Origin of the sequence: Streptomyces smaragdinus, from assembly GCF_009604385.1 — a bacterium.
Classification (GTDB): Bacteria; Actinomycetota; Actinomycetes; order Streptomycetales; family Streptomycetaceae; genus Streptomyces; species Streptomyces smaragdinus.
Window position 1 is genome coordinate 1 of the sequence record NZ_WEGJ01000027.1, and the last position, 54,465, is coordinate 54,465.

Below are 54,465 nucleotides of genomic sequence, written 5' to 3' on the forward strand. Positions count from 1 at the left end.
GGACAGCACGGACAGCACGGAGGCGCCGGATGAACACCCCGTACGAGTCGTACGTCTACGCCTACCCGCACAAGACGGCGTACCGCCCGCTGACCGACCCCAGACCGCGGCTGGCGGACCTGTGCGCCACCCGGCGGGCCGTGGCGCAGGCCTCCGCCCGCCCCAGCAGCGCCTCGTCGGACGCCGCCAGCGCCGCCAGGTCGGCGGCGGCACCCGCCCGGTGGCGGGCCTGCACCGCCTGCGCCACGGCCAGCAGCGCCAGGAACACCGCACACAGCGCGGCGCACGCGAACACCACCCACACGGTCGCCGAGCCCCGGTCGTCCTGCGCCCGCCGCCCCTCACACCTCCGCCGCTCACACCGTCGCCTCCGCAAGAGCCACCGCCTCCCCCCGCAGCGTCAGCGCGAGCGGCCCCGGCCCGGGAGCGGCGGCGATCACCCGCACCCGGACCAGATCCCCCTCCCGCACCACCGTGACCCGCGCACCCCGCGGCGCCACCGACTCGGCGGCCGCCACCGCCGCGGCCCCCGGCTCGTCCCGGGCAACAGCCCGCGCCCCGGCCCGCGCCGCGTCGACACACTGAACCTGGGCCCCGGCCGCCAGCAGCCCCCAGATCAGCCCAACGGCCACCAGCACCAACGCCGGTATAGCCGCAGCCGTCTCCACCGTCACAAACCCGGCGTCGCACCCGCCCCGGCCGACCTCAGCACCGCCGTCACGTCCGCCCGAGCCAACAGAACCGCAGTCCCGCCCGCCCGGTCCCGCTTCGGAACCGGTCCCGCGCCCGCAGAGTCCCGTGCGGCGAGCGGGGGCGGCGACGCGGCACCAGCCCGCTGCAGAACCGGCGCGGCGTCCCCGCAGCCCAAGCGCCGCAAGCCCACGCGATCCAGCCCCACGACCATCCCCCGCCGCAAGCCCGGCGCGCCGTCCGCGCAGCCCGTCTCCCGCCTCAGAACCGGCCATTGAGCGCCCGCTCCAACACGCCCTGGAGCGCATCGCTCACCGCCCCCGACGACACCACCTCATAGAGCACCGAGGCGAACGCCACCGCCGCGACCGTGCCCACGGCGTACTCGGACGTGGTCATCCCCCGGTCGTCGCCACGCAGTCGACACCACCGAGCCAGAAATGCACGGAACATGATGATCCCCCTTCATATCGTCGAACCCCCGCGCGACATCCGTCAGCCGCGCAGCATCCCCGCCGCCAGCCCCACGACCACCGGGACCACCCCCAGGGCCAGGAACGCCGGCAGGAAGCACAACCCCAGCGGAGCCGTGACCAGGACGGACGCGCGGCGGGCCCGGGCCACCGCGAGGCGTCCGCGTTCCGCGCGGCACTCCGCCGCCAGCCGGGTCACCGCCTCCACCACCGGTATCCCGGTGTGCGCGGACTGCTCCAGGCAGAGGGCGAGCGCGTCCGCCCCCGGCAGCTCCGCGAGCCCCCGCCACGCCGCCCGCGGATCCCCGCCCAGCGCGAGCTCCGCCGCCCCCTGGGCCAGCCGCCCGGCGACGACGCCGTCGAGCGCACCGCCCACCTCCCCGGCCGCCTCACGCGGCCCGGCCCCCGCGGCCAGGCACGCCGCGAGCAGATCCGCGACCAGCGGCAGCTCATCGGCCACCTGCCCACCGCCGGCCGCCTCCCCGGAGAATCCCGGACGCCTCACCCACCGCCATATGCCGTAACCCACGGCGAGTCCCAGGACACCCCCCGCGACCGGCCCGAGCAGGATGGGCCCAGCGGCCACACACACCACCGGCGCCACCACCCCCACCAACAGCCCGCGCCCCCGCCCCAAGGACCGCCCACGCAGACCCGGCCGACGCCCCCGCACCCCGCCGGAGCCCACCAGCCGCCCGGCCCTGCGGCGCACCCTCCGCGCCCGCCAGGCCCCGACCCCCGCATCCAGCACACACAGCACCACCCCAACCCAAGCCAGCACTGTCCACAACCTGTGGACAACCTCTCCACCTACGAAGCCGCCCACGAAGCCACCCACCACCCCGCACATCCACCTCACCGCGCCCCCCGCACAATCCGCCCCGTCCAGGCCATCCCGCCCCACTCCAGCAACCCGCCCAGCACCAGGCACCCCAGCCCCACCGGCGTATGCAGCAGCACCCGCAGCGGCTCCGCCCCGATCGCCCCGCCGATCAGCAGCCCGACCAACGGCAGCCCCGCCAGCAGCCCCGCCGTCGACCGCGGCCCCGCCAGCTCGGCCGCCAGCTCGGCCCGCGACCGCTGCTCCGCCCGCAGCGCCACCGCCACCCGATCGAGCCCCTCGGCCAGCCCGGCCCCGCCCTCGGCCGCCGCCTGCCAGCAAGCCGCCACGCCGCGCAGCCCCTCCGCCCCCGGCGCCCCCGCAGCCCGCCGCAAGGCCCCCGGCACATCCCCGCCGAACCGAGCCGCAGCCGCCACCTCCACGCCCGCGGCCGTCGCCAACAGGGCCTCATTCGGCTGCTTACCGGCCCGCAGCCCACCGACCACAGCCCCGCACAGCGCGATCACGGCCTCCCCCCGCCGCTCCCGCTCACGCGCCCGCCGCCGCACCGCCAACCGCCGCCCCACCAACGGCACAGCACCCGCACCGACCACCAACGGCAGCCAGGAGTCCCCCAGCAACGCCAACAGCACCCCGCCGACCACACACCCCAACTCCGGCCGCCTCCGCACCAAGCGCAGCCCGACCCCCACCGACTCCCGCCACCGCCCCGCCCCCTCGCGGGGCATCAGCATCCGCCGGGCCCGCACCGACGCCGACCGCCCGGCCACCCAAAGCCGCACAGCACCCCCCGCACACCCGGCGGCGCACAACACCAGAACCACCCAAACGCTCACAACCGCCCCCCGCACAGCTCCACCAGCCGCCCCCACCCGGCGCCCCGGACAAACCCCTCCGGCCCCCACACCACCGCCGGCACCGTCGCCACCAGCCCCGAAGCGCCCCGGTCCAGCACATGCACCTCGGCGATCCGCCGCGCCCCACCCCGGTCCCGCACCACATGCAGGAGCACGGACAGAGCGGCCGCCAGCTGACTGTGCAGCGCCCCCCGATCCAGCCCCGCCACCGCACCCAGCGCCTCCAGCCGGGCCGGAACATCACCGGCGGCGTTCGCGTGCACCGTCCCGCACCCGGCGTGCCCCGTGTTCAGCGCGGCCAGCAGGTCCTGCACCTCACTGCCCCGCACCTCACCCACGACCAGCCGGTCCGGACGCATCCGCAGCGCCTGACGCACGAGGTCCTGGAGGGTGACCAGACCGCGCCCCTCCTGATTGGCCGGCCGGGTCTCCAGCCGGACCACGTGGGGATGCGCGGGCCGCAGCTCCGCCGACTCCTCCGCGAGCACGATCCGCTCGTCCACGCGCACCAGGCTGAGCAGCGCGGCCAGCAGCGTCGTCTTCCCCGTCCCCGTCCCGCCCGAGATCAGGAACGACAGCCGGGCCGCGACCAGCGCCCGCAGCAGCCCCTCCCCGCCCGGCGGCACCGTCCCGGCCGCGGTCAGCTCCGCCAGGCTGAACGCCCGCGGCCGGATCACCCGCAGCGACAGACACGCCGACTCCACGGCGACCGGCGGCAGTACGGCGTGCAGCCGGGTGCCGTCCGGCAGCCGGGCGTCCACCCAGGGCCGCGCGTCGTCGAGCCGCCGTCCGGCCACCGCCGCGAGCCGCTGCGCCAGCCGCCGGACCGCCTCGGCGTCGGGGAAGCGCACCGCGGTCCGCTCGACGCCCCGGCCGCGGTCGATCCACACCTCGTCCGGCCCGGTGACCAGCACGTCGGTCACGTCCGGCGCGGCCAGCAGCGGCTCCAGCGGGCCCGTACCGACCATCTCGGAGCGCAGGGCGTCCACCACGCCCAGCACCTCCGTGTGTCCGAGCAGCCGCCCCTCGTCCCGCAGCGCCCGCGCCACCCCGGCCGGGGTCGGCTCACCGCCGCCGCGGGCGAGCCGCAGCCGGACGGCGTCGAGCAGCGTCGTATCGACCGTCACGCCGCCACCCCCGCCGCCCCGGGCAGCGCCCGCTCCCAGAACGCGCCGCAGAAGCGGGCCAGCGGCCCCGACGCACGCGATCCGGGCGGCGCCCCGCTGTCCAGCCGCTCCAGCAGGCCGGGCTCGACGGGCAGTTCACCGGCGAGCGGCAGCCCCAGCAGCCGGGCGACCTCCTCGTCCCCCAGCGCGGGCCGGCTCCGGCCGAAGGCGCCGCGCACCACGACCCGCAGATCGGGCAGCGCCATCCCGGCCACCCCCGCCACCCGGTGCGCGGCCGCCACGGCACGCAGCTCGCCGGGGACGACCAGCAGCCCGAGGTCCAGCTGGGCCAGAGCCTCCGCCGCCGCCTCGTCGATCCGCCGGGGCAGGTCCACGACCACCACCCCGCCCCGCCGCCGCGCGGCGGACAGCACCGACCGCATCGCCTCCGGCGAGACCGCCGCCGGGGCACCCCGGTCCCAGCTCAGCACCCGCAGCCGGTGCAGCTCGGGCAGCGCCTCCGCCAGCGCGCCGCCCCCGATCCGCCCCCGCGACCGGGCGAACGCCGGCCAGCGCAGCCCCTCGGCGCTCTCCCCGCCCAGCAGCACGTCGAGCCCGCCGCCGAGCGGATCGGCGTCGACGAGCATCGTCCGCGTCCCCGCCCGCGCCGCCGTCACGGCGAGCGCGCATGCCAGCGTGGACGCCCCCGCCCCGCCGCAGCCGCCGAGCACCCCGACGGCGAACGCCTGGTCCCCGACCCTCTCCGCCACATCCGCGATCCACTCCACCAGCCGGCTCTCGGCGTCGGGCAGGCACAGGACATGGTCCGCCCCCAGCCGCACGGCACGCTGCCAGACCCCCGCGTCGTCGAGGTCCCGTCCGATCAGCAGCACCGCGTCCCGGCGGGCCCGGCCCGCGAGCGCCGCCGCCCGGTCGTCGCCGACCAGCACCAGCCCCGCCGCGCTCCACTCACCCGGCGACGGATCCGCCGCCACCTCCGGTCTCGCCCCCGCCGCGGCGCACAGCCGCAGCAGATCGTCGAGAAGCTCCACGTCCTCCGTGACGACGAGCACCGCCCCCGGCCCGTACGACATCCCCGTCCCCTTCCACCCCGACGCGGCGCAGTGCCCCGCGACTTTTGCTGCAAACGACACGACTTACCGTGCCGAGTGGGCGGAAAAGTTGTGGATCATGGACGAAATCGGTGGACAACTCAGTGGCTGTGAACAATTTCCTCACCCGAACGGGTGAGAACCATGAACCCCGCACAACGGTTACGCACCGTGATGCGTCTCACTTGCCGAGGAGATGCCCGAGGGGCCACACGGAGGGGAGTGGCCCCGGGTGTCGTGGGCCGGAGAAAAAGTATCCGGACATGCGACGACCCCCGCCGGGGGGGAGAGCGGGGGTCGTCCCCACGGCCGACTCGGGGGGGGAGGAGCCGGACCGGGTTAGCACGGTCGCGAACGATCCGTGACTTCCATGGTGTACCCGAGAGCCTTCTCAGGCAAACCCACACGCCACAGCTTACGCCGAATGGTGGGCCCTTATGCTCGCTCTTGTGGGAAACGAAGCGTTGCCGCGGACAGCCGCCTTCTTCGACCTGGACAAGACGGTCATTGCGAAGTCGAGCACACTGACCTTCAGCAAGTCCTTCTATCAAGGAGGACTGATCAACCGGCGGGCCGTACTGCGCTCCGCCTACTCGCAGTTCATCTATCTTCTCGGCGGCGCGGACCACGAGCAGACGGAGCGGATGCGGGCCTATCTGACGGCCCTGTGCCGGGGCTGGGACGTGGCGCAGGTACGCGAGATCGTCGCCGAGACGCTGCACGAGCTGATCGACCCGATCATCTACGACGAGGCCGCCTCCCTCATCGAGGAGCACCATCTGGCCGGCCGCGACGTGGTCATCGTCAGCACCTCGGGCTCCGAGGTGGTGGAGCCGATCGGCGAGCTGCTCGGCGCGGACCGCAGCATCGCCACCCGGCTGGTCATCGAGGACGGCCGCTACACGGGCGAGATCGAGTACTACGCCTTCGGCCCGGCGAAGGCGGAGGCCATCCGCGAGCTGGCCGAGACCGAGGGGTACGACCTCGAGCGGTGCTACGCCTACAGCGACTCGGTGACCGACGTCCCGATGCTGGAGGCCGTCGGCCATCCCTGCGCGGTCAACCCGGACAAGGGGCTGCGGCGCGAGGCGGCGGCGCGCGACTGGCCGGTGCTGACGTTCAGCCGCCCGGTGCGGCTCAAGCAGCGTGTGCCGCAGTTCGCGATGCCGTCCCGGCCGGTGCTGCTGGCCACGGCGGCGGGCGTCGCGGCGGCCACCGCGGCGGGCATCGTCTGGTACGCGTCCCGCAGACGCGCCCGTACTGCCTGACCGGACGACAACACCCGCCGGCCTGCTCGTATCGCCCGAGCGCCCGATTAGCCCTCATCGCCGGTATTTGCACGTAAAAGTAAAGATCCGGCGCCCCGGCTTCCGCTTGTCGCCCGATCGGAGTACAAAGGATTTACGGCCCGCGAGACCGGGGCATCCGAGAGGATCCTCATCAAGCGGCCCCACGGACCGCATGCATGAACGTCGGGAACCCACGCGACGCCGACCCCTCGATTAGGGGCCAGCCGCACCAGGCACAAGGACCGAAGTGATCCGGCCTGATGGGCATACATCGTGCACGCACTGGTACCCCGGCGGACATGCCAGCGGCGACGCCCCGAACGGGACGTCGCCGCAACCCTGTCCGGGAGTTACGCCGGACAGATCAAGCAGCCCCGCGCTGCAGCGCCTCGCAGACGGCCGTGCTCTCGCGCGCCCCCAGCTCCACCGCCCGCCCGCAGTGCGCGATCCACGCCGCCACCCCGGCCGGCGTCCCGCTCACATAGCCGGCCAGCGCCTCCGCGTACCGGTCGGCGAGCTCCGCGTGCCCCACCTCCGCCGGACAGACGCCCTTCGGGTCCAGCCCGCTGCCCACCAGCACGAGCCGTTCGGCGGCCCGTGCGACGAGCCCGTTGTACGAGGTGAACGGGCGCAGCGCGAGCAGCTCCCCGTGCACCACGGCGGCCTGCACCAGCGCCGGCGCCGACGACCCGGCGACGACCAGCTCCGCGAGGGCGTCCAGCCGCGCGGAGACGTCCCCGGCGGACGGCAGCGGCAGCCCGTCCCCGCCGGCGCCGTCGACCGCCTCACCGGCCCGCCGCGGGCGTCCCACCGAATCGGCGTCCGTCCCGCAGGCGACGACGTGCAGCCGCGCCAGCACCCGCAGCGGCGACTGCCGCCACACCCCGAGCAGCTGCCCGGCCTCCGCGTTCAGCCGCAGCGCGGCGCCCACGGTGCGCGGTTCGCCGGCGTCGCCGAAGTCGGTGCGCCGCCGCACCTCCTCCAGCGCCCAGTCGGCGCCCGACAGCGCGGCGGAGGCGCGCGCCCCGCGCAGGGCCGCCTCGCCGGACACCTCGGTGGACCGCCGGCGCATCACCCGATGGCCGTACACCCGGTCGACGGCGGTGCGTACCGCGTCCACCGCGGCGGTGACACCGGGGAGGCCGGCGAGGGCCGCCAGGGGGTCCGACGGCGGGGCGGAGGGCGTGTGCGGGGAAGGCGTGCTCATGGCGTCGAGCCTACGCAACCCCGCACAACCCGAAGGGGTGGACTTCGGCACACCGATGCGGCACCCACCGTGACCAATGATCTACCGTTAGTGAACATGAAGATCGCTTTCGTAGGGAAGGGCGGCAGCGGCAAGACGACCATCTCGTCGCTGTTCGTCCGCCATCTCGCCGCCCAGGGACGTCCGGTGCTCGCCGTCGACGCCGACATCAACCAGCATCTGGGCACCGCGCTCGGGCTGGAGGAGGACGAGGCAGCCGCGCTTCCCGCGATGGGCGCGCACCTCACGCTGATCAAGGACTATCTGCGCGGGACCAACCCGCGGATCGGCTCCGCCGAGACGATGATCAAGACGACGCCGCCCGGCGAGGGGTCGCGGCTGATCCGCGTCGATGAGGACAACCCGGTCTACGAGGCCTGCGCCCGCCCGCTGGACCTCGACGGCCACCCGGCACGGCTGATGGTCACCGGTCCGTTCACCGAGGCGGACCTGGGGGTGGCCTGCTACCACTCCAAGACGGGCGCCGTGGAGATGTGCCTGAACCACATGGCCGACGGCCGCGACGAGTACGCGGTCGTCGACATGACAGCGGGCAGCGATTCGTTCGCCTCCGGCATGTTCACCCGCTTCGACGTGACCTTCCTCGTCGCCGAGCCGACCCGCAAGGGGGTGGCCGTCTACCGGCAGTACCGGGAGTACGCGCGGGACTACGACATCGCGCTGCACGTCGTCGGCAACAAGGTCGAGGGGGAGGACGACATCGCCTTCCTGCGGGAGGCCGTCGGGGACGATCTGCTGACCGTCGTCGGCCGCTCGGAGTGGGTGCGCGGTACGGAGAAGGGACAGCGGCCGTCCTTTGAACTGCTGGAGGAGCCCGTCCGGCACGCCCTCCACTCGCTGCAGCGGACGGCCGTCGCGGCGTACGGACGGCGGAACTGGGCGCGCTATCAGCAGCAGATGGTGCACTTCCATCTGCGCAACGCCGAGAGCTGGGCGAACGCGCGGACCGGGGTCGATCTGGCGACCCAGATCGACCCCGGTTTCGTGCTGCGCGAGTCGAGCGGGAGCCGTCAGCCGGCCTGAGCCCGCAGCCGCCCCGCGACGACCGCCGATCCCCCGGCGGCCTCGCGGGGCGCCTTGGCTTTCCCGCCCGCGGGTGCCGCCGCCATGTAGTCCTTCCAGCCGTCCACCGGCGCCTGCCCCACGTCGAGCTTGCGCAGCTTCGCCAGCACCGCCGGGTCCTGGGCGTCGAGCCAGTCCGCCAGCTGCCGGAACGACACGCAGCGGACCTCCGCCCGGCGGCACACCGTACGGATGGTCTGCTCGACGGCGCGCATGTACGCGCCGCCGTTCCAGCTCTCGAAATGGTTGCCGACGACGAGCGGAGCGCGGTTGCCGTTGTAGGCGCGTTCGAATCCGGCGAGCAGTCCTTCGCGCATCTGCTTCTCGTACGCGGCGTGCTGCTCGACGGGCGCGGCGGCGGAGCCCGACTGGTTGCTCATGAAGTTGTAGTCCATGCTGATGACTTCGAAGCTGCGGCCGGGGAACGGCACGTTCTGCAGGGACAGATCCCAGATGCCGTGCCGCTTCGACGGCCAGACCTGGCTGTTGACGCCGCTGGAGTCGTAGCGGAAGCCCATGTCCTCGGCCGCCTTCATCAGGTTCTTCTGCCCCTCGAGGCAGGGCGCGCGGCCGCCGGCGAGCTCGCGTTCGTAGTCGAAGGGCAGCGGATCGGCGTCCGTCCAGCCGGTGTTGGTCTTCCACCGTTCGACGAACTGCTTGGCCTGCTGGATCTCGCTCTTCCACTGGTCGACGGTCCAGCCGCCGACGCCCGTCGGGCCGCAGAAGTGGCCGTTGAAGTGGGTGCCGATCTCGCTGCCCTCCTCCCAGGCCAGCCGCATCTGTTCGATGGTCGCGCGGACCTGGTCCTTGTCCAGGAAGCCGATGTCGGAGGAGCCGCGGGGGTGGCCGGGCGGCTCGTACCTCATCCGCTGGGAGCGGGGCAGGACGTACACGCCGCTGACGAAGTACGTCATCGCGGCGTTGCTCTCGCGCGCCACCTCGCGGAAGTGGCTGAACAACTGCTGGCCGTCCTCGCCGGCGCCGTCCCAGGAGAAGACGACGAACTGCGGCGGGCGCTCGCCGGGCGCGAGCTTCGTGACCGGGGGCTGGTTCGGCTGGCGGCCGGTGAACGCCGTCGAGCCGTCGCCGATGAGGCGCATCGGGCGGTTCGCCGCCTTGTCGTCCCCGCTTCCCGCGCCGGTGGAGCAGCCGGTGGCCGACGCCCCCAGCGCCGCCGCCGCGCAGATACCGATCGCCGCTCGCCATGTTCTGTACAAGGTCACTCCCTCTTCCCTGGGCGCCACCACCGACGCGCCATTGACCCGAATGGCTTATTCCGGGGACGCGAATTGACGCGAACCCATGAAAGAGGGATAACCAGTAATTCGGATTATTCTTCTTGATTCACTCGATAGGCGGATCGAATGAGCCAGACGGCCGAAAAGTCTGGGTGAGCTCTTTACCGGGCATTACGATTCATTTACCGAGACTTAAGAGTCACCAGACCGTTACGCACCGTGACTGATCGCCCGTCCGATCACCGGACGGCCCGTCCCCGCCGAGGAGACGCCAGCCATGCCTGCCCGACGCCGTATCCGACTCGCGGATCTGTCCGCCTCGATCACCGTCTTCCTCATCGCCCTCCCCCTGTCCCTGGGCATCGCCCTGGCCACGGGCGCCCCGCTGCAGGCCGGACTGGTGGCCGCCGCCGTGGGCGGACTGGTCGCCGGCCGGTTCGGCGGCGCCCCGCTGCAGGTCAGCGGGCCGGCCGCCGGTCTGACCGTTATCACCGCCGATCTGATCCACCAGTACGGCTGGCCGACCGCCTGCGCCGTGACCGCCGTCGCCGGCGCCGTCCAGCTGCTGCTCGGCCGGCTGCGGGTGGCACGCTCGGCGCTGGCCGTCAGCCCGTCGATCGTGCACGGGATGCTCGCCGGTATCGGCGTCACGATCGCGATCGCACAGCTGCACATCGTGCTCGGCGGCAGCCCGCAGTCCTTCCCCGTCGCCAACGCCCTCGCGCTGCCGGACCAGTTGGCGCGCCTGCATCCCGTCTCGCTGTCGGTGAGCCTGCTCGTCGTCGCCGTCCTGCTGCTGTGGCCGAGGCTGCCCGGGCGGGGCGGGCGGTGGCTGCGTACGGTGCCAGCGGCCCTCGCGGCCGTCGGTCTGGCGACGGGGCTGACGGTGCTCACGGGGCTGTCGCTGCCGCGGGTGGAGCTGCCGTCGTGGAGTACGCACGCGCTGGCGGAGATGCCGCGCGGGCCCGTCCTGGGGCTGACCGCCGCGGTGCTGACGATGACCCTCGTGGCGAGCGTGGAGTCGCTGCTGTCGGCCGTGGCGGTGGACCGGCTGGCCGCCGCCCGGCCCGACGGGAAGGACCTCCCGAAGGCCGATCTGGACAAGGAGCTGCGCGGCCAGGGGCTGGCCAATCTGACGTCCGGTCTGCTCGGCGGGCTGCCCGTCACCGGGGTCGCGGTACGCAGCGCGGCGAACTGCGCGGCGGGGGCCGTGACCCGCGACTCCGCCGTCCTGCACGGGGTGTGGGTGCTGATCGCGGCCGGGCTGCTCACGGGGGTACTCGAGTTCATCCCGCTGGCCGCCCTCGCCGCGCTGGTGATGGTCGTCGGCGTACAGATGGTCAAGCTCAGCCATGTGCGCACCGTCCGCAGGCACCGCGAGCTGGCGGTGTACGCGACGACGCTCGCCGGCGTGGTGCTCCTCGGCGTCCTCGAGGGGGTCGCCGCCGGGATCGCGGTCGCCGTCGCGGTGGCGCTGCACCGGCTGGCGCGGACCCGGGTGACGGTGGAGGAGGGCGAGCGCGGGCATCACGTACGGGTGCGGGGCCAGCTGACGTTCCTCGCCGTACCGCGGCTGACCCGGGCGCTGGCCCAGGTGCCCGCCGGCGCGGCGGCGTCGGTGGAGCTCACCGGGTCGTTCATGGACCACGCGGCGTACGAGGCGCTGCGGGAATGGCGCCGGGCCCATCTGGCGCGCGGCGGTACGGCACGGCTGGCGTCCGGCGCCGGGCTGCCGGTGGTCACCGAGTGCGGTGGGCACCACTGCCGGCCGTGGATCCCCTGGCACAACCACGCGTGCCTGCGGACGGACGGCGACACGGCGGCGCCCACCCTGCTCAGCGGGGTGAGCAACTTCCAGCGCGCCACCGCCCCGCTGGTGCGCGAGGAGCTGGCGCGGCTGGCGCGGGAGGGGCAGCGGCCGGGGCACCTCTTCCTCACCTGCGCGGACTCCCGGCTGGTGACGAGCATGATCACCTCCAGTGGGCCGGGTGATCTGTTCACCGTCCGCAATGTGGGCAACCTGGTGCCGCTGCCCGGCCGGGAGGACTCCGTCGCGGCGGCCATCGAGTACGCCGTCGAGGTGCTGCGCGTCGGTTCGATCACCGTCTGCGGACACTCCGGCTGCGGCGCGATGCAGGCGCTGCTCGCCGCCCCCGCGGGTCCGGCGCGGACCCCGCTGCAGCGGTGGCTGGAGCACGCGGCGCCGAGCCTGGCCCGTACCGGCCCGCTGATCGCGCACCGGCCGCATCTGGACGACGTCGAGGCGCTGAGCCTGGCCAACGTCGTCCAGCAGCTGAACCATCTGCTCGCGCACGCCTGTGTGGCCGCGGCGGTGGCCGCCGGACGGCTGTCCCTGCACGGCATGTACTTCCACGTGGGAGAGGCGCAGGCCTATGTACTGGAGGCGCCGGGCGGACACTTCCGGGCAGTGAGCCCGGACACAGTTTCGAAGGCGGGACCCGGTGAGGGCCCGCAACCGTTGCCCGGGGCGGCACTCTGACGGGTTAAAGGTCTAAACCATTTTATCCACAGGCCCTTGTCAGGGACTCCCGTGGACTGATGAGCTAGGCCCGGGACACAACCGGACACCCCGCATGAGGGAGCAGTCGTGAGTAACGAGAGCCTGGCCAACCTCCTGAAGGAGGAGCGCCGCTTCGCACCGCCGGCAGATCTGGCGGCCGCCGCGAACGTCACCGCGGACGCGTACGCGCAGGCCGCGTCGGACCGGCTCGGCTTCTGGGCCGAGCAGGCCCGCAGGCTGAGCTGGGCGGTCGAGCCGACCGAGACACTCGACTGGTCGACCCCGCCGTTCGCCAAGTGGTTCAAGGACGGCAAGCTGAACGTCGCGTACAACTGCGTCGACCGCCACGTCGAGGCGGGCAACGGCGACCGCGTCGCCATCCACTTCGAGGGCGAGCCCGGCGACAGCCGCTCGATCACCTACGCCGAGCTCCAGCGCGAGGTCGCCCAGGCGGCGAACGCGCTGGTCGAGCTGGGTGTGGAGAAGGGCGACCGGGTCGCCGTCTACATGCCGATGATCCCCGAGACGGTCGTCGCGATGCTCGCCTGCGCCCGTCTGGGCGCCCCCCATTCGGTGGTCTTCGGCGGCTTCTCCGCCGACGCGCTCGCCACCCGGATCGCCGACGCCGACGCCCGCGTCGTCATCACGTCCGACGGCGGCTACCGCCGCGGCAAGCCCTCCGCCCTCAAGCCCGCCGTGGACGAGGCGGCGGACCGCTCGGACCAGGTACGCAAGGTGCTGGTCGTGCGGCGTACGGGCCAGGAGGTCGCGTGGAACGACGAACGCGACGTGTGGTGGCACGACATCGTCGGCCGCCAGGCCGACACCCACACCCCCGAGGCGCACGACGCGGAGCACCCGCTCTTCATCCTCTACACCTCCGGCACCACGGGTAAGCCCAAGGGCATCCTGCACACCACCGGCGGCTATCTCACCCAGGTGGCGTACACCCACCACGCCGTCTTCGACCTCAAGCCGGAGACGGACGTCTTCTGGTGCACGGCGGACGTCGGCTGGGTGACGGGCCACTCGTACATCGTCTACGGCCCGCTGGCCAACGGCGCCACGCAGGTGCTCTACGAGGGCACCCCGGACACCCCGCACCAGGGCCGCTGGTGGGAGACCATCGCCAAGTACGGCGTGACGATCTTCTACACGGCGCCCACCGCGATCCGCGCCTGCATGAAGTGGGGCGACGACATCCCGGCCAAGTTCGACCTGTCGAGCCTGCGGGTGCTGGGCTCGGTCGGCGAGCCGATCAACCCCGAGGCCTGGATGTGGTATCGCAAGCACATCGGTGCCGACGCCGTCCCGATCGTCGACACCTGGTGGCAGACCGAGACCGGCGCGATCATGATCTCCCCGCTCCCGGGTGTCACGGAGACCAAGCCGGGCTCCGCCCAGGTCCCGCTGCCGGGCATCGCGGCGACGGTCGTGGACGACGACGCCAACGAGGTGCCGAACGGCTCGGGCGGCTATCTGGTGCTCACCGAGCCGTGGCCGTCGATGCTGCGCACCATCTGGGGCGACGACGAGCGCTACAAGGACACCTACTGGTCCCGCTTCGAGGGCAAGTACTTCGCCGGTGACGGCGCGAAGAAGGACGAGGACGGCGACATCTGGCTGCTCGGCCGGGTCGACGACGTGATGCTGGTCTCCGGCCACAACATCTCCACCACCGAGGTCGAGTCCGCCCTGGTCTCGCACCCCAAGGTGGCCGAGGCCGCGGTCGTCGGCGCCACCGACCCGCAGACCACGCAGGCGATCGTCGCCTTCGTCATCCTGCGCGGCGGCGCGTCCGAGGACGACGGTCTGGTCGAGGAGCTGCGGGCGCATGTCGCCAAGGCCCTGGGCCCGATCGCCAAGCCCAAGCGGATCATGCCGGTGGCGGAGCTGCCGAAGACCCGCTCGGGCAAGATCATGCGCCGGCTCCTGCGCGACGTCGCGGAGAACCGGACGCTCGGCGACGTGACGACCCTGACCGACTCCGCGGTCATGGACCTCATCCAGGCGAAGCTGCCGGCGGCCGGCTCGGAGGACTGACGGGTCCGTTCCCCGGCCCCGGTAGGGGGCACTCCCGCGCTGCGGGGGTGCCCCCTTTGTCCTTACGGTGGGGTTCCCGACGATCAGTGGGCGCCCTGTAGAGTGCGATGGAATAGCAAGGCAACGGTAAAGGGCGCGCCGGGAAGTCTGGTCGGCACACGTCACACGTGTATCCGGCCGACGACCGCCCAGGAGGCTCCACCGTGCCCGCGCCCCACCGCCGTGCCGAGATGTTCGGGCGCCAGCCCCTGCGGGAGCGCCGTTTCGTCACCGACGCGCTGCGCACCGAGACCGTCGGCGGCGTGCTGCTGCTGGTCTCAGCCGTGGCCGCCGTAGTCCTCGCCAACTCCGACGCCGCCGGCTGGTACGAGAGCGTCAAGCACCACGAGATCGGGCCGAGCACGCTGGGCCTGCACATCGACGTCGCGGACTGGGCCAAGGACGGCCTGCTGACCGTCTTCTTCTTCGTCGCCGGCATCGAACTCAAGCGCGAGCTGGTGACCGGCGAGCTACGCGACCGGCGGACGGCGGCCCTGCCCGTCGTCGCCGCGCTCTGCGGCATGGCCGTCCCGGCGCTCGTCTATCTCGCCGTCAACGTCCTCGCCGGCGGCTCGCCGGCCGGCTGGGCCATTCCCACCGCCACCGACATCGCCTTCGCCCTGACCGTGCTCGCCGTCATCGGCAGCTCGCTGCCCTCCGCCCTGCGCGCCTTCCTGCTGACCCTCGCGGTGGCCGACGACCTCTTCGCGATCCTGATCATCGCGGTCTTCTTCACCTCGGACATCAACCTCGCGGCGCTCGGACTGTCCGTCGCCGGACTGGTCCTCTTCCGGCTCCTGCACCGCGCGGGCGTGCACGGCTGGTACATCTACGTGCCGCTGGCCCTGGTGATCTGGACGCTGATGCACGAGAGCGGCGTCCACCCCACGGTGGCCGGTGTCGCCATGGGCCTGATGCTGCGCGTCACCGTGGATCCGGGTGAGCGGGAATCACCCGCCGAACGCATCGAGCATCTGGTCCGCCCCGTGTCCGCCGGTCTGGCGGTGCCCGCCTTCGCCTTCTTCGCCGCCGGCGTCTCCGTCGGCGGCAAGTCACTGGCCGGCGTCTTCGGCAACCCCGAGCCGCTCGGCGTCTTCCTCGGCCTCTTCCTCGGCAAGATGGCCGGCATCCTCGGCGGCTCCTGGCTGACCGCCCGGTTCACCCGGGCGAACCTCAGCGAGGAACTCCAATGGGCGGACGTCGCGGCCGTATCCATGCTGTCCGGAATCGGCTTCACCGTGTCCCTGCTCATCAGCGAGCTGGCCTTCGAGGACGACCCGGCACTGGCCGTGCAGACCAAGGCGGCTGTCCTCACCGGCTCCCTGGCGGCAGCCCTGGTGGCCTGTGTGCTGCTGAAATGGCGCGATCACATCTACCGGGAGCTGTCCGTCGAGGAGAATCTGGACGAGGATATGTCGGGTATTCCCGATATCTACGAACAAGACGATCCGGAGTACCACCGGCGCATGATCGCCCTGTACGAGGCAAAGCTCGCCGAGCACCGCAAGTGGTTGGAAACGTACCCTGGCGGCCACGACACCGACGACACACGGCATGATGAGTAGCCCTACCGGGCCGTAAGGAAGAGGGATCGTAGCGATGGGTGCCCCTGCCGACGAGCACGTGGAGCGCAGCCTGGGACAGCTGGTGGCCGCGGCCACCGAGGACATGTCCGCGCTGATCCATGACGAGATCTCCCTGGCCAAGGCCGAACTGCGCCAGGACGTGAAGAGGGCGGGCATCGGCAGCGGCGCCGCGATCGCCGGCGGCGCGCTGATCCTCTTCGGCATCCCGGTGCTGAGCTTCGGCGCGGCATACGGACTGCACACGACAGGCCTGTGGCTGTGGGCGTGTTTCCTTGCCGTCTTCCTCGCCCATGTCCTGCTCGGCGCGCTGGTCCTGCTCATCGGCGTGCGGTTCTTCAAGAAGGTCAACAAGCCGGAGAAGACGATCACTTCGGTGAAGGAGACCGTACAGGTGTTCTCAGAGGTACGTCCGGGAGGGCGTCGTTCTCAGGACGGACACGTGCACCCGGACGATCTGACACGCTCGGTGTCATGACAGTCCCCGCGCCCCTGGCCCAGGCCATAAAGCTCGACGGCCCCTGGACGCACCGCGATGTCGCCGCCAACGGCGCCCGGTTCCACATCGCCGAGGCCGGTGACGGCCCGCTGGTGCTGCTGCTGCACGGCTTCCCGCAGTTCTGGTGGAGCTGGCGGCATCAGATGACCGCCCTCGCCGACGCCGGCTACCGGGCGGTGGCCATGGACCTGCGCGGCATCGGCGGCAGCGACCGCACCCCGCGCGGCTACGACCCGGCCAATCTGGCGCTCGACGTCACCGGCGTCATCCGCTCGCTGGGCGAGCCGGACGCGGCGCTCGTCGGCCACGACCTGGGCGGCTATCTGGCCTGGACAGCCGCCGTGATGCGCCCCGCGCTGGTCCGCCGCCTCGCGGTCGTCTCGATGCCCCATCCCCGGCGCTGGCGCTCGGCGCTGGTGGGGGACCGCAAGCAGACGGCGGCGAGCTCGTACATATGGGGCTTCCAGCGGCCGTGGCTGCCCGAGCGGCAGCTCGTCGCGGACGACGCGGCGCTGGTCGGCCGGCTGATCCGGGACTGGTCCGGGCCCAGCCGGCCCGACGACAAGGCCGTCGACGCCTATCGCCGGGCCATGCTGATCCCGTCCACCGCGCACTGCGCGATCGAGCCGTACCGCTGGCTGGTGCGCTCCCTCGCCCGGCCGGACGGGGTGCAGTTCAACCGGCGGATGAAACGGCCCGTACGCGTACCGACCCTGCATCTGCACGGGTCACTCGATCCGGTGATGCGCACGCGCAGCGCGGCGGGCTCCGGCGAGTACGTCGAGGCGCCGTACCGGTGGCGGCTCTACGAGGGCGTCGGGCACTTCCCGCACGAGGAGGACCCGGCGTCGGTCTCCGCCGACCTGGTGAACTGGCTGCGCGATCCGGAGCCCGACCGGTAGCCGGCCGTACGGGGCCCCGGGTCAGACGAGACCCCGGGTATGCCGCAGGCGCGCGCTGACCCAGCGCGCGCGGCGGCGGATGATGTGCGGGATCCCCAGCTGTCCGGCGAAGGAGCCGCCGGCCGGTCCGGCGGAACGCCGGTGCGGCGTCCGGGTCCGGGAGGGTCCTGCGCCTACGTCGTTGTAGTCATGCGTCCAGCCCATACCCCGGACCCTGCCCAGGCCCCCGGGGGCATACACCCTCGATCGGCGGCCAATTGGCCTAGGCGTCCCGCATATGTCCATGCGTTCGAATAGCGGACAGGGGTGCCTACATGGCGCACGACTGGGTGTCCGCCTGCCGGCCGGCCGTACGGCCCTTCGTCACGTCCGGCCGCACCTCGTCGGCCGTGAGCGCGTACCCCGTGTCGTCGTTGTCCAGGGACTTCGCGAAGATCACGCCGGCCACCTGGCCCTGCGGGGTGAGCAGCGGACCGCCGGAGTTGCCCTGACGGACGAGCGTGAAGAGCGAGTAGATGTCCCGGCTGACCGTGCCCCGCCGGTAGATGTCCGGGCCGCCGGCCTGTATGCGGTCGCGGACGCGGGCGGCGCGGACGTCGAAGCCGCCGTTCTCCGGGAAGCCCGCGACGATCGCGTCGTCCCCGGTGGAGGCGTCCCCCGAGGCGAACTTCAGCGCGGGCGCGCGCAGCTGCGGGACCTCGATGACGGCGATGTCGCGCTCCCAGTCGTACAGCACGACGCGCCCCTCGTAGACCCGGCCCTCGCCGCCGACCTGCACCGTCGGCTCGTCGACCCCGCCGACGACGTGGGCGTTGGTCATCACGCGCTGGGGGGCGAAGACGAAGCCCGTGCCCTCCAGGGTCTTGCCGCAGCTGGGGGCGGAGCCGATCACCTTGACGATGGACTGCTTGGCGCGGGCCACCACCGGCGACCCGACCAGCTTGGGGTCGGGCGCGGGCACGTCGGTGATCTGCTCGCCCGAGAACGGGGAGAAGACCGACGGGAAGCCGTTGCGCGCCAGGACGTTCGTGAACTCGCTGAACCAGGTGTCCGCCGTCTGCGGCAGCACCTCGTCGACCCCGCCCAGCACCTGCGACGACCGCACCTGCTTGCCCAGCCACTGGGCGTTCGCCGCGCCCAGCGCGCTGCCCAGCAGCCACGCCACCAGCAGCATCGCCGCGACGTTCACCAGCGCACCGCCCGTGGCGTCCAGCGAGCGGGCCGGCGACCAGGTGACGTACCGGCGCAGCTGGTTGCCCAGATGCGTCGTGACCGCCTGGCCGACGGAAGCGCAGACGATCACCAGTATCACGGCGAACACCGTCGCCATCGGGCCGACCGCGGCGCCGTCCGTGGCGGCGTCCCAGATGACCGGCAGCAGATAGATGGCGAACAGGCCGCCCCCTATGAAACCGACGACCGAGAGGATGCCGACGATGAAGCCCTGCCGGTAACCGACCACGGCGAACCAGACGGCGGCCGCCAGCAGAAATATGTCCAGCACGTTCACGCCTGACACCGTCTCACGCGCGCCGGTCCAGGGGCACCTGCCGGGAGGTGTCCCATGTCTCTTCCCAGCCGCAGTGGTGCAGGATCCGGTCGATCACCCCGGCCGTGAACCCCCACACCAGCGCCCCCTCGACCTCGAAGCCGGGGCCGCGGTAGCCGGAGGGGTGCACGGTCGTCGCCCGATTGTCCGGGTTGGTGAGGTCCGCCACCGGGACCGAGAAGACCCGGGCGGTCTCCCGCGGATCGACGGCCCGCACCGGGCTCGGCTCGCGCCACCAGCCCAGCACCGGCGTGACGACGAAGCCGCTCACCGGGATGTAGAGCCGGGGCAGCACCGCGAAGAGCTGCACGCCCGCCGGGTCCAGCCCCGTCTCCTCCTCCGCCTCGCGCAGGGCGGCCCGCAGCGGGCCGTCGCCGTCCGGGTCGCCGTCCTCGGGGTCGAGGGCGCCGCCGGGGAAGGACGGCTGCCCGGCGTGCGAGCGCAGGCTGTGGGCGCGCTCCGTCAGCAGCAGCTCGGGGCCGCGGGAGCCCTGGCCGAAGAGGACGAGGACGGCGGACTGGCGCCCGCCCTCCGGGGGCGGCAGGAACCGGCTCAGCTGCTCGGGCCGCACCGTACGCGCGGCCTCGGCGACGGGGTCGAGCCACGCCGGGAGGCCGTCGGTGCGCAGGGCGAGGGTCTCACGGGCGTGCGTCATACGGCTCCCTGCGCGGTGTACGGGGGCGGGGGACGGCTCGGGTCACGCGGCGCCGCCGAGCGGGGGCGCGGCGCGGCCGGGATAGCCGGGCGGAGGGTTGAGCCGCTGGCCGGGGAAGCCGCCCTTCTCGTACTTGAGCAGCTTCTCCGCCTTCTCCGGGTCGGTCTCGCCCACTCCGTACGACGGGCAGAGCGCGGCGATGGGGCAGGCGCCGCAGGCGGGCTTGCGGGCGTGGCAGATGCGGCGGCCGTGGAAGATCACCCGGTGGGAGAGATCCGTCCACTCCTTCCTGGGGAACATCCCGGCGACGGCGGCCTCGATCTTGTCGGGCTCGGTCTCGTCGGTCCACCGCCACCGGTCGCGCACCAGGCGCTGGAAGTGGGTGTCCACCGTGATCCCCGGGACGCCGAAGGCGTTCCCCAGCACGACGTTCGCCGTCTTGCGGCCCACTCCCGGCAGCGTGACGAGGTCCTTCAGGCGGCCGGGCACCTCGCCGCCGAAGTTGTCCCGCAGGGCCGCGGACAGACCTATGATCGAGCGGGTCTTGGCGCGGAAGAACCCGGTGGGGCGGATCAGCTCCTCCACCTCCTGCGGGTCCGCGGCGGCCAGGTCATCGGCGGTGGGGTACTTCGCGAAGAGCGCCGGCGTCGTCTGATTGACCCGCAGGTCGGTCGTCTGCGCGGACATCACCGTCGCCACGAGCAGCTGAAACGGGTTCTCGAAGTCGAGCTCCGGATGCGCGTACGGATACACCTCGCCCAGCTCGCGGTAGATCCGCCGCGCCTGGCGCACCCGCCCCGTGAAGGTCGGCGCCACCTTGGCCCGCTTGATCACCGCCTTGGACCCGCTGCTGTTCGCCATGCCTGCCAGCCTACGGGGCGGGACCGACAGCCGGGGCGTGACCGGCAGGACGTCCGGCGGCCGCCGGCAGGCCGGTCACGCAACGGTGAGCCGCACGCGGGAGTCACCCGCCCGGCCCACCCCCCGGGCGTACGCCCCCACCCCCGCACACCATGGTGGCGACGAAAGGACGCGACCGTGGCCCTGCACCAGACCGACCTGGGGGCGGCGCAGCCGTTCGAAGACGTGTACGCGCTGCCCATCAGCGCCGCCGCGCTCCCCCGCTACCGGATCCCCGACAAGCCCGCCGATCCACGCGCCGTACGGGCGCTGATCCGCGACGAGCTCGCCCTCGACGGAAACGCCTCGCAGAACCTCGCCACGTTCTGCACCACCTGGTCCGAGCCCGAGGTGCACGCGCTGATGGACCTGTGCCTCGACAAGAACATGATCGACAAGGACGAGTACCCGCAGACCGCCGAGCTCGAGTCCCGCTGCGTGCACATCCTCGCCGACCTCTGGCACTCCCCCGCCGGCCGCTCCGCCATGGGCTGCTCCACCACCGGCTCCAGCGAGGCGGCGATGCTCGGCGGGCTGGCGCTCAAGTGGCGCTGGCGGAAGCGCCGTCAGGAAGCGGGACAGCCGGCCGACCGCCCGAATCTCGTGTGCGGCCCCGTCCAGGTGTGCTGGGAGAAGTTCGCCCGCTACTTCGACGTCGAGCTGCGCCAGGTCCCCCTCGAGGCGGGCGCGACGGGCCTGCGCCCGCATCAGCTGCGGGACTACGTCGACGAGAACACCATCGGCGTCGTGGCCATCCTCGGCGTCACGTACACCTGCGACTACGAGCCCGTCCGGGAGATCGCCGCCGCACTCGACGCCCTCCAGGCCGACACGGGACTGGACGTCCCGGTGCACGTGGACGCGGCGAGCGGCGGCTTCGTCGCGCCGTTCCTCCACCCCGACCTGGAGTGGGACTTCCGCCTGGAACGGGTCGCGTCGATCAACGCCTCCGGACACAAGTACGGGATGGCCCCCCTCGGCGTCGGCTGGGCGGTGTGGCGGTCGGCCGAGCTGCTGCCGGAAGAGCTCGTGTTCAAGGTCAGCTACCTCGGCGGCGACATGCCGACGTTCGCCCTCAACTTCTCCCGCCCCGGCGGAGAGATCGTCGCCCAGTACTACAACTTCCTCCGCCTGGGCCGCGAGGGTTACCGCCGCATCTACGAGGCCGCCTCCGACACGGCGCACGACCTGGCGCGGGAGATCGCCGGGATGGGCCCGTTCACCCTCCTGTACGACGGACGCGGCGCCCTCCCCGCCGTCTCGTACACGCTCACCGACCCGGCGTCCGCCGGCTTCACGCTCTACGACGTGACCGACCAGCTGCGCCGCCGGGGGTGGCAGGTCCCGGCGTACCCGCTGCCGCCGGAGCGCCAGGAGACGGTGATCCAGCGGGTACTCGTCCGGCACGGCGTCAGCCGCGACACCATCGCGCTGCTCGCCCGGGACATCCGGGACGCGGTGGAGCGGCTGTCGGGCGGCGTGGGGACGGGGACGCCGGAGCAGTCCGGGTTCCACCACTGACGGCGGCGGGGCCGTGCCGATAGGGTGACGGGTGTTCGCCCAGAGCGGAACGGGGCTTTCGCGTCACCCGTACGGCCCCATTCTCCCCAGCTCCCACGGGGGTGTTGGCCACCCGACCGGACCAACCTCGACCCGGCGTATCGGGGCCGGTCAGCGGCCAATCGGACCCCTGACGCACGATCCGGTCCCCCGATACGTCAAACTTGTGATTGATCGCACTGTTTTACTGTCCGGCATCATGGAGACCACACCGCAAGGTCGAAAGGTCGCCTGGGCATGTCGACAAGGAGAGAACTCGTGGACGACGTTCTGCGGCGCGCCCCGCTTTTCGCGGCGCTCGACGACGAGCAGGCCGGTGAGCTTCGCGCTTCCATGACGGAGGTCACGCTCGCGCGCGGCGACTCGCTGTTCCACGAGGGCGACCCCGGGGACCGGCTCTATGTGGTCACCGAGGGCAAGGTGAAGCTCCACCGCACCTCCCCCGACGGGCGGGAGAACATGCTGGCGGTGCTCGGGCCCGGTGAGCTGATCGGCGAGCTGTCGCTGTTTGACCCGGGGCCGCGTACGGCTACGGCTACGGCGCTCACGGAGTGCAAGCTGCTGGGCCTGGGGCACAGCGACCTGCAGCCGTGGCTGAACGCACGGCCCGAGGTGGCCGCGGCCCTGCTGCGCGCGGTGGCCCGGCGGCTGCGGCGGACCAACGATCAGATGTCCGACCTGGTCTTCTCCGATGTTCCCGGGCGGGTGGCGCGGGCGCTGCTCGATCTTTCGCGGCGCTTCGGTGTGCAGGCGGAGGAGGGCATCCATGTGGTGCATGACCTGACCCAGGAGGAGCTGGCTCAGTTGGTGGGGGCTTCTCGGGAGACGGTCAACAAGGCGCTGGCGGACTTCGCGTCGCGTGGGTGGCTTCGGCTGGAGGCTCGTGCGGTGATCCTTCTGGACGTCGAGCGGTTGGCGAAGCGGTCGCGCTGAGGTCTTGCTGTTGCGTCGGCCTGCGGCCGGTGCCGGGGTGCGCCGCCGTCGCGTTGTGGGTCGGGGCCGCCCGACACACCTGTGCGCGTACTGCCGCGTCGTGGTCCATTTGGGAGCGTTTCCCGTACGCGCACAGGTGTGTCGGACGTCCCCTTGCTTTCGTCGGCGGCTTCCTGTTTGCGTCGGGTCCTAAACCAGGCCGTGTTCCCGCAGGTATTCCATCTGCGCCCGTACCGACAGTTCCGCTGCCGGCCACAGTGCGCGGTTCACGTCCGCGTATACGTGGGCTACCACCGCCTCCGGCGTGAGGTGGCCTGCCTCCATCGCCGTCTCCACCTGTGCCAGCCTGTGCGCCCGGTGGGCCAGGTAGTACTCCACCGCGCCCTGGGCGTCGCCCAGGACCGGGCCGTGGCCCGGGAGGACCGTGTGGACGCCGTCGTCGGTCGTGAGCGAGCGCAGGCGGCGCAGGGAGTCCAGGTAGTCGCCCAGGCGGCCGTCGGGGTGGGCCACCATCGTCGTCCCCCGGCCCAGGACCGTGTCCCCCGTGAGGACCGCGCCGTCGGCGGGGAGCTGGAAGCACAGGGAGTCCGACGTGTGGCCCGGCGTCGACACGATCAGCAGCTCCAGGCCGCCGACCCGCACCACGTTCCCCGGTGTCAGGCCCTCGTCGCCCAGACGCAGCGCCGGGTCCAGGGCCCGTACGTGTGTTCCCGTGAGCTCGGCGAACCGTGCCGCGCCCTCCGCGTGGTCCGCGTGGCCGTGCGTGAGCAGGGTGAGCGCGACCCGCTTCCCGAGGCGTTCGGTGGCCGCCACGATCTCCCGGAGGTGCCCCTCGTCGTCCGGTCCGGGGTCGACGACGACCGCGAGGTCCGAGTCGGGCTCGCCGAGGATCCAGGTGTTGGTGCCGTCCAGCGTCATCGGCGAGGGGTTCGGCGCCAGCACGCAGTACGCGCGGTCGGTGGCCCGCCCGGTCAATGAGCCGCCGCGCGGGCGGCCGGGGAGCGGGGAGGCGTCCGTCATGAGCCGATCCTCTTGGTGAACTCCTCGTGGCCGGGCCACGTCAGCTCCAGTTGCCCGTCCACCATCGCCGCCCTCGCGATCACGGGCGCCAGCTCCCGCGCGGGAGCGGCGGCGAGCGCCGCGTCGGGGGTCGCGTACGCCGTGAGGTCCCGCAGCATCGCGATGGTCGGCGGCATCATCAGCAGCTCGCCCCGGTCGTAGCCGGCGCAGGCGTCCGCGGGAGCGGCCCACACCGTACGGTCGGCCTCCGTGGAGGCGTTACGGGTCCGCTGGCCCTCCGGCAGCGCGGCGACGAAGAACCACGTGTCGTACCGCCGCCGCTCGAACTCCGGCGTGATCCAGCGCGCCCACGCCCCCAGCAGATCCGACCGCAGCACCAGCCCCCGCCGCGCCAGGAAGTCCGCGAAGGACAGCTCACGGGCCACCAGCGCCGCCCGGTCCGCCTCCCAGTCCTCCCCCGTGGTGTCCGCGACGACCTCGTCCGCCGACGGCCCGGCCAGCAGCACGCCGGCCTCCTCGAACGTCTCCCGCACGGCGGCGCACACCACGGCCTGCGCCTCCGCCTCGGTGTCCACCCCCAGCCGCCCGGCCCACGCGGCGAGCGACGGCCCCGCCCAGCCCACGGCCCGCTCGTCACGGTCGTCGACGCTGCCCCCCGGATAGGCGTACGCGCCGCCCGCGAAGGCCATCGACGCGCGGCGCCGCAGCAGGTAGACGTCGAGGCCGGGACGCAGCAGCAGCACGGTCGACGCGCGCCTCGGCACGACGGGCGTCAGTTCGCCGCGCGCCAGGGCGCGGATCCGGTCGGGCCACTCGGGCGGATACCACTGGGACATGGCCGGATGCTACGTCGAACCGAGCGGATGTACGAGAGGGGATCATCCGACCCCCTCCCGTACGGCTCAGTCCTCGACCTCGACCTGGAACTCGACCTCGACCGGCGCGTCGATCGGCAGCACCGCGACGCCCACCGCCGAACGGGCGTGCACACCCTTCTCGCCGAACACCTGACCGACGAGCTCGCTGGCGCCGTTGACGACGGCCGGCTGCCCGGTGAAGTCGGGCGCGGAGGCGACGAAGCCGACGACCTTCACGACCCGCTTGACCTTGTCCAGATCACCGACGACGGACTTCACGGCCGCCAGGGCGTTCAGCGCGCACCGGGCGGCGAGCTCCCTGGCCTCCTCCGGCGTGACCTCGGCGCCGACCTTGCCGGTGACGGGCAGCTTGCCGTCGACCATGGGGAGCTGGCCGGAGGTGTACACGTAGTTACCGGTGCGCAGCGCCGGCACGTACGACGCCAGCGGCGGCACCACGTCGGGCAGCTCCAGCCCCAGCTCCGCGAGGCGGGCCTCGATCGCGCCGCTCACGCCTTCTCCCGCTTCAGATACGCCACCAGCTGCTCCGGGTTGTTCGGCCCGGGCACGACCTGGACGAGCTCCCAGCCGTCCTCGCCCCACGTGTCCAGAATCTGCTTCGTCGCGTGCACCAGAAGGGGCACCGTCGCGTACTCGAACTTCGTCGTCATGCCGCGACTTTACGACAGCCCCGCCCGCCCCACCCCGCGGCCGTCCCCAGGGTGCCGTCCCCGGTTCCCGGCGCGAGGAATTAGGCTCGAACGCGTGAGGCTCCATGTGGTCAGCGGCAAGGGCGGGACCGGCAAGACCACGGTCGCCGCGGCCCTCGCCCTGGCCCTCGCCGACGAGGGACGCAGGACGCTCCTCGTCGAGGTCGAGGGCCGGCAGGGCATAGCGCAGCTCTTCGAGACGGAGGCGCTGCCGTACGAGGAACGACGGATCGCCGTCGCACCGGGCGGGGGCGAGGTGTACGCCCTGGCGATCGACGCCGAGCAGGCGCTCCTGGACTATCTGCAGATGTTCTACAAGCTCGGCGGCGCGGGCCGGGCGCTCAACAAGCTCGGCGCGATCGACTTCGCCACCACCATCGCCCCCGGCCTGCGCGACGTCCTGCTGACGGGCAAGGCCTGCGAGGCCGTCCGGCGAAGGCGGAAGAACGGCGGCTTCGTGTACGACGCGGTGGTGATGGACGCCCCGCCCACCGGCCGCATCACCCGCTTCCTCGCGGTGAACGACGAGGTGGCGGGCCTGGCCCGGATGGGCCCCATACACAAGCAGGCGCAGTCCGTGATGCGGGTGATCAAGTCCAGCGAGACCGCCGTCCACCTGGTCACCCTGCTCGAGGAGATGCCCGTCCAGGAGACCGTGGACGGCGTCGCGGAGCTACGGGGGGCCGGCCTCCCCGTGGGGTCCGTCGTCGTGAACATGGTCCGCCCCGCGCTGCTCGACGAGGACGCCCTCGCGGAGGCCGCCGCCGACCGCGACGCGGTGGCCCGCGCGCTGGCCCGCGCGGGGCTGGGCGGCGCGAGCCGGGGCGCGCGCGCCGGTCAGCTGGTCGGCCCGCTGCTGGAGCAGGCGCGCGAGCACGCCGCCCGGCTGGAGCTGGAGCGCGCCGGACGAGCGGAGATCACCGGCCTGGGGCTGCCCGTACCGGAGCTGCCGCTGCTGGCGGACGGGGTGGATCTGGCGGGGCTGTACACACTGGCGGGCGAGCTGAGGAAGCAGTGGACGACGACATGACCCTGGAGACGGCCCCGCGGCTCGGCATCGACGCGCTCCTGGACGACCCGAAGACCCGGATCGTGGTGTGCTGCGGCTCCGGCGGGGTCGGCAAGACGACGACCGCGGCGGCGCTGGGCGTACGGGCGGCCGAGCGGGGGCGGCGGGTCGTGGTGCTGACGATCGACCCGGCGCGGCGGCTGGCGCAGTCCATGGGCATCGCGTCGCTCGACAACGTCCCGCGGCCCGTGCAGGGCGTCGAGGGCGAGCTGCACGCCATGATGCTCGACATGAAGCGGACCTTCGACGAGATCGTCGAGGCGCACGCCGACCCCGCCCGCGCGGCGGCGATCCTGGCGAACCCCTTCTACCAGTCGCTGTCCGCGGGCTTCGCCGGCACGCAGGAGTACATGGCGATGGAGAAGCTGGGGCAGCTTCGGGCGCGCGACGAGTGGGACCTGATCGTCGTCGACACCCCGCCGAGCCGCTCCGCGCTGGACTTCCTGGACGCGCCGGGGCGGCTCGGGTCGTTCCTCGACGGGCGCTTCATCCGGGTGCTGATGGCGCCGGCGCGGGTGGGGGGCCGGGCGGGGATGAAGTTCCTCAACGTGGGGATGTCGCTGTTCACCGGGACGCTCAGCAAGCTGCTGGGAGGCGAGCTGCTGCGGGACGTGCAGACGTTCGTGGCGGCGATGGACTCGATGTTCGGCGGCTTCCGTACGCGGGCGGACGCCACGTACCGGCTGCTGCAGGCCCCGGGGACGGCGTTCCTGGTGGTGGCGGCGCCCGAGCGGGACGCGCTGCGGGAGGCGGCGTACTTCGTGGAGCGGCTGAAGGCCGACCGGATGCCCCTCGCGGGGCTCGTCCTGAACCGCGTGCACACCAGCGGCGCGGCGCGGCTGAGCGCCGAGCGGGCGCTGGCGGCGGCGGAGAGCCTGGAGGAGCTCGAGCCGGACGCGGGTGTTCACGAAAATCATGAAAATCATGGCGCGTCCGGCATTGTCGATCGTGAAGACGGGCAGTCCTCTTCTCGGACCGCTTCCTCTCCCGACCCCGGCTCCCCCGCCGGCCCCGCGGTCCCGACCAGCACGGCCGGACAGCCCGCGGGCGCCGGTGCCGAGCGACTGACCGCCGCTCTGCTCCGTCTGCACGCGGAACGCATGCAGGTGCTCGCGCGCGAGCGCCGTACGAGGGACCGCTTCGCCGCGCTGCACCCCGAGGTGCCGGTCGCGGAGGTGGCGGCGCTCCCCGGCGACGTCCACGACCTCGCGGGGCTGCGCGACATCGCGCGCCGACTGGCCGAGGCCAGGCCGTAGGGCGCGGGTCAGCTCGCCGCGGCCGCGTACTCCTGCTCGTCCGCGGGCAGCAGGCCCGCCGACCGCTCGTACTCCAGCTTCGCCGTCTCCAGCAGCCGGCGCCACGAGGTGACGGTCGGCCTGCGGCGCAGCAGAGCGCGCCGCTCGCGCTCCGTCATTCCGCCCCAGACCCCGAACTCCACCCGGTTGTCGAGGGCGTCGGCGAGGCACTCCGTGCGCACCGGACATCCGGTGCATACCGCCTTCGCCCTGTTCTGCGCCGCTCCCTGGACGAACAGTTCGTCCGGATCAGTGGTGCGGCACGCTGCCTGTGCACTCCAGTCGGTAACCCAGCTCATGCTGGCGCCGTCCTCTCCCGAATTGAGGCTCCCCCACGGCGGCATCGGCATATTCACCGTTGCCAGTTGAGGACGTTACGGAAGGACAGCAGGGCGCAACACCCCCTGCGGGCCCAATCTTGAATGGCCCGAACGGACTATGCGTACGCGGCAGATCACCCACGGGAGTGAGCGCTCGACATACCGGACCATCAGGCTATTTCCCAACGGATCACCGGGGAGCAATGGGGCGTGGGCCATCACAGGCCATCAAAGCGGTCAGGTCTAATCACCCACAGGAGTGACGACACGGTTGATACGGAGACGTACTCCTGATACAGCCAGGAGCAGCGTAAGCGAACAGACGGGCGGCTGTCCGCCGAATGAGAAGTTAGGGTGGGCGCATGGCATACAAGCGTCCCGGCGGTGGCCTCACCACCGCCCAGCAGGCCGCGAAGTTCCTCGGCGTCAGCCTGCTGGCGGGCGCCCTGCTCGCCGGGATCTCGCTGCCCGCCGTGGGCGCGCTGGGTCTGGCCGCCAAGGGCACCGTCGAGGGCTTCGACAAGCTGCCCGCCAGCATCGAGCGCCCCCCGCTGAGCCAGCGGAACGTGATCCTGGACCGCGACGGCGGCCTCATCGCCACGGTCTACGAGCGCAACCGCACGGTGATCCCCATCAAGCAGGTCGCCCCCGTGATGCAGCAGGCGATCGTCGCGATCGAGGACGCGCGCTACTACCAGCACGGCGCCGTCGACCTCAAGGGCATCCTGCGCGCCCTGAACGCGAACGCCCAGGCCGGCACGGTCCAGGAGGGTGCCTCCACGCTCACCCAGCAGTACGTGAAGAACATCGCGATGGAGGAGGCCGGCGAGAGCCCCGAGAAGCTCAAGGAGGCCACCCGCCAGACCCTCGGCCGCAAGATCAAGGAGCTGAAGCTCGCCATCCAGGTGGAGCAGGAGCTCACCAAGAAGGAGATCCTCGAGGGCTACCTCAACATCGCCTTCTTCGGCGAGCAGGCGTACGGGGTGGAGGCCGCCGCCCAGCGCTACTACAGCAAGCCCGCGAGCAAGCTGAAGCTCACCGAGGCCGCCATGCTGGCCGGCATCGTCCAGTCGCCGTCGCGCTACGACCCCGTCAACGACGAGCGGGAGGCACTCAAGCGGCGCAACGACGTCATCGACCGGATGGCGAAGAGCAAGTACATCTCCGCCGCCGAAGCCGAGAAAGCGAAGGCCGAGGACCTGGGCCTGAAGTTCAGCTCCCCCCGCAACGGCTGCATCACCGCCGTCCAGGGCGCCGGCCACTTCTGCGACTACGTCCGGCGGACGTTCCTCGGCAGCAAGCTGTACGGCAAGACGGAGGGCGAGCGCCAGAAGCGGTGGAACCAGGGCGGGCTGACGATCCGTACCACCCTGGACCCCAAGGCGCAGAAGTCCCTCAACGACTCGGTCAAGAAGCACGTCTTCCAGAAGGACAAGGTCGCCACCGCCGTCTCCATGGTCGAACCCGGCACCGGCAAGATCATCGGAATGGGCCAGTCCCGGCCGTACGGGCTGGACCCGAACAAGCACCAGACGGAGATCAATCTGTCGGTGGACCACTCGATGGGCGGATCGACGTACGGCTTCCAGACGGGTTCGACGTTCAAGCCCTTCACCGCCGCCGCGGCGCTCGAGGAGGGCATCCCGAACAGCAAGGTCTATCCGGCGCCGAACAAGATGCTCTACCCCGAGCGCGTCGAGACCTGTGACCCGGACAAGCCGTCGCTGCGCGGCATCGACCCCGAGACCGGGGGCCCGGAGAGCGTGCAGAACGAGACGAAGTCGGAGGTCGGCCCGTACGCGCTGAAGGAGGCGACGGCGAAGTCGATCAACACCTACTTCGTCGCGATGATCGCCGAGATCGGCATCTGCCCGGTGAAGACCCTCGCGCAGAACATGGGCGTCCACCGCGGTGACGGCAAGGAGCTCCAGGAGTCCACCAGCCTCACCCTCGGCACCCAGACCATCGCCCCGCTGACCATGGCCAACGCGTACGCGACCTTCGCCAACCGCGGCGAGTACTGCACGCCGGTGGCGATCGAGTCGGTGAAGGACGCCGACAACAAGTCGCTGCCGGTGCCGAAGACGCAGTGCAAGCGGGTCATGGACGAGAAGACCGCCGACACGGTGAACACCCTGCTCAACGGTGTGGTGACGGACGGTACGGGTGCGCAGGCGGGGCTGAGCGGGCGGGCCAGCGCCGGTAAGACGGGTACCACGGACAACCGCAAGGCCGCGTGGTTCGTCGGCTACACGCCGAACCTGGCGGCGGCCGTGTGGGTCGGCGGCGCGGGCGGCAAGGACGTCGAGATGGTGAACATCAACATCGGCGGCGTCTACTACCCCAAGGTCTTCGGCGGCGGCGTCCCCGGCCCCATCTGGCGCGACGCCATGTCGGGCGCCGTGGCGAACCGGCCGGCGGAAAGCTTCAACCTGGTTCCCATCGCCAACCCCAAGCCCAAGCACAAGGACCGCCCCGGCCACGGCGACGACGACCCGCTCGGCGGCCTGACCCTCGGCGGCATCACGGGCGGCGACACCGGTGGCCCGACCGACCCGACGAACGGCGGGACCCTGGACGGGGGCACGCTGGACGGCGGCACCCTCGACGGCGGAACGACGGACGCCGGCACGCTGATCGGCGGCGGGAACGGCAACGGGAACGGCAATACGACGGGGTGGCCGTAAGCCGCCCCCGTACACACGGCGAAGGCCCTCCCGTCTCGGCGGGAGGGCCTTCCGCGTTCCTGGGGCGGGGTCAGCCCGCCAGGGCCTTCTTCACCGCGGCGGCGACCCGGCCGCCCTCGGCACGGCCGGCGACCTTCGGGTTCACGATCTTCATCACGGCGCCGATGGCCCGCGGCCCCTCGGCGCCGGCGGCCTTCGCCTCCCCGACGGCCTGCGTCACCACGGACGCCAGCTCCTCGTCGGACAGCTGCTGCGGCAGATACGCGTCCAGCACCTCGCCCTCCGCGAGCTCCCGCGCCGCGGACTCCGCGCGGCCGCCCTTCTCGAAGGCCTCGGCGGCCTCGCGCCGCTTCTTGGCCTCGCGGGCGATCACCTTCTGCACCTCGTCGTCGGAGAGCGTGCGGGCCTCCTTGCCCGCGACCTCCTCCTTCGTGATCGCGGCGAGGGTCATCCGGAGCGTGGCGGAGCGCAGCTCGTCCCGGCCCTTGATGGCGGCGGTGAGGTCGTCCTGCAGCTTGGCCTTCAGCGTGGTCATGCCCCCGAGTCTGCCATGCCCCGGGGGAACGGGGCCGCCGCATTAATCGTGCCGCCGGGCTTCTGCGACGATGGACGGATGCGCGCGCGATACGGAGTCCCCCTGGCCCTGACAGCACTAGGCACGGCGTGCGTGGGATACGCCGCCGGGATCGAGGTGCGGTCCTTCCGGCTGCGCCGGGTGACGCTGCCGGTGCTCCCCGCGGGGATGGAGCCGATGCGGGTGCTGCACGTGTCGGACATCCACATGGTCTCCGGCCAGGGCAAGAAGCGCCGCTGGCTGCAGTCGCTGGCCGGGCTGCGCCCGGACCTGGTGGTGAACACCGGCGACAACCTCTCCGACCCGGACGCCGTCCCCGAGCTGCTGGACGCGCTGGGGCCGCTGCTGGAGTTCCCCGGTACGTACGTCATGGGGTCGAACGACTACTACGCCCCGTCGGCCCGTAACCCCGCCCGCTATCTGCTGGAGAAGGCGCGCGGCCAGCACGGCCTGAACGGCAAGAACGACCCGAACATCGGGGTGCGCCGCAACCCCTGGGAGGGCATGCGCGACGCGTTCGAGGCCTCCGGCTGGGTGGGCCTGTCGAACTCCCGCGGCCGGGTCAAGCTGGCGTCCGGTACGGAGCTGGCCCTGACGGGCCTGGACGACCCGCACATCCGCCGCGACCGCTACACCGAGGTGGCCGGCGGCCCCGACACCGCCGCGGACTTCTCCCTGGCGCTGGTGCACGCCCCGTACCTGCGTGCCCTGGACGCCTTCACGGCGGACGGCTACCCGCTGATCCTGGCCGGCCACACCCACGGGGGCCAGCTGTGCATCCCGTTCTACGGCGCGCTGGTCACGAACTGCGACATCGACACCGCCCGCGTCTCCGGCCCCTCCACCCACACCGCGGCCGGCCGCACCTCCCGCCTCCACGTCTCCGCAGGCTGCGGCACGAACCGCTACACCCCGGTCCGCTTCGCCTGCCCCCCGGAGGCGACCCTGCTCACACTGACCGCCACCACCTGAAACGAATTTCGTCTGGCGCCGCGGGTGGGCTACAGTAGTGCTCGTTGCTTCGGGGTGTAGCGCAGCTTGGCAGCGCGCTTCGTTCGGGACGAAGAGGTCGTGGGTTCAAATCCCGCCACCCCGACTGAAGAAACAGCAGATCAGGTCCGATTCCCTCTCTTCGAGAGTCGGGCCTGATCTGCATTTTAGGGTCACTGGGGAGTGAACGGGGAGTGGATCAAGGAAATCGACTCCCCGGAAGTCACGCCCGCCGGGTCCTCAGCAAGGCGTCGAGCACTTGGACCGGCGACCGCGGGTGCATGGCGAACCGCGCGTCCAGTGCCTCATCCCACTGCTCGGTCAGCTCGTCCATGAGCCGCTGCCGCATCTTCGCGGTGATGTGTGAGTAGCGGGCCTGCACCGAGCCGTCCTCATGGCCCAGGCGCTCATCCATGAGTTTCGGCGGGATGCCGAACTCCTCCATGACCGTCTTGTGGGAGTGCCTGAGCCCATGCGGCGTGAGACCCCGTGCGATCGGCAGCCAGCACGCATCCGCCCGTCCCGAGGCGTTGCGCCCACGCGCCGGCACCCCCGGCCAGGGGTCCGCCAGGATAGGAACGGGGCGCGCTTCCTGCGGGGCCTTCTTCGGATACCACCCTGTGGCGGCTGGGTGGAACAGCCAGGTGGCAAATCCGGTTCGGCGCCAGTGTGCGGCCGTTTCCCCGGACTGGCCAGTGCGAACGTAGCCGAGCGAGGCGATGGCCTCCTCCACCTTGAGCCGCGTCCGTTCGGCGACCGTGTCCGGACGGTTCAGCACGTTGGAGACGGTGGCCGGCGAGACCTCGGCTCGGCGGGCGACATCGACCAACTTCGCTCCGATCTGCCGGGCCGCTCCGTTGGCGGGTCCGTGGCCACGGAAGGCGTACGCCTGCCCGTGGCACGAGCAAGGCGCTGAGTCCGTACGGGAGATGTGGTGCTTGACCAAGCCCGACAGCCACTCGGGGGTGTCGATGGTCCGGTACGAGTCGTCCTTGGGGGGGCACCGCTCGAACTGTCCCGAGTCGAGTTCGTAGAGCTGCCATTCCACGCGCACCGAGGCGGGGCGCACGAACTGGCGCTCCAGGCCGACGATTTCGCCCCATCGCATGCCGGTGAAGCCTTTCAGGACCACGGCCACAAACTCATCGTCACGGCCCGAAAGCAGGGAGACCCGCTCGGCGATCAGCAGAATGCCGAGAGCGTCGGTCACCACCTTCTCGGGCCCCCTGTTTCTGGAGCGGCCGGCGCGCCTGCCCCGGCCACGCCTCTTGGTAGCCGGGTTGGAGTCGATCAGCCCTTCCTCCACGGCGTCGCTAAGGATGAGGTGCAATGTGCCGTGCCAGGTCTTCACGCTGGATGCGGCGTAGAGCTTGCGCTCCTTCTTCTCCCAGGCCCCGACATCCGTGGGCTTGATGTCGGCGAGGGCCTTGTCCTCGAACTCCGGGAGGAGATGTTCCTCCAGATGGTGCCTGTAGTTCTGCATGGTGGACGGGGCCAACTCCTGCGCCTCGTACCAGCGGTTCACGTACTCGCCGAACGTCTCCCTGCCTGCGTTCGGGTCGCGGTAGCCAACCTCTCGGACCTTGGCTTCCAGGTCGTTCGCCGCCTTGGCAGCCTCGCGCTTGGTGGTGTACCGGACCGTGTTGCCGTTGGCGTCCACGACGGTGCGGAGCACCCCGGGGGCGATCCAGAACCGCCCCCGGTAGTAGTCCCCGCGCTTCTCGCCGTATCCCAATGCCTCTCCCCTATCTGTTCTTCACGCGGTGGGACGCGTGGGATGTTCCCGGGCTGCTCGGCGCGGCTGCTTGGCCCGTAGCGCCGAAATGGCGGCCGGAGGAATCTGCCGCATCCGGCGTGGGACAACAGTTGGTCCTTCCTCGGCGGCAGGCTGCGCGACACAGGCCGGGCGCTCTTCGAAGACGCGGATAATCTCCTGGTAGTGCTCGGCGGTGAAGCGGAAGCCGCCGCCAGTCCGCGTGAACGGAATGCGCCCCCTGCGTGCCTGTTCCTTCACCCACCACTCGGAGCAGCCGAGCGCTTCGGCGACTTCGGCCGGGCGGTAGAGGGGTGTCAGGGCGGATGCGGCGTTGCCGCGTCGAGCTCGGGAGGGTGTCATCCCAGGGCCTCCTTGCTGATCGTCGAGATCTCACTGGGGGTCGGCCGCCAATCGGGCATTTTGGGCTCCTTCACGGGTTCGCCGGGAGGGGGTAGCGGGCATCTGGGGTGGCCGCGTGCGTCCGAGGTTGGGATTTCTGCGTCATTGCGTCATCTGCGTCATCCCCGGGGGGTGACCTGCGGGTTTGGATGACACAGCCTGTGGTGTCTGCGTCATGGCTGCGTCATGGTCTGCGTCAGGGCATGACGCAGATGACGCAGGATGACGCAGGCCCTAGGGTTCTGCGTCATGGGTGTTTGCCCTGGTCATGTGCCGTTTTCGGTCGCGCATGACGCAGATGACGCAGCGTCCTCCTACTTAGGAAAAAGGAGGGGTGTCTGTTTTGTAGTGCGGCTCGCGAAGACCGAAAGAAGGAGCCGCTTCGCGGCGCGACCCTTGCAGGGCGGCTGCCGCCGCCGAACAGCAAGAGGAGCACCCGGCGTGGGGTGCTCCTCTTGCTGTTCAGGGTGATCGGCGCTGCCGGTCAGAACGCCGGTTCCTGCTCGTGCGGCAGCGGCGGGCCCGGAGGCCGGGCCATCTCGATGTACCGGGCAGACATGGTGCGGCCCCAGTCGATGAGGACGCCGCGGGCGGCGAGGGTGGGCTGTAGGCGTTTGAGGCGGTCGGAGAGGACTTTGCCGGTGGTCGGCCACCCTTTCGGGAGGGGGCGGCATTCCTCGCCGCTGTAGAGGCCGGTGAGGCAGTGCAGCCATTCGGCCGACGTCATCCGTTCCTCCGTTCCGGGGTCGAGGCCGGCGGCGTACTTCAGCACGGTCTGTGCCAGCAGGTCGCCTTCAATGACGTCGTCGTTGAGGTCGTCGAGGCTGGCCCGGTAGGCGCCCAGCGCTCCGAGGCCGGTTGCCGCGTCGAGCTGCGCGCACAGGTGCGCGAAGTCGGCCATGCGCAGATCCGTGGGGATGTCCGCCTCGGCGGCGCGGACCAGAACGGTGAGGTCCAGGAGGGAGCCGAGGACGACGGGCAGGATCTCTTCGTACTCCGTCCACAGTTCGGCCTCGGTGCGCCGGACCTTGGGCCGCTCCAGACGGAGCGGCAGGAGGCGTTCGGCGAGGTCGGGGCGGATGACTCCGACGTCGATGCCGGTCATGAGCAGGGGGCGGCGGTAGCTGACGCGGAAGACGTCGCCGTCGGTGAACAGGGCGCGTTTGATGTTCTCGGCGCCGGTAACGATGCAGCACATGGCGTCGGACAGGTCCGGGGTGAGGTGGGATAGGTTGTCCAGCGCGGTGACCCATCCCGCGCCGACGGCGGCGATCAGGTTCTCTTCGTCCTTCGGGGCGCGGCGCAGGTCTCCGCTCATGCCCTCGATGATGCGGATGAGCATGCGTCCGCCGGTGGACTTGCCCGCACCCTGCGGTCCGGTCAGGAACGGCGCGGGCACGGGAACCGTGGGTCCCAGACAGCCGATGAGCCAGGCGATGGCCAGGCATTCGGTCTCCGCGTTGGCGAAGTTGCACAGCCGCATGAGCAGGTCGATGCCCTTGCCGTCGGTGTCCTTGACGGGGAAGGGGAGCTGTCCGGTGAGCTGGGTCCGGCGCCAGCAGACCTCTGCCGGATCGGGGGTGACGATGTCCCACCCGGTGGGGTGGATGCGGACCGACTGCCCGTCGTTGCGGCCCAGGTCCAGCCAGGTCGCCCCATCGAGTCCCGGCGCCACGCGGATATGGACCTGCTGAACGGGCTGGCTCATGGCGAGTGCCTCGATCAAATCCAGCGCCTCCTTCAAGGCGGTTCCGTTGAACACGCCGACCCCGTCGTTGAACAGGCCGACCATGAGTTCCTGGCGATGGCTGCCCGTGGTGCCCTGGGAGCGGATCGGACGGGCCACAGGGTGCCCGTTGCGCTGGGCGTAGACGGTGCCGTCCACCGTGCGGAAGTACCGGAAGTGAGCCTGCGCGTAGTCGGCAATGACTTCGCGGGCAGGTGTCTTCTCTTCGTCGGACATGGTCACAGCCCCAACGTGCTGCGGGCGTTGGCCCACGCGTCCGCGCAGTGCCGGGGCGTCTCGCCCCTGGCCTGCGCGGCGGCGAACAGCCGCCCGACGTGGACGTCGGTCAGGCATCCGCAGCGGCCGTGCGTGGACAGCACGGCCAGGAACGCGCCGTACACGGTCGCGTGGATCGTGCTGCGCGCCTCGGTGATGCGCTGCACGGCCATCGCGATGCCGCGCTCCAGGAAGACGGGCGTGCGGTGTGGGCATTCCCCGCCCCCGGATCCCGCGGGCACGGCGGCGGGGAGCCGCGCCGGCCGCACCGGTCGTGGGTTCACGGCGAGGGCACGGACGGCGTCGGGAAGGTTGGCGAGGGGGCCGGTGCCCGGCCCGAGATAGCGGGCGTAGGACATGGCGGACTTGATGTCGACGCCGGGACGCACCTTGTTGCGGGACGTCATAACGCCCCGGTAGATCCAGTGCTCCCCGCGCGTTGTGGCCACCGTGCGCGTGGCGGGCAGCGCGCCGCGCGCCCAGGCGATGGCGTCGGGGTCGTCGAGGTCCACCACGGTCAGCCCGGCGCCGCCGGGGTGGTAGGCCACGCCCACCGCCCGCGACCACGCCACCGCCCACGGACGGGAGGTGAGCACGGCGGGGTCGGTGGTGGCGGCGGCCCAGGCGTGGCAGGGCGCCGGGCACGCGCACGGCCCGGGGGTCTTCATGCCCGGCCGGCCACCGCACCCGTTGCCCGCGCACCAGAGGCAGTTGGCGAACGGCACCTTCCCCGCGCGCAGCGGCAGCACCGGCACGCCGGCGCCCGCCAGCTCCAGCGCGGTGGCCGCGAGCGTTCCCGGCTGTGCGGTGCGGGTCTGCTGAGTCATGCTGTAGGTCTCCTGTTCTCTTCGGTGAACAGAGGGGTGCCGGGGCGACCGCGTGTCTTTGGCGAGATGGGGCGGTCGCCCCGGGCGTAGCTACTGGTCGTCGGTCAGGGGGCCGGACCAGCCCAGCGGGCCCAGGGCCCGGTGGGTGAGGTCGAGGTACTGCATGAGGGTCTGCGCCGCGCTCGTTGCCGACGTGAGCGCGGACCGGGCGGTGGCAAGGTGCTCGGACGGGTCGCCGCGGTCGGCCGCTACGTAGCCCGTACGGACGAGTGCGTCCAGCACGTCCAGGAACTCCGCGAGCTGGTCAAAGGACTGTGGCAGGCGCCGCGCGAGATTCACCAGCGGGCCGACGACGGCGTACGCGTCGCCGGGGAACGAGAGCTGGCTGCGATCCCCCAAGGTGGCGTGGTTCAGGGCACGGATCGCTTCGGCGGCCCGGTCCGCCAGGGCGCCGGGAGTGTCGGTGTCCGGCCGGTCTCTGGTGGTGGGGTGGTCGACGGCGACAGCGCCACGCAGACGCGGATTGGCGGCGGTCATCAGCCGACGTCCAGCACGGTGACGGGCACGGCGCCCGGGGCGTCCTTGCCGCCGTCCCAGTCGGCGCACCAGCCGCCCTGGTCCTCGCCGTCGTCTTCGTCCGGGCGGATCACCACCCACTCCTCCGTGAGGAACTGGTTCCAGTCGCGGTGGGGGCGGCCCCACCAGTCGGTGAGGCCGTGGCGTTCGCCGAGGTGGGTGCGGATGTGCCGGTTGAACACGGCCCAGGCGCGGCGGCGGCCGGGGTGACCGAGGATGAGCAGCCACTCGCCGTGCTCGCCGAGGGACGTGACGGGGCTGCCGTAGTGGACGGCTTCGAAATCGGCGGGGGTCAGGGTCTTGGTGATCGGCTCGGCGTCGGGCGGGTCGCCGATGATGCGGATGTCGGACACGGCTGGGTTCTCCTGTCTGGTCAGTCGGTGGTGGGGTTGGCGAGTTCAAGGAGCAGGTCGGCGTGGCACGGCTGGTCGGCCGGGCACCAGCACATGAGGTCCCTGCCGTGCAGAGCCGCACGTACCGCGCGCTCCCACTGGAAGTTCGGGCCGCGCCGGCTGCACCACCCGGAAGGCTGCCCGGCCCTCCAGGCCAGGTAGGCCCGCAGCAGCTCGACGGCGTGAGCGCGGTCGCGCACGAGGACGCCCGCGAACGGCTCGTGCCAGTCGTCGGGGGTGGTGTCACCGACGCGGAAGGGGTTGCCCCACAGGCTCCCGCGCCCGACGTACACCGCCCCGGCAGGAGCGCGCCATCCCTTGGTCCGGCACCGCTGGAGACGACGGGGGCGGTCCGTGGCCCTCATGCGGCACGCTCCAGCTCGACGGCCGCCGCCGGGGCGGCCAGGGGGATGGTGACCGTGGCGGGCGTCCGGGGCCGGGTGCGGCGTCGGGGGAGGTGGGGGAACCAGGTCAGGAGCGTGGCGCCGCTGATGCCGAGCCGCTCGACGATGATGCTGTGCGGGAGGTGGTCGAGCATCAGGTACGCGGCGTAGCGGCGTTCGTCGGGGGTGAGGATGTGGCCGCGGGCGTGGCCGTTGGTGACCCGTTCGACGGCGATCACATCGATCACGGTGGTGCCGTCGGGCCCGGCCATGAACACGCTCGGCGCGGTGTGGGGGTGGGGTACGCGGGTGGTGCCCGCGGTGGAGGGCGCGGCGGGTAAGCGGCTGGCACCGATCCTGGGGCGGCTGCGAGGGTGGATGCGGGCGGTCACGGGGCATCCCTCCTAGGGCTTCTCGGTGTGGTTGTTGCGGACCCACACGCCGTGGGTGCGGGTGTGGGTCGTGCGCTGGTCGACGGACACAGGCCCGTGGACGTGCACGGTGGTCTCGGGCGGGGTGGCGGGGGTCTTGGCGCGGCCGATGAGCCGGGCGGCGGCCAGCAGGACGGCGGCGACGGACGCGCCGCCGACGCCCAGCACGACGGGGTCGGCCTGATCGGACGCCCGCAGCACGAGACTGACGGTCCCGCCGGTCACGGAGACCAGGACGCTGGCGCCGATCAGGCGGGCGGTGTCGTCGACCGCCTTCCCCGACATCGGCGCCCGGCCCGGCTGGGCGACGGGCGGCATGTCCCCGTACGTGGGGAGCGGGGTGTCGTCCCGGAACGCCGTCGGCGTCGCCACGGCAGCGTCGTCGGGGCGGTAGACGTCGGCGATGATCCGCCGGGCCTCCGCGTCGGCCTGAGCATCGGTCAGCGGCCGGTCGGTGCGCGGGGTGTCGGTGGGGTTCACGGCGTGTCCTCCAGAATCGTGTTGATGTGCTCGGTCAGGTCGTCGGACGGGGTCCACAGGCTCAGCCGGCCGGTGGCGGGCACGGGCCGGGCGAGGGTGCGCACGTCGGTGAGGACCCAGTGGTGGACGTTCGGCTGCCATTCGCCCCAGGGGTCGCAGCAGCGGCGGGAGGGGTGGATGTCAGTGAGTGTGGCCACGGCCAGGACAGCGGAGCGGACGTCGGGTCCGTCGCTGGGGCCCCAGACGTGTTCGGCCCACTGGGCACCGGCGTGGATGAGAAGCGGGCCGCGGTAGTCGGTGGTCCAGGTGCGGTTCTCGACGCGCTTGGCACCGTGGGCGATGGCGTCGGCCCAGGGCTGGCGGATCGTGAGTGCTCGCATGCGTCTCCTTCGGGGTGTCAGCGGAGTTGGGTGATGGTCTGGGCGAGGGTGGCGAGCAGGGTGCGGATGGGGTCGTAGGCGCCGGTTCCGGCGGTGAAGAACCCGAACAGGAACAGCACGACCGCGGACCCGGCCCCGGCAGAGCGGGTCTTGACCGCGATGACGGAGGAGACGCCGAAGAGGAGGACGGCGGAGACGGCGAAGGTCATCGGACGGCCCCCGTCCGGGTGTCTGTGCCCGCCTCGTAGGTGCGGGTGGCGCGGTTGTAGATCCAGCGGCCGACGCGTATGCGGCGTCCGGTGGCGTGGCAGCGGCGGCAGTCACGGCCGCGCCGGACCTTCCCGCGCCGGTTGGTCTTGACCTTGCAGCCCATGCCACGGCACTTCCGGCAGGGGCCGAACGGCGAGACCGCACACGTCCCGATGTAACCGAGTGTGATGGCGAGTAGGCAGGCGATAGCGAGCAGGGTCGGGGTCACGAGATGCCCTCCCAGGCAGGATCAGGGGGTTTCCGCAGGTGGGCCGCTATCCACTAGCGGCCTGATCAGATGGGGTTTGGGGCGCTAAGTGGGGCGCTAACGCTAGCGGGTGCTGCCGCTAGCGATAGCGCCCCTCACGGGTCAGCTCGCGTCCCGGTTTCCGTCACGCTCCGCAATCGCGGTGGTGAGGTGGGAGCGGTCGATGCCGCGCCGGTTGACGACCTTCCCTCCCTGGCGCCGGCCGACCTGGATCGTCGACAGGCCCCGCGGCTTGAGCGCCGCCGACAGGGTCTCGGGCACCCAGCCGTCGTAGACCTCCGGGCGCAGTTCGGCCAGCCGCACCACCACGGTCTCCGACCACACCTTGGACTCCGAGGCCGGGATGACCGCGAGCAGGTCCGCGAGCAGGTCGTAACCCGGCTCGACCGTCTCCTCCGCAGCCTCCCCGGCGGCGTAGCCGGTGAGGAGGTCGGCCTTCTCGCGGGCCTTGCGTGCGCGGGCGGCGATGGCCTCGGCTCCCGGGGCGTCGACGTAGGTGGAGGCGACGATCCTGGCGTCGGATCCCTCACCCACGAAGTAGTGGATGCCCTTGTCGCCCCAGGCGAACATGGTCGAGCGGACCCCGCGCTTGTACGCGGACGTGCCGAGGACCATGTCGTTCTCGACCTGGCCCATGACCTTCAGGCACCAGCGGGCGGAGGCGTTCGCGGAGATGCCGGTGGGCAGCGACTTGGCGTCCGGACGCTGGGTGGCCAGGAGCATCACGATCCCGGTCGCGGGACCGCGTTTGACCAGGTCGGTGGCGATTTCCTCGAACTCCTTGCCGTACTCGGGGTGCTCGAACAGCACCTGGCACTCATCCACCCCGACCACGATCGGATGCAGCCCCAGCGACCGCTTGTCCGCCAGTGCCGAGGTCACCTTGGACTCCGGGCAGATGTCGCGGGGCAGGGACCGGATCACCTTGGTACGCCGCCGCAGTTCCTCCCGCATGGCGCGGAAATCGGCGATGGCATAGGCGATCGTGTCGTCGTCGTCCCCCGCGCCGTGGCGGTGGGAGACGGCGTTGCCGACCGGATCGAGGTCGCCGGTGCCCTTCATGTCGTAGGTGTGCAGCTCCGCACGCGGATCCAGCGCGGCGATCAGGAGCAGCAGCCTGAGCAGGAACGTCTTACCCATACGCGGGATGGCGCCGATGATCCCGGCCAGGTACATGAGGGTGATTTCGACCCAGCGTCCGCGCTGGTCGGTGCCGAACGCGACGGGCTTGAACAGGTCCACGGTGCCGGACTTGGCCAGCGGCCAGGCGGGCTTCTTCGCCTTGTTCATGTCCTGGTCACCGACCCACAGCACCATGTGCCCGGTGTGCTCGTCCGGCACCGCCTCGGGCCACACACAGCCCAGCGGCCGGCGCAGCCCGGAGGCGAGGCGGTCGCGGCGGTCGATGACGTCGGTGACGGTCACCCCGTACGGGAGGTTGCCCTGCGCCCGCCAGCCCGGACCGTCGCGGGTGATGGGGGCGGTGAACTCGAACCCGTCCCGCCCCTTGCCCTGCGCCTGGTTGATCGCCGGAATACCGAGGGCACCCAGCGCGCGCAGCACGATGTCCGAAGTGAGCTTGGTCGCCTTGGGCAGCTCGACCGCCCGGTGCACCAGCGGGGCATCAGCCCTCCGGCCGAACGACCCCAAAGCCAGAACCACCGCGCCGACCGACAGGGCCTGAAGCCACTCCGGCGTGAGGACGTAGATGGCCAGCGCGGCACCGAGTCCGACGAACATCGCGAGCACCGCGATGAGGCTGCGCAGCTTGACCCGGCCGTCGCGCTGGCGCGACAGCTTCAGGTACTCGACCGCGTCCTCCCGCCGCACCGCAGCGAGTCGGACGGGCTCGCCCTCCCGGTCCGCCACCCACCTCATACTCGCGCCCACGAACTTCGCCGTGCCCGCGGGGGCCTGCAAGGTCAGACGCAGGGCGTACACCGGGGAACGCAGCGCGTGATAGGCCACGGCGTGGGCGTAGTGGCCGGCCACCCACGTGGCTGCGGTGCGCAGTTCCTCCGTGGAGCGCAGCCACGGCGGGAGCACGTCCCGCCGGCGCCCGCCCGCGATCCGGCCCACGAACCCCGGCCCGGCATCCTTCGGCGACGGCTGGTCCACCGACCGCACCACGGTCGGGTCCGCCGACTCGCCACCCGACTCGTGAGCCGACTCACCGCCCGACTCGCGGGCCGACGGGTCGGGCGACTGTCGGGGCCACCGGATGACCGACCCGTCGGCCTCCCGGTCGGTCTCCGGGTCGGCCGGACCGGTCGGGTACGGGTCGGGGAATCGGATCGGTGCCGGTTCGCGAGTCGGCGGCGGGATGAATCGGCTGTCGGCTCCGGGAGTCTCGCCGTTGGCGAGTGCCTCCATGTCGGCGATGCCTCGGCGCACCGCCTCGTTGTCGTCGTCGTGGTTCACTGCTGGTGTCCTTCTCTCTCAGGGTGGGATGGCAGGGGCCGGGCCGCAGGCTGTGGTGGTTGTGCGGCCAGGCCCCGCGTGGTGGTCGATCGTGTGCGTGCCCCGGGCCGGATTCGATCCGGCGCCCTCACGGCGGGTTGCCGGGGCTGTGGTGCGAGGGGAGGTCAGGCCCAGGAGGGGTGTTCGCACGAGACCTGGGCGAGTCGGTCGTAGAGCTCCTCGATGTCGACGTGGTCGCGGAGTTCGGCGGGGGACTGTTCGGCCCAGTCTGCGAGGCCGGCGATCCGGTGCGCGCCGCGTACGGCGTCGTCCTCGAACATCGCGGCGGCAACGCCGTACCCGGAGTGGTGGCCGATGCGCCAGCGGTAGGGGCTGTTCGGGCTCATGTCGTCGGGGAGTTCGTAGACGAACAGGCCGGGCACCGGACTGGTCGCCGTGACGGTCCGGGTCCGGTCCCCGTTCTCGGTCCGCCAGACGATGGTCAGGGGCTCAGGGGCGGCAGGAGGCGCGGCGTTCGTGGTGGTGTTCTCGGGCATGTCTCACCTCAGAGAGTTGGGTATCGGGTGGTGCGGGGTCAGGAGGGGTAGGCGCAGGGGATGCACATGCCGAGGCAGCGCGGGATGCAGTACCCGGCGTCCTTCCGGCATTCGGGGCAGGTGCGGCGGGCGAGCATCGCCAGCGCGAGAGCTCCCCACTTGCGGGAGGTCATCGGCCGCACCGGCAGCGCCAGGTCGACGCGGTACAGGTAGGCGACCTTCACGCCGCCCTGGCGCCGGTTCTGGCGCATGACCTGAGCCGCTATCGGCTGCCCGCCGGGGCGCAGCCCCTCGGCGCGGAGCTGGCGACGTGTGGCCAGACCGGGCGGGCCGAACTTCCACGGGTAGGTGGGCACGCCGTAGTGCCCGCCGGTCGGGTCGTAGCACTTGCCGAACGCCGCCGACATCACCCCTCACCCCGCGTTCGGGGTGCGCGGTTGTCGAGGGCGTCCATGACCCGTCCTCCGAGCCACTGGGCGACGTTCACGGACACGGCGTTTCCGGCCTGCATGGTCTGCTCGCCCTTGTTGCCTCGGACGACATAGTCGGCGGGGAAGCGCTGTGCCATGAGCTGTTCGCGCGGCTGGATCATCCGGTACCGGCATTCCTCCAGCACCGGGGCGGGTCCGGCGAGCGCGGCAGAGTCGACGGTGGACAGGGCGTGCAGGGGCTGCCCGGTCGTCTTGGTGGCCGCGTTGCGGTAGGGCACGACCAGCCAGTGGTGCCGCCCCGAGGCGGTCACCGTGTCGACCGGCGCGGCGACCGGGGCAGGCTGGGCGTTGCGGCGCAGCGTCACCACGAACGCGTCGTCCGCTACCGAGGGCGGGGTGACCAGGGCCTCGAACCCCTTGGGGTTCGCCAGCCTTGTGCGCATGGGTTCGCCCGTGCTGGTGGCGGTGGTGTTCCACGTCCCGCCCGACGGAACGAGCAGCGCATCCCCGATTTTCGCGGTGCGGGCGGCGAGCGGGGCGGCGTCGGCGGGCACGGGGCGTCCGTCGTGGCCGGAGTGGTTGACGGTCAGCACCATGCGCCGCTCGCCCAGCATCGCCAGCCCGGTACGGATCCGGTGCAGCGTGTTCGCGGCCAGCGGCGGCAGTTTGTGCTGCGGGCGGTCCGCGATGCGTACCCCGAGGTCCGACCAGTCGATGATGTCGGCCGCCGGCCGCACGTACGGCTCCACCACCTGGTGGCGGCAGGAGGCCCCGTTGGGGCATCGGTACACGTACTGCTGGCGGTACTTACCCAGGCGGCGCGCGTCCGGGCGTTTCCACGACTGCACTGCGGCCACGTCCTGCCCGCATCCCTCGCACCAGGCGAGGGGGCGCGGCTCGACGTCGGGCAGCGGGATTCCCTCGCGGGTCAGGACGACGTAGATGCGGTCCCGCCACTGCGGTGCGGGCAGGTTGCCCGTCCCGCCGACGTGCGCGGAGGACACCGACACGAACTGGGGGCGATAGCCCAAGGTCCGCATGCCCGACAGCCACACGTCGAACAGCACCCAGTCCGCCGCCTCCGCCACGTTCTCGATCAGCACCACCGGATACCGGTGCACCTCGGTCGCCCGGATCACGTCCCAGAACGTGGCCCTGGTCCGCTCGAAACCGCCCGAGGCCACGGGCCCTTCCTCCAGCAGGGACATCTGCCCGGCGGACACCTTCGTGCGCTTACGCCCCCCGGCCGGGGACAACTCCGTGCAGATCGGCGACGCCCACAGCACATCCGTGGCGGGCAGACGCCGCATGTCGTAGTGGTCGATGTCCGCACACAGATGATCCGCGTCCGGGTGGTTCGCCGCGTGGGTCTCGATCGCCCTCGCCCAGTGATTCGCGGCAAGCCGTAAATCCATCCCCGCAGCAACGAGACCGGTGGACGAACCACCGGCCCCGCAGAACAGATCCGTAAACGTCACACTCATGCCGCCGACTCCTGTCCGTCCTCGGTGTCGTCGGTGTTGACCGGGTGCAGCCGTCGGCCGTCGGCCCGTTCCGCGAGCAGCGCGTCGCGCACCGCGCGGGCAGGGACGGCACCGCAGTGCAGCTCCTTGCGCAGCGCCTCGGCGTTGATCTGCCCGTCGTCCCAGTCCTCGGTGGCCTCACGTGCCTGCTCGAGCAGTTCGGCCGGGGTCCGCTGCGAGGCGGCGGTCTTGCCCTTGCCGCGCGCGGCGCGCTTACGCGGCGCCTTGGGAACCTCCCGGTCCTGCTCCTGGTCGTGTGGGAGCGGGACGGTCGTGTCGTCGTCAGCGGGGTCGGCGGGGGTGAACTCCCCGAACTTCAGCAGGACGCGTTCACGACGCGGGGTGCGCCGGCGCCACTGGCGGCCGTACTGCTCACGCAGCTGGGCGCGGGCCAGCAGACGCTGTTTCTCCAGCTCCAGGGCCTCCCGGTAGGAGGTGACCTCCCACAGCGTCATCCGCCGCCACAGCGCGAACGTCGACGGGAACGCCAGCAGCCAGCGGGAGGCGCGGACCTTCTCCATCCGCCGTCCCGTGACGGCGCCGATCCGGGTGGCGTAGATGTGGGCGCCGACCTCGGAGAACACCACCCACAGCAGCGGCATGATGCCGTGCGCGAGCTTCGCCGCCAGCGAGTGACCGGCCGCGACGTTCAGCGAACACGTCACCAGCGTGAGCACCCACGGAACGAACCGCACCCAGCCCAGCGCCATGTCCATCCGGATCAGCAGCAGATTGGCCACCGTGAACACCGGGATCGCGATGTCGATGCCGACCGGCAGCATCCACGGCTGCGCGAACCCCCACCGAAGAGCGGCCTCCGAGACGGCGTCGAACGAGGACACCAGCCCCAGCGCACCCACCCCCGCGGCGGACAGCGCACCCACACCGGCCAGCCCCTGCTCAGGGCGCGACAGGCGCGGCACCGACCCCGGTACGGCGGGCGTCGGCGGTGTCTCGGTGCTCATGCCGCCACCCCCGCCCGGGTGCCACGGCGGCGGCGTGCTGCCGGACGAACCAGCGGGACAATGTTGAACAGCTCCGGCGCGCTCGCCTCGATGGCCTCGGCGGCCAGACGGACCAGCTCGTCCGTCATCCCCGGGTCATCGGCGAGGATGTCCCGCGCCGCATCCAGGCGGGCGGCGCGCTCTTCGGCGCTCTCGCCCTCCACGCCCAGCCACAACTCCGGCGGGGTGCCCAGCGCCAGCTCGGCGAAGTCGGTGGGCGTATCAGCCCGGCGACCGGCAACAATGGTCTTCATGGGTCGGTTCTCCCTAGTCAGGTGGCAACGGCCCAACAGCACCCCCGGAGTTGGCCCTCCGGGGGTGCACGCCGTTGAAGGTGGAACCCCCACCGCGAACGCGGCGGGGGGTGGAGTGCCCCGGGCCCGGGTCGATCGGGCGCCCTCGCGGCTGGTTGCCGGGGCTGTGGTGCTACTCGCCGGGGAGACCCAGGGTCGCGGCGATGATGTCGGCGTGGTCGAACGCCAGCGGCGGCAGGCCCTCGGGCGACCACCAGCGCGCCGTACGGGCGTCGTCACCGGCCACGGCCGCCGTGTCGGCGGGCACGACCGCCAGGTAAGCGACCGTGACGTACCGGCCGCGCGGGTCACGGCCCGGCTGGTCCCACACGCCGATCTGACGCAGTTCCTCCGGGACGACGCGCACCCCGGTCTCCTCCTCCAGCTCCCGGGCAGCCGCCGCACGGCTCGTCTCCCCCGGGTCGACATGACCACCGGGCAAAGCCCAGCGGCCCTCGAACGGGTCCCAGCCCCGCTCGATCAGCAGCAGACGGCCGTCACCGGTGACGGTCACCACGTCGGCGGTGTAGCGGATGCTCTCGGGCTCGCTCATGGGCGTTCTCCCTCCGGGCCGGGTCTGTCCCGGCTCTCCGTCCGCCCCGGGGACAGGCCCGGGGCGGACAGGCAGCCGTCAGCGCTCGCCGCGGGCGATGTCGCGGGCCAGCTCGGTGCGCGCACCCAGCAGGTCACCGGTCGAGTGCCGCTCGCCCTCGGCACGACCTGCGGCCAGGGCCTCCTCCGTGGTGCCTCCGGCGTTCAGGACCTGACGGATGGCGCCCTCAACACGGTCAGCCGCGTAGCGTCCGGACATGGGGTTCTCCTCTCGCGGGGCCGGGTCTGTCCCGACTCCCCTTGCCGCCCACCAGGGGTGGGCGACGCGGGCAGCCGTCAGAACCGCAGACCGAAGCGGCGGGCGGCGCCCTCGGCCCGGTTCAGGGCCTTCTGCGCGTCCTTGCGGTCCCGTTGGGCCTGGCGGCGGTCGCCGTTCGACGCGGCCCGCTCCGTGGCCTTCGCCGACGCGAGGGACGCGCGGGCGTCTTGGACCTGGCGGGCGTGAGCGTTCGCCTCGTCGTCCCAGCGCTGCTCGGCACGGGCGTCGATCCGGTCGATCTGCCGGTCCACCCCGGACGTGTCGGCGCCGGCCACGGCCCGCCGGGCACCACGCAGGAGCAGGCTGGCGCGGCGCGTTCGCTCGCCGCCGGTGTACACGCGGTCATCGGACATGACGGTCTCCCCTTTGATCAGGTCAGTGGGTCGGTGCGTGCCCCGGGCCCGATCCGATCGGGCGTCCTCGCGGCTGGTCGCCGGGGCTGTGGTGCGAGAGGTTCAGCGGCGGACGCGGCCGGAGACGCTGTCGGCGGACACGCTCAGGTGGCTGGTGCCGGTCAGGCGGATGCTGCCCGAGACGCTGTGTGCGCTGACGTGGCCGGAGGCGGCGCTGGTGGCCTGCATCCCGACGGACCCCGAGGTGGTGTTCAGGGTGGCGCTGCTGCCGTCGTACAGGCCCACGTCGATGCTTCCGGAGACCGAGTGGGCGGAGATCTGGCCGGTGATCCGGCCGACGCCGATGTGGCCGGAGGTGGTGTCGGCGGTGAGCCGGCGCACCCCGTCGGCATCCAGGGCGCCGGAGACGGAGCGGAACTCCATCTGGTCGACGTAGCCGAACACCTCGGCGTCCGTGGACGTTCCGGTGACCCCTAAGGACGATCCGGTGGGCAGGGACACGATGGCCTCGATCGGGCTGACGGCCTGCATGGTGCCCGTGCCGCCGGAGACGACCCGGCCGTTGACGATGGTCACGCCGGTCACCGAGCCGCGGACCACGCCGATGTTCTGCACGAAGTGGTTGCCGCGCCGGCTCTGCATCATCACGTTGCCGGGCATCTCCGGCACCTCGATGCCCAGGGCCTGCCCGTTCTGCTCGCTGCGGGCCCGGTTGACCGCGTCGGCCGCAGGCCCCGTCTTGTCAGTGGTGCGCAGCACCACGCGGGCGCTGGTCAGGCCCTCGACGACCTGGACCCGGACGCTGCCCTCCGGCAGCGACAGGCCCAGCACGATCGGGCCGGAAGCGTTGGAATCAAAGACGCGCTCGGTCATGGTCGAACTCCCGGAAGACGAAGAGGCAGGTCGGTGAGGGTGCGTGCCCCGGGCCCGATCCGATCGGGCGCCCTCGCGGCGGGATGCCGGGGCTGCCGCCACCAGGCGGGCGGCGGTGTGGGCGGGGCGTTAGCTGCGGCGGCCGAACGTGCGGGAAACGCCGCCGGTGTTGCCGCCCTTGATGACGGTCACCCCGTCGCCGGAGTACGTGTTGCCGGCGGCGCTCTGGTCGTCGTGGACGGATTCGCCGATGTAGATGTCGCCGTGCAGGGCGACCGTGCCCGAGCTGCCGGTGATGACCGTTTCGGCGATGTCGCCGGTGTAGTCGCCGGTGATGATGATGTTCTTGCGGGCCATTGCCTGCTCCTTCGAACAAAACCCGGCCGGTGGTGGCCGGAGTGCCCCGGGCCGGATTCGATCCGGCGTCGTCACGGCACCCGCGCTTGCGGCGGGTCCGGGGCCGACTGAGCTGCGGGAGTGTGGCTGACGTCAGTTCCGGCCCTGCTTCCAGCCCCGGCTGGTGGCCTCTTCGATCATTCCGTTGAGGTCCTCGTGGAAGGCGGCTTCGCGCTCGTGGTTGCCTTCCTCGCGGGCGGTCCTGGCGCAGTGGACGGCCAGGTCCATGCTCTGTGCGAGGTCGCTGTCGGAAGCCTTGTTGAACCACGCCATGGTGCGTCTCCTTGTCGGTGAGATGCCGCGGGGTGCGGACGTGCCCCGGCCTGCGGTTGAGGCGCAGGCCCTGAATCGGCCGGGCCGGGACTGGGGGTGGGGGTGGACGGGTCAGCGCTGCACGACGTCCTTGTCGATGTCGCGGTGGACGACGGTCACCCGGTGGCCTTCGGCACACAGCCGCTCGGCGAGCGCCAGCGCGAAGGTGGGTGCCCGGTGCCGGCCGCCCGCGCATCCGTCGGCGACGGTCACCGTCCCCGCGCTGGGACCCGACGCGAACGCGGCCACGGCCGCGGCGGTCGCGGCCACCAGGTCGGTGATGCCGGGCGTGCCGAGCACCGCCGCGCGGACCGGTTCGTCCCGGGCGGTCATGTAGCGCAGTTCCGGCTTGACGTGCGGGTCCCGGAAGTGCTGGCGCAGGTCGATCGTGAGGTGAGCCACGGGCGGGGCGTCGTGCAGGTAGCCGAACGAAACGATCTCAACAGCAGCCATCAGGCACTCCAAGGTGGTGTAGGAGGTTGTCCGGTGCCCCGGGCCGGATCCGATCCGGCGGCATCACGCCTGGTCCGGGGCTGAAAGGGGTCAGCTGGCGGTGACTCGTGCGCGTCGGTGCATGCGGGAGTCCTCGCCCTGACGGACGGAAGGGGTTGGGGTGAGCCCGTTGAAGGTGCGCTCACCGGGCCCGGTGCTCTGCCAGGCGCGGTCCGGCGTGGGGCCGCGGTTGTCGCTCGTGCGGCCGGCGCCGCCCTCGACCTCGTTCCTCCACCTGGCCACGGCTCAGCCCTCCAGCAGATGGACCAGACCGGCATCGGCAAGCCGACACCGGCACGCGCCCATCACGTCCTGAAGGAACAGCAACCGCTCGAAGTCGGCGCCCGAAGCGGCCTGCCCGGACAGACGGCGGCTCCACCGAGACGCCCACCGGTAGCCATCCAGCGCATCCGACATCGGCGGCGAGACGTAGGTGAGCTTCCGGCCGTCGACCACGACGGACTCACCGTCGCGAAGCCCGCCAACGATCCGCCCCAGCTCGTACACCTGCCAGAACGGATGTTCCGCCGGGAAATCAGGCAGAGGCGCGGCAACAGGACTCGTCACGGCCGCTCACCGACCCGGCTGGGAGGTGTGGGTGGCCGCGTTCTGCGACGCGTCCTGGTACGCCTCCCGGTAGTACGGCAGCGATCCCTGGGACGGGTGACCCGGATCAGAAGAGATCGCCACGATCCGCGACGCCAAACCGCCCGCCCGGTGCTGCTCCTCAGCCGCGAACGCCTCCGCCGGCTGCTCGCTGCTTCCGCTGAACCAGCTCATCACCGACTACCTCCGACCGCGGTTGTCGGACGACTGCCGGTTCTTCTCCTTGAGCTTCCGCGAAAGCTCCTCGCGCTCCTGATCTGTCAGACTCGTGAACACGTCAGGCTCCTCCTCTTCAGGGACCTGTCGGCGGGCCCGGTGTTCCAGCACCGGGCCCGCATTCGTACGGAACCGCTCCGGCTCCCCGCGCCCCGGCCCGAACACGACACCGCAAAGCGGCGCCCGGTCGGGCCGGAGAGGCAGCCGCCGCAGCCAGCAGGCTGCGGAAGCGGAGAGGTGTTGCGTCAGACCTCCTACTCGCGTGGTGCCGCTGACCCCGGGGAGGTCTGGTTCCCGGAGCGCGTCGCGGCGTGAATGTCGGCCACGCGGTTCTTTAAAGCCGACTGCGTGTCCCCGTTGGGTGGGGCCCGGTTGTGACACGGGCCCGATCTCGATCGGCTGGTCTCCACTCGCCCCGACCGGCGCTGTCACGGTCGCCATGCTGCGGTGGATCACGCTGTTGAGTTGTGATTTATGCAGGTCAAGCAAGCGGTAAGCACCCCTTCCAGGATGCTGTACCTGTATTACATGTTCAACACTGTGCAGTGAGTGATGGCGCCGTGTCAACCCGCTTCGATGGATTGGCGAGCCGGTCACTCGTCTGCGTTACGTAAGTAGCTTCGGGTGAACAGGCGAGACAGCAGACGCACTGGCCGGACGACTGCTGTACGGCTCGGGACGTCCTCGGGTACGTTCAAGTCGTCCCAACTCGTCCCAGCTATGGGGAGGAAGTCGATGGCCAACGAGCGGTTACGGGGCGCGATCGTCGCGGCCGGCCTGACGATGGAAGCGGTGGCGGAGCGGATCGGCGTCGATCCCAAGACCGTCGAACGCTGGATCAACACCGAGGGGCGAAAGCCGTACCGCCGGTTCCAGTACGCCCTGTCGTCACTCCTCGGCGCGGAGGTGTCCTACCTCTGGTCAGATGAGTCCACGTCGGCTCAGGTCACCGAAGCAGGGAATGCGGAACTCCTGAAGCTCTATCCGCACCGCTCCGTCGTCCCGCACAATCTGTGGCCGAAGCTCTACGCCCAGGCACGCGGACATTTCGACGTTCTGGTCTATTCCGGATTCTGGCTCACGGAAGACGCCGCATTCCATCAGGTAGTCAAGGAGAAGTCGGCGGCCGGCGTGCCCGTGCGATTCATGCTCGGCGATCCCGACTGTGCGGCTGTTGCCCAACGCGGAGAGGATGAAGGAATCGGGCAGGCCATGGCCAGCAAGATTCGAAACGCGCTCCTGAATTACGCATCACTGTTCCGTCTGCCCGGAGTGGAGTTTCGTCTGCACAGCACAACGCTCTACAACTCGCTCTATCGAGCAGATGACCAGTTACTGGCGAACGGCCACCTGTACGGCGTCGGCGCCTACATGGCCCCCGTGCTGCATATCCAGCGGGTACCGGGCGGAGAACTCTTCGACGCATATGCGGAGAGCATTGAGCGCACCTGGGAAGTCTCGCGCCGCATCACCTCACCTACTGACCTGGGAGCGAATCTCTGATGGCCAGGATTGACTATTACCACGACCCGGACGCTCCAGCGCCGAACTCGGTCGTTCCATCCGTCACGGCTGTCGTACGCAACGACGGGGGCGATCTACTCATGATTCACCGCACAGACAATGATCTGTGGGCAATTCCAGGCGGCGGCCACGATGCGGGCGAGTCTATTTCTGAAACCGTGGTACGGGAGGTCGAAGAGGAGACTGGTATCAAGGTCGCCGTGGAAAGCCTGGTGGGAACGTACACAAGCCCGCAGCACGTCATGAAGTACGACGATGGAGAAGTTCGCCAACAGTTCTCGATCTGCTTCCGCGCGCGGCCGGTCGGGGGAGAACTGCGCACCAGCGCGGAATCAAAGGAGGTCCGCTGGGTTTCCCCGGCGGACCTGGACAAGCTCAATGTTCACCCGTCTATACGGCTCCGGATCGAGCACGGTTTGGACGAATCGCGGACAGAGCCCTACATCGGCTGAGCGATCGCGACCGCACGTGTCGCGGCAAGCCGTGCTTCCACACGGTCCGCAGCCGCATGGATGCCCGGAGTGGCACGCTTGATGAACCGAGTCACCAGTTCCCCGGGGCCATAGCGGTCCTGGATCTCGCTGACCCGGGCACGGATGCTGGTGACGCACCCGTCCGGCGTTGTCGTCATGTCGCAGAACACCATGGCGTCGACCAGCTCCGGCCGCTCCAAGTCGAACTCGGTCTCCAGCTCGTCGCGCAACCCCCGCTCCTCAGCCTCGAGCAGAGCGAACGAGTGGTGCGCCACGAGGCTGACCACCCGCTCATCGGCTTGCACCTGGTCCCGCAGGAACCGGGCCCCATCCAGCGGGTGGAACCCCGTGGTGGCCAGCGCCGGCGCGTACCCAATGTCGTGCAGTACTGCCGCCGCTTCCAGCACCTCAGCGTCCCTCTCGGAGAACAGCGGTCGCAGCTCTCGCGCCCGGCGAGCGACGCCCTGAACGTGCGCCCATCGACGCGGCAGGGGTTCAGCAAGTGTGTCCTCGGACAGCTTGTATGCCCAGGTGATCAGGGACATGGGGTTCCTTCCTACGATTCCGAAGTCTTGTCTGGCAGAGCACGCACAAGACGAGGCTTCCCGGGCCGCGCTTCCAGAAGTCCACGCCCCTCCAGCTGCGCAACCGCACTGCGCACGGCCACCCGGGAGGCTCCAAGACGCTCACAGAGTTTCGCCTCGGACAGGAAGACATCGCCCGGCTTCATGTCCGCCCGGATGACGGCTTCGATCCGCTCGACCAGCGGCCGACGGTCGGCTCCTGCGGTCCTCCTCCAGCCCAGGCCGTGAACAGGCTCGATCAGACCCTCATCCCGCAGTACGGCAAGAGCCTTCCGCACAGTGCCGCGCGCCACGCCAAACCGAGCGCTCAGCTCACTCTCGGGCGGAACGCGCTCAATGGCGCCCTCCCCTGTCAGCTCACCGCGCAGTTCCTCGGCGATCGACCGGAACGTGCCTCGCGGACTGGTTGCCACCATCCGGACTCCTTCAGCTTCGGATTCACTGCCAGCCTGACACAGGGAGAACCCGGCGAGCGAGTGCCCTCTTCCAGCCCCCGGCTGCGGCCTCAAGCGCCCTGTTCCCCCAGGCGTCCCCAAGGAGTGGATGGCACGGGTGACGCCCTGGTCAGACCCCGTACAGTCGGCCCACTGAAAAGCTACCGCCCCCGGCCGTTGCACCCGATGATGCAGGTTCCCCTGATAAACGGTGGAGCCGCGGGGAGTGAACGGGGAGTGGATCAAGAAAACCGCGCCGTTCGGCGCCCACGTTGACCAACGCAGACCAAGCCCCTGACCTGCACGGACACCCAAGTCACCTGGTCAGCGATCTTCCCG

Annotated in this window: 62 protein-coding genes, 1 tRNA gene and 1 pseudogene; 16 read left to right on the top strand and 48 right to left on the bottom strand. The window is 71.4% G+C overall.

Annotation, left to right across the window (positions count from 1 at the left end; genetic code table 11):
- Positions 1-172: 172 nt before the first annotated feature.
- The 7 genes and pseudogenes from SRB5_RS37585 to ssd form a co-directional block, all read right to left on the bottom strand.
- Positions 173-304: pseudogene (locus SRB5_RS37585) on the bottom strand (pilus assembly protein TadG-related protein); the annotation flags it as partial.
- A gap of 52 nt (positions 305-356) precedes the next feature.
- Positions 357-674: a TadE family type IV pilus minor pilin gene (locus SRB5_RS36730; protein WP_323378458.1), complete on the bottom strand. Its 318-nt coding sequence runs from the start codon at positions 672-674 to the stop codon at positions 357-359.
- 277 nt (positions 675-951) lie between these two features.
- Complete coding sequence (locus SRB5_RS25670; RefSeq protein ID WP_153455803.1) at positions 952-1,143, bottom strand: DUF4244 domain-containing protein; 192 nt, start codon at positions 1,141-1,143, stop codon at positions 952-954.
- Positions 1,144-1,185: 42 nt separating this feature from the next.
- Positions 1,186-1,623: a type II secretion system F family protein gene (locus SRB5_RS37590; RefSeq protein ID WP_323378460.1), complete on the bottom strand. Its 438-nt coding sequence runs from the start codon at positions 1,621-1,623 to the stop codon at positions 1,186-1,188.
- A gap of 395 nt (positions 1,624-2,018) precedes the next feature.
- Positions 2,019-2,786: a type II secretion system F family protein gene (locus SRB5_RS25680; RefSeq protein WP_323378461.1), complete on the bottom strand. Its 768-nt coding sequence runs from the start codon at positions 2,784-2,786 to the stop codon at positions 2,019-2,021.
- 50 nt (positions 2,787-2,836) lie between these two features.
- Positions 2,837-3,970, bottom strand: a complete 1,134-nt coding sequence (locus SRB5_RS25685) for a TadA family conjugal transfer-associated ATPase (protein ID WP_153455870.1) — start codon at positions 3,968-3,970, stop codon at positions 2,837-2,839.
- A 14-nt stretch (positions 3,971-3,984) separates the two neighbouring features.
- Complete coding sequence (gene ssd / locus SRB5_RS25690; protein WP_153455805.1) at positions 3,985-5,061, bottom strand: septum site-determining protein Ssd; 1,077 nt, start codon at positions 5,059-5,061, stop codon at positions 3,985-3,987.
- A 455-nt stretch (positions 5,062-5,516) separates the two neighbouring features.
- Between ssd and SRB5_RS25695 the strand changes: the two genes are divergently transcribed.
- Entirely contained in the window at positions 5,517-6,347 is an 831-nt protein-coding gene (locus tag SRB5_RS25695; RefSeq protein WP_153455806.1) for an HAD family hydrolase, read from the top strand.
- 385 nt (positions 6,348-6,732) lie between these two features.
- Here SRB5_RS25695 and SRB5_RS25700 read toward each other — a convergent pair whose 3' ends face one another.
- Complete coding sequence (locus SRB5_RS25700; protein ID WP_153455807.1) at positions 6,733-7,575, bottom strand: Fic family protein; 843 nt, start codon at positions 7,573-7,575, stop codon at positions 6,733-6,735.
- Between the two features lie 96 nt (positions 7,576-7,671).
- On the opposite strand from SRB5_RS25700, the gene SRB5_RS25705 reads away from it, so the two are divergent.
- Positions 7,672-8,658: an ATP-binding protein gene (locus SRB5_RS25705; protein ID WP_153455808.1), complete on the top strand. Its 987-nt coding sequence runs from the start codon at positions 7,672-7,674 to the stop codon at positions 8,656-8,658.
- On the opposite strand, the gene SRB5_RS25710 is transcribed toward SRB5_RS25705, so the two are convergent.
- A complete protein-coding gene (locus tag SRB5_RS25710) occupies positions 8,646-9,914 on the bottom strand; it encodes a polysaccharide deacetylase family protein (RefSeq protein WP_153455872.1) in 1,269 nt (422 codons plus the stop codon). The two genes, SRB5_RS25705 and SRB5_RS25710, sit on opposite strands and share 13 nt — an antisense overlap.
- A gap of 298 nt (positions 9,915-10,212) precedes the next feature.
- On the opposite strand from SRB5_RS25710, the gene SRB5_RS25715 reads away from it, so the two are divergent.
- From SRB5_RS25715 to SRB5_RS25735, 5 genes are all read left to right on the top strand, one after another.
- The gene (locus tag SRB5_RS25715) at positions 10,213-12,435 is read left to right on the top strand and encodes a SulP family inorganic anion transporter (RefSeq protein WP_153455809.1); all 2,223 of its coding nucleotides are present in this window, start codon (positions 10,213-10,215) and stop codon (positions 12,433-12,435) included.
- Between the two features lie 108 nt (positions 12,436-12,543).
- Positions 12,544-14,499 (top strand): acetate--CoA ligase, encoded by a 1,956-nt coding sequence (acs, locus tag SRB5_RS25720; RefSeq protein ID WP_323378463.1) that lies wholly within the window; start codon positions 12,544-12,546, stop codon positions 14,497-14,499.
- Between the two features lie 203 nt (positions 14,500-14,702).
- Positions 14,703-16,103: a Na+/H+ antiporter NhaA gene (nhaA, locus tag SRB5_RS25725; protein ID WP_407703980.1), complete on the top strand. Its 1,401-nt coding sequence runs from the start codon at positions 14,703-14,705 to the stop codon at positions 16,101-16,103.
- 34 nt (positions 16,104-16,137) lie between these two features.
- Complete coding sequence (locus SRB5_RS25730; protein ID WP_153455810.1) at positions 16,138-16,599, top strand: phage holin family protein; 462 nt, start codon at positions 16,138-16,140, stop codon at positions 16,597-16,599.
- Entirely contained in the window at positions 16,596-17,522 is a 927-nt protein-coding gene (locus tag SRB5_RS25735; protein ID WP_153455811.1) for an alpha/beta fold hydrolase, read from the top strand. Before SRB5_RS25730 ends, SRB5_RS25735 begins: the two co-directional genes overlap by 4 nt.
- 310 nt (positions 17,523-17,832) lie before the next feature.
- Here the strand turns inward: SRB5_RS25735 and SRB5_RS25740 are convergent, their stop codons facing one another.
- From SRB5_RS25740 to nth, 3 genes are read right to left on the bottom strand one after another with little or no spacing between them, the layout of a single operon-like run.
- Positions 17,833-19,032 carry a MarP family serine protease gene (locus SRB5_RS25740; protein ID WP_323378464.1) on the bottom strand — a complete coding sequence of 400 codons (1,200 nt, stop codon included), beginning with the start codon at positions 19,030-19,032 and terminating at the stop codon, positions 17,833-17,835.
- Positions 19,033-19,045: 13 nt separating this feature from the next.
- Entirely contained in the window at positions 19,046-19,726 is a 681-nt protein-coding gene (locus tag SRB5_RS25745) for an NUDIX hydrolase (protein WP_153455812.1), read from the bottom strand.
- A 42-nt stretch (positions 19,727-19,768) separates the two neighbouring features.
- Positions 19,769-20,587, bottom strand: coding sequence for an endonuclease III (nth, locus tag SRB5_RS25750; RefSeq protein WP_153455813.1), 819 nt, complete (start codon positions 20,585-20,587; stop codon positions 19,769-19,771).
- A gap of 177 nt (positions 20,588-20,764) precedes the next feature.
- Here nth and SRB5_RS25755 point away from each other — a divergent pair, with 177 nt between their 5' ends.
- Positions 20,765-22,147 (top strand): glutamate decarboxylase, encoded by a 1,383-nt coding sequence (locus SRB5_RS25755; RefSeq protein ID WP_323378465.1) that lies wholly within the window; start codon positions 20,765-20,767, stop codon positions 22,145-22,147.
- Between the two features lie 297 nt (positions 22,148-22,444).
- The gene (locus SRB5_RS25760; RefSeq protein WP_323378466.1) at positions 22,445-23,119 is read left to right on the top strand and encodes a Crp/Fnr family transcriptional regulator; all 675 of its coding nucleotides are present in this window, start codon (positions 22,445-22,447) and stop codon (positions 23,117-23,119) included.
- A gap of 189 nt (positions 23,120-23,308) precedes the next feature.
- On the opposite strand, the gene SRB5_RS25765 is transcribed toward SRB5_RS25760, so the two are convergent.
- The 4 genes from SRB5_RS25765 to SRB5_RS25780 all read right to left on the bottom strand — a co-directional run bounded on the left by SRB5_RS25765 (position 23,309) and on the right by SRB5_RS25780 (position 25,667).
- The gene (locus SRB5_RS25765; protein WP_153455815.1) at positions 23,309-24,139 is read right to left on the bottom strand and encodes an MBL fold metallo-hydrolase; all 831 of its coding nucleotides are present in this window, start codon (positions 24,137-24,139) and stop codon (positions 23,309-23,311) included.
- Positions 24,136-24,975, bottom strand: coding sequence for an NUDIX hydrolase (locus tag SRB5_RS25770; RefSeq protein ID WP_153455816.1), 840 nt, complete (start codon positions 24,973-24,975; stop codon positions 24,136-24,138). The genes SRB5_RS25765 and SRB5_RS25770 overlap by 4 nt, the downstream gene beginning before the upstream one ends.
- Positions 24,976-25,041: 66 nt before the next feature.
- Positions 25,042-25,509, bottom strand: coding sequence for a RidA family protein (locus tag SRB5_RS25775; RefSeq protein WP_323378467.1), 468 nt, complete (start codon positions 25,507-25,509; stop codon positions 25,042-25,044).
- Positions 25,506-25,667 (bottom strand): DUF4177 domain-containing protein, encoded by a 162-nt coding sequence (locus tag SRB5_RS25780; RefSeq protein ID WP_153455817.1) that lies wholly within the window; start codon positions 25,665-25,667, stop codon positions 25,506-25,508. Before SRB5_RS25780 ends, SRB5_RS25775 begins: the two co-directional genes overlap by 4 nt.
- A gap of 94 nt (positions 25,668-25,761) precedes the next feature.
- Between SRB5_RS25780 and SRB5_RS25785 the strand changes: the two genes are divergently transcribed.
- Both SRB5_RS25785 and SRB5_RS25790 read left to right on the top strand, forming a co-directional pair.
- Positions 25,762-26,736, top strand: a complete 975-nt coding sequence (locus SRB5_RS25785; RefSeq protein ID WP_323378468.1) for an ArsA family ATPase — start codon at positions 25,762-25,764, stop codon at positions 26,734-26,736.
- Positions 26,733-28,031, top strand: coding sequence for an ArsA family ATPase (locus SRB5_RS25790; protein ID WP_153455878.1), 1,299 nt, complete (start codon positions 26,733-26,735; stop codon positions 28,029-28,031). Before SRB5_RS25785 ends, SRB5_RS25790 begins: the two co-directional genes overlap by 4 nt.
- Before the next feature lie 8 nt (positions 28,032-28,039).
- On the opposite strand, the gene SRB5_RS25795 is transcribed toward SRB5_RS25790, so the two are convergent.
- Complete coding sequence (locus SRB5_RS25795) at positions 28,040-28,369, bottom strand: WhiB family transcriptional regulator (RefSeq protein WP_194293031.1); 330 nt, start codon at positions 28,367-28,369, stop codon at positions 28,040-28,042.
- A gap of 383 nt (positions 28,370-28,752) precedes the next feature.
- Here SRB5_RS25795 and SRB5_RS25800 point away from each other — a divergent pair, with 383 nt between their 5' ends.
- The gene (locus tag SRB5_RS25800; RefSeq protein WP_153455819.1) at positions 28,753-31,077 is read left to right on the top strand and encodes a transglycosylase domain-containing protein; all 2,325 of its coding nucleotides are present in this window, start codon (positions 28,753-28,755) and stop codon (positions 31,075-31,077) included.
- A gap of 70 nt (positions 31,078-31,147) precedes the next feature.
- On the opposite strand, the gene SRB5_RS25805 is transcribed toward SRB5_RS25800, so the two are convergent.
- Positions 31,148-31,612, bottom strand: coding sequence for a GatB/YqeY domain-containing protein (locus SRB5_RS25805; RefSeq protein WP_153455820.1), 465 nt, complete (start codon positions 31,610-31,612; stop codon positions 31,148-31,150).
- A 78-nt stretch (positions 31,613-31,690) separates the two neighbouring features.
- Here SRB5_RS25805 and SRB5_RS25810 point away from each other — a divergent pair, with 78 nt between their 5' ends.
- On the top strand, positions 31,691-32,623 hold the full coding sequence (locus SRB5_RS25810; RefSeq protein WP_153455821.1) for a metallophosphoesterase: 933 nt from the start codon (positions 31,691-31,693) through the stop codon (positions 32,621-32,623).
- Between the two features lie 50 nt (positions 32,624-32,673).
- A tRNA-Pro gene (locus SRB5_RS25815) sits at positions 32,674-32,747 on the top strand.
- 117 nt (positions 32,748-32,864) lie between these two features.
- Here SRB5_RS25815 and SRB5_RS25820 read toward each other — a convergent pair.
- From SRB5_RS25820 to SRB5_RS25950, 28 genes are all read right to left on the bottom strand, one after another.
- Positions 32,865-34,376, bottom strand: a complete 1,512-nt coding sequence (locus SRB5_RS25820; RefSeq protein WP_153455822.1) for a LacI family DNA-binding transcriptional regulator — start codon at positions 34,374-34,376, stop codon at positions 32,865-32,867.
- Between the two features lie 21 nt (positions 34,377-34,397).
- Positions 34,398-34,757 (bottom strand): helix-turn-helix domain-containing protein, encoded by a 360-nt coding sequence (locus SRB5_RS25825; RefSeq protein WP_153455823.1) that lies wholly within the window; start codon positions 34,755-34,757, stop codon positions 34,398-34,400.
- A 523-nt stretch (positions 34,758-35,280) separates the two neighbouring features.
- The gene (locus tag SRB5_RS25830) at positions 35,281-36,759 is read right to left on the bottom strand and encodes an ATP-binding protein (protein WP_153455824.1); all 1,479 of its coding nucleotides are present in this window, start codon (positions 36,757-36,759) and stop codon (positions 35,281-35,283) included.
- Between the two features lie 2 nt (positions 36,760-36,761).
- On the bottom strand, positions 36,762-37,625 hold the full coding sequence (locus SRB5_RS25835) for a bifunctional DNA primase/polymerase (protein ID WP_153455825.1): 864 nt from the start codon (positions 37,623-37,625) through the stop codon (positions 36,762-36,764).
- 90 nt (positions 37,626-37,715) lie between these two features.
- Complete coding sequence (locus SRB5_RS25840) at positions 37,716-38,162, bottom strand: hypothetical protein (protein ID WP_153455826.1); 447 nt, start codon at positions 38,160-38,162, stop codon at positions 37,716-37,718.
- Positions 38,162-38,554, bottom strand: a complete 393-nt coding sequence (locus tag SRB5_RS25845) for a hypothetical protein (protein ID WP_153455827.1) — start codon at positions 38,552-38,554, stop codon at positions 38,162-38,164. The genes SRB5_RS25840 and SRB5_RS25845 overlap by 1 nt, the downstream gene beginning before the upstream one ends.
- 20 nt (positions 38,555-38,574) lie before the next feature.
- Positions 38,575-38,958 carry a DUF4326 domain-containing protein gene (locus SRB5_RS25850; RefSeq protein WP_153455828.1) on the bottom strand — a complete coding sequence of 128 codons (384 nt, stop codon included), beginning with the start codon at positions 38,956-38,958 and terminating at the stop codon, positions 38,575-38,577.
- Positions 38,955-39,368, bottom strand: a complete 414-nt coding sequence (locus SRB5_RS25855; protein ID WP_153455829.1) for a hypothetical protein — start codon at positions 39,366-39,368, stop codon at positions 38,955-38,957. Before SRB5_RS25855 ends, SRB5_RS25850 begins: the two co-directional genes overlap by 4 nt.
- A 12-nt stretch (positions 39,369-39,380) precedes the next feature.
- A complete protein-coding gene (locus SRB5_RS25860; protein WP_323378469.1) occupies positions 39,381-39,887 on the bottom strand; it encodes a hypothetical protein in 507 nt (168 codons plus the stop codon).
- Entirely contained in the window at positions 39,884-40,267 is a 384-nt protein-coding gene (locus SRB5_RS25865) for an ASCH domain-containing protein (protein ID WP_153455830.1), read from the bottom strand. Before SRB5_RS25865 ends, SRB5_RS25860 begins: the two co-directional genes overlap by 4 nt.
- A gap of 17 nt (positions 40,268-40,284) precedes the next feature.
- Complete coding sequence (locus SRB5_RS25870) at positions 40,285-40,476, bottom strand: hypothetical protein (RefSeq protein WP_153455831.1); 192 nt, start codon at positions 40,474-40,476, stop codon at positions 40,285-40,287.
- The gene (locus tag SRB5_RS25875; RefSeq protein ID WP_323378470.1) at positions 40,473-40,745 is read right to left on the bottom strand and encodes a hypothetical protein; all 273 of its coding nucleotides are present in this window, start codon (positions 40,743-40,745) and stop codon (positions 40,473-40,475) included. The genes SRB5_RS25870 and SRB5_RS25875 overlap by 4 nt, the downstream gene beginning before the upstream one ends.
- A gap of 141 nt (positions 40,746-40,886) precedes the next feature.
- Complete coding sequence (locus SRB5_RS25880) at positions 40,887-43,205, bottom strand: cell division protein FtsK (protein ID WP_323378471.1); 2,319 nt, start codon at positions 43,203-43,205, stop codon at positions 40,887-40,889.
- Between the two features lie 164 nt (positions 43,206-43,369).
- Positions 43,370-43,741 (bottom strand): hypothetical protein, encoded by a 372-nt coding sequence (locus SRB5_RS25885; protein WP_153455832.1) that lies wholly within the window; start codon positions 43,739-43,741, stop codon positions 43,370-43,372.
- Between the two features lie 38 nt (positions 43,742-43,779).
- Positions 43,780-44,148 carry an RRQRL motif-containing zinc-binding protein gene (locus SRB5_RS25890; RefSeq protein WP_153455833.1) on the bottom strand — a complete coding sequence of 123 codons (369 nt, stop codon included), beginning with the start codon at positions 44,146-44,148 and terminating at the stop codon, positions 43,780-43,782.
- Complete coding sequence (locus tag SRB5_RS25895; RefSeq protein WP_153455834.1) at positions 44,148-45,656, bottom strand: DNA cytosine methyltransferase; 1,509 nt, start codon at positions 45,654-45,656, stop codon at positions 44,148-44,150. Before SRB5_RS25895 ends, SRB5_RS25890 begins: the two co-directional genes overlap by 1 nt.
- On the bottom strand, positions 45,653-46,660 hold the full coding sequence (locus SRB5_RS25900) for a DUF2637 domain-containing protein (RefSeq protein WP_153455835.1): 1,008 nt from the start codon (positions 46,658-46,660) through the stop codon (positions 45,653-45,655). The genes SRB5_RS25895 and SRB5_RS25900 overlap by 4 nt, the downstream gene beginning before the upstream one ends.
- On the bottom strand, positions 46,657-46,953 hold the full coding sequence (locus SRB5_RS25905; protein ID WP_153455836.1) for a hypothetical protein: 297 nt from the start codon (positions 46,951-46,953) through the stop codon (positions 46,657-46,659). The genes SRB5_RS25900 and SRB5_RS25905 overlap by 4 nt, the downstream gene beginning before the upstream one ends.
- A 172-nt stretch (positions 46,954-47,125) precedes the next feature.
- Positions 47,126-47,545 (bottom strand): NUDIX domain-containing protein, encoded by a 420-nt coding sequence (locus SRB5_RS25910; RefSeq protein ID WP_153455837.1) that lies wholly within the window; start codon positions 47,543-47,545, stop codon positions 47,126-47,128.
- A gap of 78 nt (positions 47,546-47,623) precedes the next feature.
- Entirely contained in the window at positions 47,624-47,803 is a 180-nt protein-coding gene (locus tag SRB5_RS25915) for a hypothetical protein (protein WP_153455838.1), read from the bottom strand.
- A 77-nt stretch (positions 47,804-47,880) separates the two neighbouring features.
- Positions 47,881-48,216, bottom strand: a complete 336-nt coding sequence (locus tag SRB5_RS25920) for a hypothetical protein (protein ID WP_153455839.1) — start codon at positions 48,214-48,216, stop codon at positions 47,881-47,883.
- 102 nt (positions 48,217-48,318) lie between these two features.
- A complete protein-coding gene (locus tag SRB5_RS25925) occupies positions 48,319-49,089 on the bottom strand; it encodes a DUF4097 family beta strand repeat-containing protein (RefSeq protein WP_153455840.1) in 771 nt (256 codons plus the stop codon).
- A gap of 129 nt (positions 49,090-49,218) precedes the next feature.
- Positions 49,219-49,446, bottom strand: a complete 228-nt coding sequence (locus tag SRB5_RS25930) for a hypothetical protein (protein ID WP_153455841.1) — start codon at positions 49,444-49,446, stop codon at positions 49,219-49,221.
- 132 nt (positions 49,447-49,578) lie between these two features.
- Positions 49,579-49,758, bottom strand: coding sequence for a hypothetical protein (locus tag SRB5_RS25935; protein ID WP_153455842.1), 180 nt, complete (start codon positions 49,756-49,758; stop codon positions 49,579-49,581).
- A 111-nt stretch (positions 49,759-49,869) separates the two neighbouring features.
- Entirely contained in the window at positions 49,870-50,250 is a 381-nt protein-coding gene (locus SRB5_RS25940; RefSeq protein WP_153455843.1) for a RapZ C-terminal domain-containing protein, read from the bottom strand.
- 90 nt (positions 50,251-50,340) lie between these two features.
- Positions 50,341-50,532: a hypothetical protein gene (locus tag SRB5_RS35950; protein WP_194293032.1), complete on the bottom strand. Its 192-nt coding sequence runs from the start codon at positions 50,530-50,532 to the stop codon at positions 50,341-50,343.
- Positions 50,533-50,535: 3 nt separating this feature from the next.
- Positions 50,536-50,856, bottom strand: a complete 321-nt coding sequence (locus SRB5_RS25945) for a hypothetical protein (protein ID WP_153455844.1) — start codon at positions 50,854-50,856, stop codon at positions 50,536-50,538.
- A 6-nt stretch (positions 50,857-50,862) separates the two neighbouring features.
- Entirely contained in the window at positions 50,863-51,069 is a 207-nt protein-coding gene (locus tag SRB5_RS25950; protein WP_153455845.1) for a hypothetical protein, read from the bottom strand.
- Positions 51,070-51,846: 777 nt separating this feature from the next.
- Between SRB5_RS25950 and SRB5_RS25955 the strand changes: the two genes are divergently transcribed.
- A complete protein-coding gene (locus tag SRB5_RS25955) occupies positions 51,847-52,614 on the top strand; it encodes a helix-turn-helix domain-containing protein (protein ID WP_153455846.1) in 768 nt (255 codons plus the stop codon).
- Complete coding sequence (locus SRB5_RS25960; protein WP_153455847.1) at positions 52,614-53,087, top strand: NUDIX domain-containing protein; 474 nt, start codon at positions 52,614-52,616, stop codon at positions 53,085-53,087. The genes SRB5_RS25955 and SRB5_RS25960 overlap by 1 nt, the downstream gene beginning before the upstream one ends.
- Here the strand turns inward: SRB5_RS25960 and SRB5_RS25965 are convergent.
- Positions 53,075-53,653, bottom strand: a complete 579-nt coding sequence (locus SRB5_RS25965) for an HD domain-containing protein (RefSeq protein WP_153455848.1) — start codon at positions 53,651-53,653, stop codon at positions 53,075-53,077. The genes SRB5_RS25960 and SRB5_RS25965 overlap by 13 nt on opposite strands.
- Positions 53,654-53,664: 11 nt before the next feature.
- Positions 53,665-54,108, bottom strand: coding sequence for a GntR family transcriptional regulator (locus tag SRB5_RS25970; RefSeq protein ID WP_153455849.1), 444 nt, complete (start codon positions 54,106-54,108; stop codon positions 53,665-53,667).
- Positions 54,109-54,465: the final 357 nt, after the last annotated feature.

Excerpts from the sequence above, each read along its gene's own strand:
- SRB5_RS25670 (WP_153455803.1), bottom strand. The coding sequence starts at position 1,143 with ATGTTCCGTGCATTTCTGGCTCGGTGGTGTCGACTGCGTGGCGACGAC.
- ssd (WP_153455805.1), bottom strand. The coding sequence starts at position 5,061 with ATGTCGTACGGGCCGGGGGCGGTGCTCGTCGTCACGGAGGACGTGGAG.
- SRB5_RS25695 (WP_153455806.1), top strand. The coding sequence starts at position 5,517 with ATGCTCGCTCTTGTGGGAAACGAAGCGTTGCCGCGGACAGCCGCCTTC.
- SRB5_RS25700 (WP_153455807.1), bottom strand. The coding sequence starts at position 7,575 with ATGAGCACGCCTTCCCCGCACACGCCCTCCGCCCCGCCGTCGGACCCC.
- SRB5_RS25705 (WP_153455808.1), top strand. The coding sequence starts at position 7,672 with ATGAAGATCGCTTTCGTAGGGAAGGGCGGCAGCGGCAAGACGACCATC.
- SRB5_RS25715 (WP_153455809.1), top strand. The coding sequence starts at position 10,213 with ATGCCTGCCCGACGCCGTATCCGACTCGCGGATCTGTCCGCCTCGATC.
- SRB5_RS25730 (WP_153455810.1), top strand. The coding sequence starts at position 16,138 with ATGGGTGCCCCTGCCGACGAGCACGTGGAGCGCAGCCTGGGACAGCTG.
- SRB5_RS25735 (WP_153455811.1), top strand. The coding sequence starts at position 16,596 with ATGACAGTCCCCGCGCCCCTGGCCCAGGCCATAAAGCTCGACGGCCCC.
- SRB5_RS25745 (WP_153455812.1), bottom strand. The coding sequence starts at position 19,726 with ATGACGCACGCCCGTGAGACCCTCGCCCTGCGCACCGACGGCCTCCCG.
- nth (WP_153455813.1), bottom strand. The coding sequence starts at position 20,587 with ATGGCGAACAGCAGCGGGTCCAAGGCGGTGATCAAGCGGGCCAAGGTG.
- SRB5_RS25765 (WP_153455815.1), bottom strand. The coding sequence starts at position 24,139 with ATGACGGACGCCTCCCCGCTCCCCGGCCGCCCGCGCGGCGGCTCATTG.
- SRB5_RS25770 (WP_153455816.1), bottom strand. The coding sequence starts at position 24,975 with ATGTCCCAGTGGTATCCGCCCGAGTGGCCCGACCGGATCCGCGCCCTG.
- SRB5_RS25780 (WP_153455817.1), bottom strand. The coding sequence starts at position 25,667 with ATGACGACGAAGTTCGAGTACGCGACGGTGCCCCTTCTGGTGCACGCG.
- SRB5_RS25790 (WP_153455878.1), top strand. The coding sequence starts at position 26,733 with ATGACCCTGGAGACGGCCCCGCGGCTCGGCATCGACGCGCTCCTGGAC.
- SRB5_RS25795 (WP_194293031.1), bottom strand. The coding sequence starts at position 28,369 with ATGAGCTGGGTTACCGACTGGAGTGCACAGGCAGCGTGCCGCACCACT.
- SRB5_RS25800 (WP_153455819.1), top strand. The coding sequence starts at position 28,753 with ATGGCATACAAGCGTCCCGGCGGTGGCCTCACCACCGCCCAGCAGGCC.
- SRB5_RS25805 (WP_153455820.1), bottom strand. The coding sequence starts at position 31,612 with ATGACCACGCTGAAGGCCAAGCTGCAGGACGACCTCACCGCCGCCATC.
- SRB5_RS25810 (WP_153455821.1), top strand. The coding sequence starts at position 31,691 with ATGCGCGCGCGATACGGAGTCCCCCTGGCCCTGACAGCACTAGGCACG.
- SRB5_RS25825 (WP_153455823.1), bottom strand. The coding sequence starts at position 34,757 with ATGACACCCTCCCGAGCTCGACGCGGCAACGCCGCATCCGCCCTGACA.
- SRB5_RS25830 (WP_153455824.1), bottom strand. The coding sequence starts at position 36,759 with ATGTCCGACGAAGAGAAGACACCTGCCCGCGAAGTCATTGCCGACTAC.
- SRB5_RS25835 (WP_153455825.1), bottom strand. The coding sequence starts at position 37,625 with ATGACTCAGCAGACCCGCACCGCACAGCCGGGAACGCTCGCGGCCACC.
- SRB5_RS25840 (WP_153455826.1), bottom strand. The coding sequence starts at position 38,162 with ATGACCGCCGCCAATCCGCGTCTGCGTGGCGCTGTCGCCGTCGACCAC.
- SRB5_RS25850 (WP_153455828.1), bottom strand. The coding sequence starts at position 38,958 with ATGAGGGCCACGGACCGCCCCCGTCGTCTCCAGCGGTGCCGGACCAAG.
- SRB5_RS25865 (WP_153455830.1), bottom strand. The coding sequence starts at position 40,267 with ATGCGAGCACTCACGATCCGCCAGCCCTGGGCCGACGCCATCGCCCAC.
- SRB5_RS25870 (WP_153455831.1), bottom strand. The coding sequence starts at position 40,476 with ATGACCTTCGCCGTCTCCGCCGTCCTCCTCTTCGGCGTCTCCTCCGTC.
- SRB5_RS25885 (WP_153455832.1), bottom strand. The coding sequence starts at position 43,741 with ATGCCCGAGAACACCACCACGAACGCCGCGCCTCCTGCCGCCCCTGAG.
- SRB5_RS25890 (WP_153455833.1), bottom strand. The coding sequence starts at position 44,148 with ATGTCGGCGGCGTTCGGCAAGTGCTACGACCCGACCGGCGGGCACTAC.
- SRB5_RS25895 (WP_153455834.1), bottom strand. The coding sequence starts at position 45,656 with ATGAGTGTGACGTTTACGGATCTGTTCTGCGGGGCCGGTGGTTCGTCC.
- SRB5_RS25900 (WP_153455835.1), bottom strand. The coding sequence starts at position 46,660 with ATGAGCACCGAGACACCGCCGACGCCCGCCGTACCGGGGTCGGTGCCG.
- SRB5_RS25905 (WP_153455836.1), bottom strand. The coding sequence starts at position 46,953 with ATGAAGACCATTGTTGCCGGTCGCCGGGCTGATACGCCCACCGACTTC.
- SRB5_RS25910 (WP_153455837.1), bottom strand. The coding sequence starts at position 47,545 with ATGAGCGAGCCCGAGAGCATCCGCTACACCGCCGACGTGGTGACCGTC.
- SRB5_RS25915 (WP_153455838.1), bottom strand. The coding sequence starts at position 47,803 with ATGTCCGGACGCTACGCGGCTGACCGTGTTGAGGGCGCCATCCGTCAG.
- SRB5_RS25920 (WP_153455839.1), bottom strand. The coding sequence starts at position 48,216 with ATGTCCGATGACCGCGTGTACACCGGCGGCGAGCGAACGCGCCGCGCC.
- SRB5_RS25925 (WP_153455840.1), bottom strand. The coding sequence starts at position 49,089 with ATGACCGAGCGCGTCTTTGATTCCAACGCTTCCGGCCCGATCGTGCTG.
- SRB5_RS25930 (WP_153455841.1), bottom strand. The coding sequence starts at position 49,446 with ATGGCCCGCAAGAACATCATCATCACCGGCGACTACACCGGCGACATC.
- SRB5_RS25935 (WP_153455842.1), bottom strand. The coding sequence starts at position 49,758 with ATGGCGTGGTTCAACAAGGCTTCCGACAGCGACCTCGCACAGAGCATG.
- SRB5_RS25940 (WP_153455843.1), bottom strand. The coding sequence starts at position 50,250 with ATGGCTGCTGTTGAGATCGTTTCGTTCGGCTACCTGCACGACGCCCCG.
- SRB5_RS25950 (WP_153455845.1), bottom strand. The coding sequence starts at position 51,069 with ATGAGCTGGTTCAGCGGAAGCAGCGAGCAGCCGGCGGAGGCGTTCGCG.
- SRB5_RS25955 (WP_153455846.1), top strand. The coding sequence starts at position 51,847 with ATGGCCAACGAGCGGTTACGGGGCGCGATCGTCGCGGCCGGCCTGACG.
- SRB5_RS25960 (WP_153455847.1), top strand. The coding sequence starts at position 52,614 with ATGGCCAGGATTGACTATTACCACGACCCGGACGCTCCAGCGCCGAAC.
- SRB5_RS25965 (WP_153455848.1), bottom strand. The coding sequence starts at position 53,653 with ATGTCCCTGATCACCTGGGCATACAAGCTGTCCGAGGACACACTTGCT.
- SRB5_RS25970 (WP_153455849.1), bottom strand. The coding sequence starts at position 54,108 with ATGGTGGCAACCAGTCCGCGAGGCACGTTCCGGTCGATCGCCGAGGAA.